This window comes from Pseudorhizobium halotolerans (genome assembly GCF_902153235.2).
Classification (GTDB): domain Bacteria; phylum Pseudomonadota; class Alphaproteobacteria; order Rhizobiales; family Rhizobiaceae; genus Neorhizobium; species Neorhizobium flavum.
Genome location: NZ_CABFWE030000005.1, coordinates 671,862 through 728,379, shown reverse-complemented (window position 1 = coordinate 728,379; position 56,518 = coordinate 671,862). Strand labels below are relative to the sequence as shown.

Here is a 56,518-nt window from a genome sequence, read left to right as displayed (position 1 = left end):
CAGCAGGCATTTTTCGGTAAAGGGATCACCGACCTGGACGGTTGGCCGCTTTTCCTCGATCGACTCGTCGAATTCGGCAGAGGCCATGGTGGCACCACCCACGCCGTCGCGACCGGTCTTTGCACCGAGATAGACGACGGGCAAGCCGACGCCTTCTGCCTTGGAGTAGAAAATCGCATCGGATTTCGCCAGGCCGGCAGCGAACGCGTTGACCAGGATGTTCCCGTTGTAGCGTTCATCGAACTCCACTTCCCCTCCGACCGTCGGGACGCCGAAGGAGTTGCCGTATCCGCCCACTCCGGCGACGACGCCCGAAACGAGGTGTTTCGTCTTCGGGTGATCCGGGGCACCGAAGCGCAGCGCGTTCATCGCGGCGATTGGTCGTGCTCCCATGGTGAACACGTCGCGGAGAATGCCGCCAACACCGGTCGCGGCTCCCTGGTAGGGCTCGATGTAGGAGGGGTGGTTGTGGCTCTCCATCTTGAAGACGACGCAATCGCCGTCATCGATGTCGACGACGCCCGCATTCTCGCCTGGACCCTGAATGACACGTGGACCCTTTGTAGGCAGGGTGCGTAGCCATTTCTTGGATGATTTGTAGGAACAATGCTCGTTCCACATGGCTGAAAAGATGCCGAGCTCGGTAAAGGTCGGTTCGCGCCCGATCAGATCGAGAATCCGCTGATACTCATCCGGCTTCAACCCATGCGAGGCGACGAGTTCAGGCGTGATCTCAATGCTGTTACGGATGTTCATGGTCTTCTCGGGCTAGGGGCGGCATCTGCCGGTCTCTTTAGCCTAAGCAGTCAAAAGGCGCGACAGGAAATTTCCCGTCGCGCCCTGCTTTTGCTGGCATCGAAATGGGCTGGATCTAGAACGTGTAGCCGACCATGACGCCACCTCGGGAGAGGCCATTGTTGGGGCCATCACAGAGATTCGCATGGGACGAATGCTCGAGATGGGCGATGACGCTCCATCTGTCGGTCACATTGAAACCGGCAGCCACATACTCGTGGAACAAGGCGCGGCATCCAAGCTTGGGACCGTCTCCACCCTCGCCAATGTCGAGATCACCGTCATGCAGTGTTCCGCCGAAGCCGAGCTCCAGGAAAAAACGGTCGGTAACATTCGCCGTCCAGGAAAAACCTGCATAGACCTGGTTAGCTTCTCCCTCTGTGGCGATCGAACCGCCGACGTGAATGCGTGGCCGTAGAAGCCGGTCCCATCCAGCCGCTTCCATGTGGCCCCATGGATCGAAGAAAAGCATGCCGGTCACGAAGGCGCCATCCTCCTCGTTGACGTCGGAATTGTCGACGCCTGTCAGGATCCCGAAGCGCGCCTCGTCGAAAATTCCGCCGGTCTCATTTACCGGAGCCGCCATGGCAATGGGAGCTTCCGGCGCCGAAAGGTCTGCTGCAAACGCACCGGTCGGCAAAAGTACGGCAATCACCGCTAAGGCATAAAGTTTGTGCATCACTGTCTAAAGGCTCCCGATCCGATCCGCGGTCACGATGACGCCACACTTCGACCACAGATTCGGCGAGACCATAAGCTGGCAACATGACCTCGTGCAACAGCTATCAGTTTTTATCGCACAATCTCGGGTCGGCGACGGCGGCACGTGACATTTTGGCTACGGCGAAGCTCAGCAGCCGGACGTCCCGCTTGCCCATTTGAGAACGTCTCGTCTGATCCGATCTCCCGACGCGCCGTCCATCAGCGGCCCAAACGCATCGAGGCGGGCGGGGCTGCCTTCGGCCTGGACTACGAGCACGGGCCTTGATTCGGGACTCTTGCTAGGAACGGCAAGAATTCGAGGTCGGCCGGAGAAGGAGTTCAGCTCTGGTGCGAGCCGATAGGGCTGAAACGTGGAATCACCAGACTTGAACCAGCAGCGATTTGCATTGACGGCGACACGTTCCATGGTCGGTAGCGCTGCACGGTCCGGAGAAGATGGCGGCGAACGATCCGACTGGCAGGAGGTGAGGGCGAGTGCGACGGTTGCCGACAGCGATGCGACGCGGATCGCAGGATGAAGATGCATCGGATTTCCTTGTTGACGGGGAGAGTGTCCATCGCTGGCCTGTGTTGTATCAGGCTGCAATCACATCCAGGGCGGATGCGAAGATGCCCCGCCCATCAAGCCCGCCATGAGCCGCTTCGATCAGGTTCTCCGGATGCGGCATCATGCCGAGAACATTGCCTGCCGTGTTGATGACACCGGCGATATCGCTGAGCGAGCCGTTTGGGTTGGTGCCGGCGGCGTATCTGAACACGATCTGCCGGTTGTCCTGCATGGACGCCAGCGTCTGTTCATCGACGAAGTAGTTGCCGTCGTGGTGGGCTACCGGGCAGCGAATGACCTGGCCCTCTTCATAGGCACGTGTGAAGGCAGTGTCGGCATTCACGACCTCGAGAAGGACTTCCTTGCAGACGAAGCGCAGCGATGTGTTGCGCATCAGCGCGCCTGGAAGGAGGCCCGCCTCGACGAGAATCTGGAAACCGTTGCAGACTCCCAGGACCTTGACGCCCTTGTCTGCTTTCTCCCGAATGGCCTGCATGACGGGCATGCGGGCAGCGATCGCTCCGCAACGGAGGTAATCGCCGTAGGAGAAACCACCTGGGATCACGATAAGGTCGACATCCGGAATGCTGGTCTCCGTTTGCCATACGGTGACAGGTGCCTGACCGGAGATCTTGGTCAGAGCATCGATCATATCGCGATCACGGTTGAGACCGGGGAGTTGGACGACAGCTGATTTCATGGGTGCGGCTCGAACCTCGATTGGGTTTCCTGGAGTTCACGCCACTCCAGACTGTTTGACCCCGTCTTGTAGCGGTCGGGAATGCCCAGCTCAATCGCGATCATTGTACCGCGTCTGCCAAGCACTGCCAAATGTATCACGAACCGACGCCTCAGCCGTCAGTCGAGAGCGATAGTATAATTCTCGATCACCGTGTTCGCCAGCAGCCTGTCGCACATATCCTTGAGGTTCGCCTCAGCCGCGGCGCGATCGGTGCCTTCGAGCTCGATGTCAAACACCTTGCCTTGACGGACATGACCGACATCCTGAAAGCCGAGGCTGGAAAGCGCGCCCTCGATGGCCTTGCCCTGCGGATCGAGTACACCGTTCTTCAACGTAACCGTAACCCGTGCCTTGATCACTGTCGTCCCCCGTCCGTTACTTCACGAGAACCGGGCCGGTGCCGCGGATCGGTTCGTTTTCGTTGATGATGCCAAGGCGGCGCGCGACTTCGGAATAGGCTTCAACCAGCCCGCCCATGTCGCGGCGGAAGCGATCCTTGTCCATCTTCTCCTTGGTCTCGATGTCCCACAGACGGCAGCTGTCGGGAGAGATTTCGTCGGCCAGGATGATGCGCATCATGTCGCCTTCGTAGAGGCGGCCGCATTCGATCTTGAAGTCGACCAGCTGGATTCCAACGCCGAGGAAAAGGCCGCTGAGGAAGTCGTTCACGCGAATGGCCAGAGCCATGATATCGTCGAGTTCAGCCGGATTTGCCCAGCCGAACGCGGTGATGTGCTCTTCCGAGACCATGGGATCGTTGAGCGCGTCGGACTTGTAGTAGAATTCGATGATCGAACGCGGAAGGACGGTGCCCTCTTCGATTCCTAGGCGCGTGGAAAGGGAGCCGGCGGCGACATTGCGCACCACCACCTCGAGCGGGATCATCTCCACTTCCTTGATGAGTTGCTCGCGCATGTTGAGGCGGCGGATGAAGTGCGTCGGAATGCCGATCTTGTTGAGATGGGTGAAGACGTATTCCGAGATGCGGTTGTTCAGCACGCCCTTGCCGTCGATGACGTCGTGCTTCTTCTTGTTGAAGGCAGTGGCGTCGTCCTTGAAGAACTGGATCAGCGTGCCGGGCTCGGGACCCTCGTACAGAATCTTGGCCTTGCCTTCGTATATACGGCGGCGACGGTTCATTTCTTATTGTCTCATTGTTGGCGCCTCGTGGCGCAGTGAAAGGTGGTTGAGCGGTCCCATAACGGAAAAGATCGAGAATCACAATGATGCGATTTCTTCGTGGTCCTTGAGCCCGGACATGTTGCCAAGCTAGCTTCCTCAGCAGTATTGCGCGGTGTATCGGGGCCGAGAAGACCATCCCTGTGGCGCTCTGCCGAACGAACTAGGCATGAGCAATTGCTAGAGGCGGAGTCCGACATTATTTCGGCACTCGACAGGGCAGGATGTGCTTTGACAAACCGCATTGCACTTTGGGAACGCTTTTGATTTATGGACCTACGAGAACCGATTACGGGGAGTTAAGTCATGACCAGCATGAAAGACCGCGAACGCGCATTCGAGAACAAGTTTGCGCTCGACGAAGAGCAGAAGTTCAAGGCCGTCGTGCGGCGAAACAAGCTCGTCGGCCGCTGGGCGGCCGAACTTCTGGGGCGCGATGCCGGCGTCTATGCACAGGAGGTCGTCGAGGCGGATTTCCAGGAGGCTGGAGAAGAGGACGTCTTCCGTAAGCTGCGCGCCGATTTCGATGCCGCCGGCGTGTCGATCTCCGACGAAGACATCCGCCAGAAGATGTTCGCTTATCTTCAGGACGCCGTTGCCGAGGTGAAGCAGTAAACTTAGCCCGAGTCTATCTGCACGAGCCGCGTCGGTCGCCGACGCGGCTTTTTCGTGCGGGTCAGGCCTTCAGGCGAGACAGGAACTGGGCGAAGACCATGGTGCCTTCGGGCCATGGGCCATGTCCGCTCTCCGCGTTGATATGTCCCGATTCTCCGGCGTCGATCAGCAACGATCCCCAAGCGGCAGCGATGTCGTCAGCGTGTTCGTAAGAGCCGAACGGGTCGTTGCGGCTGGCGATGGTCACCGTCGGGAAGGGTAAGGGATCGCGCGGATATGGGCCAAAGCTCATCAGGTGCCGGGGACGCACGGCAGGATTGTCTACCTCGGGCGGCGCTACGAAGAAGGCGCCGACAACCTGCTTCCTGAACAGTGGGATCGCGTGGACCGCCGAGGGGATGCCGAGAGAATGGGCGACGAGGACCACTGGCAGCGTGGCCGCGTTGACCTCTTCGGCAACCTTCGCCACCCAGTCCTCGCGTACCGGCTTTGACCATTCCGCCTGGTCAACCCGGCGCGCGGTGGAAAGCTTGGTCTCCCAACGGCTCTGCCAGTGATCAGGCCCGGAATTGGTGTAACCAGGGATGATGAGAATTTCGGCTTCTGATGCTTTCATGATGGCGCCGATTTGAGAAACCGAAGCGCTGAAGTCAAGGGCCAGAGCCTGACGGGGCGCAATACGGCCGCTCCAGGCGCCAATGCCGGACGCTGACACGGATACGCAGGCAGTCTCTCATAGCCCGTAGTGGCCGGCGATTACGCCTCTCCGAACACACGGCGGAAAATGGTGTCGACATGCTTGGTGTGATAGCCGAGATCGAACTTCTCGCGGATATCTTCCTCTGAGAGTGCCGCCCGGACTTCTTCGTCGGCCAGCAGTTCCTCCAGGAAGTCCTTGCCCTGTTCCCAGACCTTCATGGCGTTGCGCTGTACCAGGCGATAGGCGTCTTCACGCGACACACCGGCCTGCGTCAGCGCCAGAAGCACACGCTGTGAATGAACTAGTCCGCGGAACTTGTTCATATTGTTGATCATGTTGTCCGGGTAGACCAACAGCTTGTCGATGACGCTGGTCAGGCGTGCCAGCGCGAAGTCCAAGGTTACCGTGGCATCGGGGCCGATCATTCGCTCGACCGACGAGTGCGAAATATCGCGCTCGTGCCAGAGTGCGACGTTCTCCATGGCTGGCATGGCATAGGAACGGACCATTCGCGCCAATCCCGTCAGATTCTCCGTCAGCACCGGGTTCCGCTTGTGCGGCATGGCGGAGGAACCCTTCTGGCCAGGCGAGAAATACTCCTCGACCTCCAGGACCTCAGTTCGCTGCAGGTGGCGGATCTCGATGGAGAGACGCTCGATCGACGAGGCGATCACTGCAAGCGTCGAAAAATACATGGCATGGCGGTCGCGCGGGATAACTTGGGTGGAAACCGGCTCCGCCTTCAGTCCCATCGCCGCTGCTACGTGTTCCTCAACTCGCGGGTCGATATTGGCGAAAGTGCCGACGGCGCCGGAGATCGCACAGGTTGCGATTTCCTCCCGCGCGGCCATCAGCCGGGTCTTGTTGCGGTCGAACTCGGCATATGCCTGGGCCAGCTTCACGCCGAAGGTGGTGGGCTCGGCGTGAATTCCGTGGCTTCGTCCTATGGTCACCGTGTCCTTGTGTTCAAAGGCGCGCCGCTTCAGCGCTTCGAGCAACTTGTCCATACCCGCCAGCAGCAGGTCGGTGGCGCGGACGAGCTGGATGTTGAAGCAGGTGTCGAGCACGTCGGAAGATGTCATTCCCTGGTGGATGAAGCGGCTGTCCGGCCCCACGAATTCCGCCAGATGGGTCAGGAACGCGATAACATCATGCTTCGTCACCGCCTCGATTTCGTCGATCCGATCAACGTCGAAGGTTGCGGCGCCACCCTTCTCCCAGATGGTTTCCGCAGCAGACTTGGGGATGACCCCGATCGCCGCCAGGGCATCGCAGGCATGCGCCTCGATCTCGAACCAGATGCGGAACTTCGTCTCGGGCGACCAGATCGCGACCATGTCGGGGCGGGAATAGCGGGGGATCATGGGCAGAGGCCTTCCATCGACAGTAGGGGGTGGGGCCGCTTTAGCAAGAACCGGCCTGAAGCTCAATCTCGGGTGCGTCAGACCGTGCGGGCGGCGGTCCGCAGAGCCTCGATGCGTTCCCGGTAGCTCTCGACGCTGTTGCCCTGGAAGACTGCAGAACCCGCGACGAAGACATTGGCACCGGCTACCGCCACTGCGCCGATCGTGTCCGGCGTGATGCCACCATCCAGCTGCAACTCGATCGGCCGGTGGCCGATCATGGCCTTGGCAGCCCGGGTCTTCTGGACCATGGCGGGAATGAACTTCTGTCCGCCAAAGCCTGGATTGACGCTCATAATCAGGATGAGGTCGATATCGTCGAGGACGTTTTCCAGCACGGATAGCGGCGTGGCCGGGTTGAGTGTAACTCCGACCTTCTTCCCGAGGGACCGTATCGTCTGCAGCGACCGGTGCAAATGCGGACCGGATTCGGCGTGGACGGTAATGCCGTCGCAGCCGGCCTTGGCGAAGGATTCGAGGAAGGGATCGGCCGGCGTGATCATCAGGTGACAGTCGAAGAACGCCTTGGTATGCGGACGAAGAGCCTTGATCACATCGGGACCATAGGAAATGTTCGGCACGAAGTGACCGTCCATGACGTCCAGGTGGATCCAGTCCGCGCCTGCCTCCACGACGTCACGCACCTCCTGTCCAAGCTTTGCGAAATCTGCGGCGAGGATGGACGGGGCGATACGGATGGGCAGGGTGGTCATGGGTGTCTCCAGCTGTTCCGAGGCCCTGTATCACCGCCGCCGCTTAGGAACAATCATTCCGTCAGCGGGGAGACCGTGACGAAACGGCCGCTTTGCCACTGCTGCAGCCGAAATGGATTCTGGACAAGTTGCTGACCGGCATCGAATTCGACGGGTCCGAGCACCGTGCCGAATTCTCTGTCGACAAGCCGTGCGGCGAGACTCTGGGACTGCTCCCCAGACAGCGCTGCTGCCACGATTTGCACAGCCGCATAGGCAGGAAGCGTATAGCCGTCCGGCTCCAGGTTCGCCGACTGCAGCGAGGCCGTGACGTCTGAGGCGGAGGGAAGTTGGGAGTAGTCGGGCAGGGCGGCGGTCAGGACGCCTTCCCGCATCGGAACCGGACGGTTCGCCGCGCGCATGGTATCGCCGGCAAGGATCGTCAGCGGAATGCCTTCGACCTCTGCGTCGCGGGCTATCACCGATACGTCGTTCCTGTCTCCGCCAACAATAAGATGGGTTGCTCCGGCCTTTGAAAGCCTGCGAACAAGGGCAACCTGCTGCTCCTGGCCCGGCCGGTAGGTGTCGACGAAAACCGGTGAGATGCCACCCTGCTCAATTGTTTCGCGGATGGCACTGGCCAATTCCCGGCCGTAGATCGTGCCATCGTCTATGATGGCAACCGGCTCCGCCTTCCATCGCTCCAGTACCGCTTGCGAAATCGCCTGGGCCTCGTCATCCTCGCCTGGCGCCATTCGAAAGAGCGGCCATTGTTCCCTAAGTGCATCTTCCATAAGGATGTCGGATCGCACAGCGACAGTCAGCGCGGGGATCCCGGCCTCGGCAAGTGCGGGCATGAGCGTGGATAAGGTTTCGGTGCAGAGGAAGCCGACCGCTGCCACCGCGTTCGCTTCGCGCATCTGGGCCACGAGATCGGTATGCGTGTCTGCCTCGCAGGGCTCGTCCAGCGCGAGCGCCGTATGCCCGGTTGCTTCAGCGGCTGCGCGCGCACCTTGAAGGATCTGGCCGCCGAGCATCGCATATGCCCCCGTTTGGGGCGCGACGATCGCGATCGTCTCCGCTTCGGCCAGAAACGGCACAAGAAATGCCGCGGCGGCAATCATGCTGGTGGGGCGGATGCGCATGCTATTCCCATTCCTTCTTTCCAAGACATTTAGCTGCCCGAGGCTGAGGATCAAAGCAATTTGCGGGATGCAGGCGCAACGCGGGGTGCGGATAGCCGTAGACAAGGCGGGAAGAGAACGCCATATCGGGCGGACGCTGAACGCTCGCAGTCTTCGGAGAAGCATTTGACACGACAGCAGCAGCTTGATCCCGCGACCTATCGGAACGGGATGGCACTCTACGCTGGACACGTCCAGGTGGTCACGACCGAACATCAGGGTGTCAGGCGAGGGGTGACGGTCACGGCAGCCTGCTCTGTCTCGGACAATCCGCCGACTCTCCTCGTCTGCCTCAACGCAAGCAACCCTGGCAACGAGATCTTTGCGGAAAGCGGCGTATTCACTCTCAATTCGCTGGCTGCGCACCACGAGCAACTGGCAACCGGATTCGCCGGGCTTGCCGGAGGCTCCGTCGCGGATCGTTTCGCCTTGGGGGAATGGGAAACCCTTGAGACGGGGGCGCCGGTGCTCTCGGACGCGATTGTTGCCTTCGACTGCCGTGTCACCGAAATCCGTCCCGCCTCGACGCATTTCGTCATGTTCGGCGAGGTCCTAGCCATGCATTTCGGCCCGCGCAGTCCGGCGCTGATCTATCTGGACCGGGGCTTCCGCACGCTCTAGACTGTGTCTTCAGGAGGAGACATGACGCAAGACGGCAGAGCGCCCCTACCAGCCTCGATCGACGAAACCATCGCCCTGCTCGAGGCTCATGACTACCTTGCTGAGCGGAGGCTTGCGACGGTCGTTTTCCTCGCCTTGCGGATGAAGCGACCCCTTTTCCTGGAAGGCGAAGCCGGCGTCGGAAAGACGGAGGTTGCCAAGACCCTTGCCGCGGCACTGGACCGGCCGTTGATCCGCCTGCAATGCTACGAGGGTCTCGACGTTGCATCAGCCGTCTACGAGTGGAACTATCCCGCCCAGATGCTGGAGATACGCCTGTCGGAGGCGGCAGGTGCCCGCGATCGCGAGCGGCTCGAAATGGATATCTTTGCCGAAAAGCACCTGATTCGGCGCCCTGTACTGCAGGCGCTCGGACAGCCGGGCATGGCCGCACCGGTCTTCCTTATCGACGAACTCGACCGGACCGACGAGGCGTTCGAGGCGTTCCTGCTGGAGGTTCTGTCGGACTTCCAGGTGACGATTCCCGAGCTCGGCACGATCAAGGCCGCCGAACCGCCGATCGTGATCATCACCACCAATCGGACACGCGAGATTCACGATGCTCTCAAGCGCCGCTGCCTCTATCACTGGGTGGACTATCCCGACGCAGCACAGGAGCTGGAAATCGTTCGGCGCAAGGTTGCGGGGTGCGCGGATGCACTGTCGCGGCAGCTAGTCGGCTACGTCCAGCGGCTGCGCAGCCTGGATCTCTTCAAGAACCCGGGTGTCGCGGAGACCATCGACTGGGCAACGGCACTGACGGAACTGGACAAGCTTGCGCTGGATCCCGAGACGATCTCCGATACCCTCGGCACATTGTTGAAGTACCAGGACGATATCGCCCGCATCCAGGGAGACGAGGGCAAGCGGTTGCTTTCGGATGTGAAGGCAGAGCTTCTCGCGGCGGGATGAAGCATGCAGGCGTCGGTAGAACAACATCAGGGTAAAACTGCAAGCCGGCACTCCGGCAGCGGAAAGTTGGCGGACAACGTCGTCCATTTCTCGCGGGTGCTGAGGCGGGCGGGGCTCAAGACCGGGCCGGGTGATGCCGCAGATGCGATCAATGCCATCGAGGCTATCGGCTTGGGTTCTCGGGATGAATTCCACGCTGCATTATCTGCAGTATTCGTCCGACGGCGCGAAGACCAGCCGGTCTTCGACGAGGCTTTCGAACTCTTCTGGCGCTCGCGCGATCTGGTCGGGAAGATGATCGCGCTCATGTCGCCGAAGGCTGACGACAATCGTGAGAAGGGCAGGCCGAAGGCCGGTCACAGCCGGGTTGCCGATGCACTGACCCCGTCTCCAACCAACTCAAAGGCAAGTAAGGAAATCCCCGAGGTCGATGTCGATGCGCGGCTCACCTCGTCAAGTCGCGAGATGCTGAAGCGGATGGACTTCGCGCAGATGTCGGCTGCCGAGCTTGCCATGGCGCGACGCGAAATCGCCCGGCTCGTGACGCCGTTCAGCGAATACCCGACACGGCGGTTCGAGCCCGCGGCCTCGGCCAGCCGCATCGATCCGCGCGCCACCATGCGGTACGCGATGCGCAGCGGCGGAGGACTCATCCTGCCACGCTACCGCCGACGCAGGAAGTTGCCTCCACCCCTGGTCGTGTTAGCCGACATATCGGGCTCCATGAGCCAGTACACGCGGGTCTTCCTGCACTTTCTCCATGCTCTCTCGGAGCGGCGACAGCGGGTACACATCTTCCTCTTCGGCACCAGGCTGACGAACGTGACGCGGTATCTGCGCAGGCGCGATCCGGACGAGGCCGTCAACGCGTGCGCCGATGCGGTTCCCGACTGGTCGGGAGGCACACGCATCGGGGCGACGCTGGGGGAATTCAATCGGCTCTGGTCGCGGCGCGTGCTCGGCCAGGGAGCCGTGGTCCTGCTCATTACCGACGGTCTGGAGCGGGAAGGCATAGAGGAACTGGAACGGGAGGCGGATCGCCTGCATCGGTCATGTCGTCGGCTGGTGTGGCTCAACCCGCTGCTCCGCTTCGACGGGTTCGAGGCACGGGCGCGAGGGGTGAGGGCGATCCTGCCTCATGTCGACGAGTTGCGCCCTGTCCATAACCTCCAATCGGTCGCCGATCTTGCGCAGGCGCTGAGTGGGGATATTTCCAGAAGCGGCGATCCGCGCCGTTTCCTGTCTTCAGGAGCTACAGCATGAGCGACCTTCAACCGCTTGATCCACTCGTCACGGCCGAACGATGGCATGCGGAAGGTCGTTCGGTTGCCGTCGCCACGGTCATCCAGACCTGGGGCTCCGCACCACGTCCCGCCGGAAGCCATCTGACCGTCGACGGTGAAGGCAACTTCGAAGGCTCCGTTTCCGGCGGATGCGTGGAGGGCGCAGTCATCGGCGAGGCGCAGGAGGTCATCGCGACCGGCCATCCGAAGATGCTGGAATTCGGTGTCGCCGACGAGACGGCCTGGCGCGTTGGTCTGTCCTGCGGAGGAACGATCCGGATCCATGTCGAAAGGCTCGGTTGATGCGAATCGAATCGCTTCATGCTCTGAATGTCGCACGACGGGGCCGGGAGGCAGCCATCCTCGTGACCGACCTCGATGGCCAGGGTGAGCAGGTCATCCTAGAGGGGCAGCCGGTAGCCGGGTCATTGGGAGAGGCGGTCTCGGCTGCCTTTCGCAGTGGCCGAAGCAGCATTGTGGATGTTGCGGGGCGAGAACTTTTCCTAAATGTCTACCTGCCACCGCCGCGGATAGTCGTCATCGGGGCGGTGCATATCAGCCAAGCCCTGTGCCTTATCGCGCCCGTGGCCGGTTACGATGTGACGATCATCGATCCACGTACGGCATTCGCGACGGATGAGCGTTTCGCCGGCGTGGACCTCGTGGCGGAGTGGCCGGAGGACGTTCTGGCGACGCGACCGCTCGATGCCTATACCGCCCTTGCGGCGGTGACGCATGATCCCAAGATCGACGATTTTCCGCTCGCGGAGGCGTTGAAGCACAAGTGTTTCTACGTGGGCGCGCTCGGGAGCCGCAAGACCCACGCCCAGCGGGTAGATCGCCTGCGGCGACAGGGGCTGACCGAGGAACAGATTGGAAGGATTGCTGCGCCGATCGGAATCGATATCGGCGCGGCAAACCCCTCCGAGATAGCCGTGGCCATCCTGGCGCAGATCGTCCAGGCCTTCCGCCAGCGCAACCTCGTCCCCGGAGCCTAGCGTGCAGTTCGGACCGGTTCCCACAGAAAGTGCCGAAGGATGCATCCTCGCCCACAGCCTCCGGCTGGCGGGTGGGCGGATACCCAAGGGAACGATCCTGACGCCCGATCATATCGAGGCCATAGAAAAGGGCGGCATCGAGAACGTCACGGTGTGTCGCCTCGAGCCGGGCGACATGCTCGAAGACGATGCCGCTAGGGCAGTCGCGCAAGCGCTCGACACCCCCCATACACGTCGGTCCGAAGCAACGACCGGCCGCGTGAACATCTATGCGACGGAGAACGGCCTCTTCATTGCCGATCGCACCACCGTCGACTCGCTCAACCGGATTGATCCTGGCATCACGCTTGCCACGATCGCTGACCACTCTCCGGTCACGGCGGGCGCCATGGTGGCGACGGTTAAGATCATCCCGCTCGCCGTCGCGTCTTCCAAGGTCGAGGCCGCCGCTCAGTTGGTCCGGGGATCGACCGCCTTCTCGTTCAGGCCTTACCGTCCGCATCGGGTGGCGTTGATTGCCACGGCTCTCCCGACGTTGAAACCGTCCGTCATGGATCGTACGGCCCGTCTTCTGGCGCAACGACTGGAACCCTCGCGAAGCAGTGTTTACCGGGAGGAACGCGTCGCCCATGATACCGGGGAAGTCGCTGCCGCGCTTGTGGATGTGGCGGCGTCGGGCGGAGAACAGCCCGACCTTATCGTGATCTTCGGCGCCTCCGCCGTGGCGGATCCGGACGATGTCATTCCCGCCGCGATTCGTGCATCAGGTGGGAGGGTAGAGCAGGTGGGAATGCCGGTGGATCCCGGCAACCTCCTGGTCCTCGGAGCGATCGGGGACATCCCGGTCATAGGAGCTCCCGGTTGCGCCCGGTCGCCGAAGGAAAACGGGTTCGATTGGATACTGAACCGGATCCTGGCCGGAGAAAGACCAACTTCCTTCGACATTACCGGTATGGGGGTAGGTGGGCTGCTGATGGAGATACCCGAACGGCCGAGGCCGCGCGATGCGGTGCAGTCGACGGAAGGCGAGGCGGTGACCGTTGGGGCATTGCTACTGGCGGCTGGACAGGCGCGGCGCATGGGCGAGGGTGGGCCGCACAAGCTGCTGGCGTCCTTCGGGGGTGTGCCGCTGGTGCGACGAAGTGCCGAAACGCTGCTCGCAGCCGGGCTGAGGCCGGTCGTCGCGGTGACCGGTCACCGGCACGAGAAAATCGAGGCGACGCTTGCAGGCGTGGACGTGAAGACCGTCTTCAATCCGTACTATGCATCTGGCATGGCGAGTTCGCTGGTGACGGGCTTGTCGTCCCACGGTGTCAGCAGTTGCGATGGCGTCCTTGTGATGCTGGCCGACATGCCGGCGGTGACGGTGACGCATATTTCACGGATGGTGGAAGCCTTTCGAAACGCCGGAGGACAGGCTGTCGTCCGCGCTGTCCATGACGGTAAGCGAGGCAATCCGATCATACTTCCGCACGCGACCTTCGAGGCCGTGCGGAAGCTCCAGGGGGATGTCGGCGCCCGTTCGATCGTGGAAAACTGCGGCCTTCCCATCATCGACATCGACATCGGCCGCGCTGCGCATATCGACGTCGATACTCCGGAAGCCGTCGTCGCAGCAGGAGGCATCCTCGGGGACTGAACGATGAATAATGATGCCATCGAGGAAATGTTCGAGCCATTGGGACCCGTCACGATCAAGCGCATGTTCGGCGGCAAGGGCATCTATCACCAGGGGCTGATCATCGCCCTCGAATTGTCCGATAGCGAACTCCTCCTGAAGGCGGATGCCACGAGTGCCGCGGAATTCCGTGCCGCCGGCGCTCGGCAGTGGACATACGAAGGCAAGAAGGGGAAACCGGCAGCCATGCCCTACTGGACCATTCCCGACGAAGCTCTCGATGATCCGGATATTCTACAAAAGTGGCTGCGTCTGGCTTACGAGGCGGCGTTGCGGGCCCAAAGCCCGACCTAGTTCAGGCGCGCGACCTGAGCGCCGCAAAGGCTTCCGAGGCGAAGACAGAGAGGGGGGATGGTGGCTCGGCGGGATCGAACCATCCAATCTCGGAGAGCTTGTCCGGCTCCGTCAGGCGCTCTTCGCCCGAGAAGTCCCGCGTCACGTAGATCAGCGAGACCCAGTGCTGGCGATCCGCCTCGATGATCTGCTCGGTGATGCAAAGCGGTTCGACGCTGCCGATCTGCAGGCCCGTTTCTTCTTCGGCCTCCCGGCGTGCGGCCACCGCAGCAGGCTCCATCGGATCCACCTTGCCGCCAACGATGTTCCAGTGGCCCGCTTCAGGCGCACGCAGCCTGCGGCAAAGCAAAACCTTGCCTTCACCATTGAGGATCACGAGGCCAGTACCAACCCCCGGGAAATCAATGCCGGGTCTTGCGGATGCCACGATGGTTCAGGCCTTGCCGGCGTTGGCGACGATCAGCATGAAGGCGGGGATATCGTCACCGAAGCCGATAGGTGTCGGACCGTCGTCATGGTCGCGGCGATGGCGAGAGCGGCGATCACGGCTGTCGTCATTGGCAGGGTTGGGACGGCTTGCCCGAGCTGTCGGCTGCGACCTTCTCTCGTTCCGGCGCTCTGGTCCGTTCTGCTCCTGGCTCGCTTCCACTGCAACCTCTTCAACTGTTTCTATCTCTGCGGTCGGCTCCGACTTCGCCGCCGATTCGCTGCGCTTGCCACGTCCGCGATCCTTGTCGCGACTGCGATCCTTTGCCTGGCCGCGGCCCTTGCGACCACGGTCGCTGTCATGGCTTTCCATCGGCGCGGGCAGTTCCGAAAGGTCGCCACTCAACCATTCGATCTTCTTGTCTATCAGTTTCTCGATCGCATCGAGATACTTGGCATCCGATCGTGTCACCAGCGTGAAGGCTTTGCCGGATCGGCCCGCCCGGCCGGTGCGACCGATGCGATGCACATAATCTTCGGCATGGATCGGCACATCGAAGTTGAACACGTGGCCAACATCCGGAAGGTCAAGTCCTCGCGCTGCGACGTCAGAGGCAACCAGCAACTGTATTTCGCCGTCGCGGAAGCTCTGCAGCATGGTTGTGCGCGAACGCTGATCCATATCGCCGTGCAGGGCGCCGACAGAGAAGCCGTGACGCTCTAGCGAGCGGAACAGGTCAGCCACGTCCTTCTTGCGATTGCAGAAGATGATGGCGTTCTTCAGGTCTTCCTGTTCCTTGATGAGATCGCGCAAGGTAGCGCGCTTCTCGTAGTCCTTGTTGTGGGCGGCGACGAGGCGCTGAGTTACGGTAGTTGCTGTCGAAGAGGGCAGCGAGACTTCGACACGTTCCGGATTCTGCAGGAAACGGTCGGCAAGCTTCTGGATCTCCGGCGGCATGGTAGCTGAGAAGAACAGGGTCTGGCGCGTGAACGGGATCATCTTAGCGATCCGCTCAATATCCGGAATAAAGCCCATGTCGAGCATACGGTCAGCTTCGTCGATGACGAGAATTTCCACTCCGGTCATGAGCAGCTTGCCGCGCTCGCAGTGGTCGAGCAGCCGGCCAGGTGTGCAAATCAGCACGTCCGCACCCCGTTCGAGCTTGCGGTTCTGCTCCTCAAAGGAGACGCCGCCGATCAGCAGGGCTACGTTGAGCTTGTGGTTCTTGCCGTACTTCTCGAAGTTCTCCGCGACCTGGGCCGCGAGTTCGCGGGTCGGCTCCAGGATGAGCGTGCGCGGCATCCGGGCGCGGGCGCGGCCCTTCTCCAGAAGGGTCAGCATGGGCAGGACGAACGACGCCGTCTTTCCCGTTCCTGTTTGAGCGATGCCGCAGATATCACGGCGCTGCAGCGCGTGCGGAATCGCACCCAGCTGAATTGGCGTCGGTGTGGTATAGCCGGCGTCGGTGACGGCAGAGAGGACTTTCTGGCTCAGGCCAAGATCAGCAAATGTAGTCAAAGGGAAATCTGTTTCCGTTCCGGTTCTTCATAGAACACACTGGTCGGCGCACAGCGCGTGCCCAACATCTGGCGGCGAAATAAGGGTAAAAGACCGGAAAGTCAAGGAAACACGGGAGGTTTGCTGCAAGCGTGGTGAATGCGCGTGCTTAAGATGCAGCCAAGGGCGAAACTGAAATCCTGTCAGTTAAGATAGCTGGTCAACTTCATGCCCGCATTGAGAAAGTGCACGGGGTCTACGGCCTGACCGTTTCGCCGAACCTCGTAATGAACGTGGGGTCCGGTGGATCGGCCGGTGGTTCCGGCACGGCCGATCACGTCTCCCGCGGAAACCCGGTCGCCCTTCTTGACGAGCAGCTTGGAAAGATGGCCGAAGCGCGTGGTGATACCGTGGCCGTGGTCGATCTCGACCAGATTTCCGTAACCGCCCGAATATTCGGCTGCGATCACTGTGCCGGCACCGGTGCTGACGACCTTTGCGCCGGTCGACGCCTGGAAATCGATTCCTGCATGAAAGGCGAGTTGCCCGAGGAACGGGTCTATGCGATTGCCGTAGCGACTGGTGATCGACTTTCCGGGGGCCGGATTGCCGTAGGGCAGGGCGAGGGCTGTGCCGCGAAGGGTCTCCAGCCGGTTCAGGGCGGCGTCGAGTTCCTCGATCGAAGTCTCGAATGGATCGCTAAGGGGCTCCGGTTCGACGAAGGGCCCGCCCAATCCCGTGTCGCCATCGTTCATAAGGGCATCCACGTCGATGCCGGTCCGCTTCATGATTCTGGCGATTTGGGATGCAGTTTCGGATGCGTCGACGGTCAGCGCCTCTATGCTGTCCAACTGGTTCTGTTCGAGGAGCTGCAGCGACTGCGACATGTCGGCGAACATCCGATCCGCCTGTTCCGAACGCCCTTCGCGCAAGGGTGCATAGGCAAGCGTGGGAACATTGTCGAGGAGAGTAGTCTCGTCTTTGCCGAGAAGCGCGAGGATCGCGTCACTTGCTTCCGTGAGAGATGCTTCGCGCTCATCTTCGGCACGTTTGACGGAGACCGGCGGCGTCGTAAGTCCGACCTCCGCTGCCCGATCGAAAAGATCGCCGAGCTTTCCGTGCCGGGAGAATAGCGCGTTCTGCTGCTCCAGGAGCTTCTCCACCTTCTGATCGATCAGCTGCTGGTCCATCATTTGCCGGGAGGTGACCCGGTCGAGCTGTGCCCTGAGGACGGATATGCGATCCTCGTAATCGCGCTGCATGCGATTCTGCCGTGCCAGCGTCGCGTCGATGAGGTCGTCCCGGAGGACGAGGTATCCGGTCGCCGCCAGGTAGCCGAGCGTAAAGACGGCAAGGAAGACTGCGCCGAATGCAGTCATCCAAGGCCGAATGGTCACGTGGCGGACCTTTTCGCCACTGGCAAGGATCAAGACGTGCTCGACCTTCTTGCGACCAAATGCTTTTCTGTTTCCGGAAACTACCAAGACGCTGCCCCACCATCCGACCCAAGGTCATCCGATGGCGCGATTACACCCGGTTAAGGTTAATGGACCGTTGATTGTGCGCCGGAGGAGAGCCTCCGGCTCAGTTTCCCTCGAGCGCATTGAGCACCTCCTCCGCATGACCCGCGACCTTTACCTTGGGCCAGACGGCGCGGATGCGGCCATCCTCGCCTATGAGGAACGTGGCGCGCTCGACGCCCATATAGTTGCGCCCATACATGCTTTTCTGCACCCAGACGCCATAGGCCTCTGACGTCCTGTTGTCCTCGTCGGAAGCGAGGATGACCCGCAGGCCATGCTTGGCCACGAACTTGTCATGCCTCGTGGCCGAATCGGGCGAAACGCCAATTATCGCCGCATTGGCCGCCTCGAATTCAGGGAGAAGGGCGGTGAAGGCAACCGCCTCCGCCGTGCAGCCGGCAGTGTCATCCTTCGGGTAGAAGTAGAGGACGACGTTCCGACCCCGAAAGTCGCGAAGGGAGATCGTGCCGCCGCCGTCACGCGGCAAGGTGAAATCTGGGGCATGGTCGCCGATACTCGGCTTCGTCATGATCGTCCTTTCTTTTGCCAGCATTATGAATCATCAGGCGCTCGTTCGTGTATACTAGTTTGACCGGAAAACAGATCAGTCACCGGCAAGAAGGTAGGCATACTCTCTGATGTCGGAAATCCGGGGCGAAAAGGTCAGCTTCAACAAGAAGGACATAACGCCGCTCGATCGCCTTCCATCCGCCCAGGCGGAGGATGCCATCATCGTCCACTGTCCGCCGCCCCGATCGCGAGTGCGCCGGATCGGCCGGACGCTGGTTCTCTTGGCAATGCTCGTTCTCACGGCAATCGGCAGTTCCATTTTCGCCATCGAGGGTGGGATCGTCGACGGCACGCTCTCTGCCCGAGCTACGAACGCTCTGAACGATGCGATAGGCCCTCGCTATGCGGCCTCGGTCGGGTCAGCCGCGATCCGATTCGATTCCGACTTCCGCCTGGCGATCGAGGCGCGGGACGTGGATATCATCGAGCAGGCGACCGGCGCGCGCCTCACCAGAACTGCGGCGATGCGCATGGCCATCGATCCGCTGGCACTGCTGGCCGGTCGTGTTTCGATCAGGCACATGGAGGCCGATGGAATCCATGTGGATACGGGGGTATTGCCCTCCGGTGATCCCATGGCGCTGTCGCAGGTGCGGGTTGACAAGCTGCCTGACCTTCTGGAGCAGGCATTCCAGAGACTGGACGAGGCCAGAGGTCTGATGGCGCGGACCGGAACCCGATCCATCAGGATATCTGGTGTCGAGGTTCTGCTGCCTGCGGGCCCGGGGCGCAGTCCGCTGACCTTGCAGGTCGATGAGCTGGATCTCGCATATTCCGAGCCCGGTGAGATCGCGGTGACGGGAGAGGTGCGTCTTGATGGGCAGCCCGCCGAACTGGTTGCGCGCGCTTCGGTGGTGGAGGGAGTTACCTCCGCGCTCTCCGCGACATTGAGTCGGCTCGAGGTCACGCCCTTCCTGCTGAGACGAGCGGATGACGGCGCCGCACGTGACGGCGTGCAAGGCACGGTCGACGTCGATCTCTCGGCAGTCCGGGCACGTGAATCCACACCTCCGGCGATCACTGCCACGGTGCGAAACTCGCCCGGGCTCTTCTACTTCGACGGAATAGAGCAGGAATTGTCCGGCGGCGCGATCAATGCTGCCTACGACTTCTCGAAGCATTCACTCGAACTGCTCCAATCGGAAATCCGGTTCGGGCCGACAGTCGTCCCGTTCGTCGGTGCCGTCATCGACCTCAATCGACTTGTGCCGGGGGAAACCCGCCCCGGCTTCGGTATCAATCTGCTGGTCAGCGGTGGGCGGGCAGTTGCCGAAGGGTCCGCCGAAGAACCGACGACCTTCGATCTGCGCGCCGGGGGGCACTACCTTGCCGTGGAGCGGGAACTGCAGTTCGACGACATGATGGTATCGAGTCCCCAGGGAACCATGGCGGGGTCACTCAAGGTCCGCTTTGGCGATGAGTCGCCGGAGATCAGCTTCGGCGCGAGGTTGCCGAGCATGCAGGTCACGGGGGTGAAGCAGCTATGGCCCTTCTGGATGGCCCGCAAGGCGCGCGAATGGGCGACCCAGAACATGTTCGGCGGTACGGTCACGAACGGGTCGCTGGCGGTGTTTATCCCTGCTGGAAGGATGAAAGGACCGGGTCATCCGCTGGAACTGGACGATGATGAATTGCAGATCAGCTTCGCCATTGACGACGCCCGAATGAACCTGCCAGGCCAGATCCCGCCGCTCCGGGATGTTGAAGGTCGTTTCGACCTGCGTGGCGAGGTCATGAACGTCGACATCGCTTCCGCCGCCTCCTACTTTCCCTCAGGCAGGTCAGTCGCCGTCCGCGACTCGCGCTTTGTGCTGCCTTCGACCTATGCAAAGCCTTTGATGGGCGACTTGTCGCTTCAGGTTTCGGGGGCCGCCGATGCGATCGCCGAGCTTGCAAATTTCCAGCCGTTGAATGCGCTGAAGGACACCGACTTCGCTCCGGAGGACTTCTCAGGATCTGCAAGTGCAAAAGTGACGGCTCGGTTCGGGCTGATCTCTGAGCACCAGCCACCCGAGCCGACATGGAATACAGCAATTCAATTGAAAGACGTGAACGTTGCGCAGGAGTTCTCCGGGCGATCAATCAGCGACGTATCCGGCGTCCTTAAGGTCGATCCCCAGGCGGCCCGCCTCGAGGCGAAGGCTGCCATCGACGATGTGCCGGCGGAGATCGCACTGGTTGAGCCTGTCGGGACGCGATCGACGGTGGCCAGGGAGCGGGTGGTCACGGCAACGCTCAACAGCGCTCAGCGCGACGTGTTGACGCCGGGCCTCGACGACATCGTCGATGGGTCGATGAAGGCCGAAGTGCGCCTGCTCGACAATGATCGACAGAGCCTCAAGCTTGACCTGACGAACGCCACGCTGTCTGTCCCTGGAATAGGCTGGAGCAAGGGAAGTGGCATTCCGGCGCGGGCGACATTCGATGTCGTGAAGGACGGAGAAACGGACCGGATCGAGAACTTCGAACTGAGCGGGGAAGGGTTTGGCGCGCAAGGAAGCCTGACCCTGGAGGATGGCGCGCTACAGACGGCTCAGTTTTCCAGGATGCGACTGTCGCCGAGTGACGACTTCGCGGCCAGCGTGAAGCGACAACGTGGGGGTCTGCATGTGACGGTGACCGGTTCATCAGCCGACATGCGGCCCGTGCTTCGCCAGCTGCGCTCATCGGGCGAATCAGATGATGGCGCGGACATGGACGTCACGGTGGAGCTGAAGCTCGACCAGGCGATAGGCTTCAACGACGAGAGGCTCCGAAACGTATCGATGCTGTTTTCCGCCGCTGGCGGGACCGTCTCGGCGGCTGATCTCTCGGCGGTCACGAGCACTGGCGAAGCGGTCGTCAGCCGCATGCAGCAAGGGAACACGATCTCTCTGACCAGTGGTGATGCGGGCGCCGTCGCGCGTTTCGCGGACCTCTATAACAGGATGCGCGGTGGCCTGTTGAACCTCACGCTGAGGGCGCAGGAAGGACGGATCTGGAGCGGCTCGATCGACATTCGCAACTTTGGCCTGGTGAACGAAGCGAAGCTTCAGTCCCTCGTCTCGACACCGGTCGGCAAGGACGGGCGCAGCCTCAATGCCGCAGTGAAGCGTGATATCGACATCAGTTCCGCCCGCTTCCAGCGTGGTTTCGCGAGGATCGTCTACCGCGACAGCGTGCTGGCGGTGGAAAACGGGATCGTCCGTGGCGAGCAGATCGGTGCCAGCTTCCAGGGCGTGGTACGTGACGCCGCAGGCAACACTGATCTGACCGGCACGTTCATGCCCGCCTACGGCCTGAACCGGCTTTTCGGTGAGCTGCCGATCATCGGCGCCATCCTCGGGAACGGGCGCGACCGCGGCCTGATCGGGATCACGTTCAAGCTGGAGGGGCCATTCGCGGAGCCGCGACTGACGATCAATCCGCTGTCGATCATCGCACCGGGCATTTTCCGGCAGATCTTCGAATTCCAGTAGAGCTGAAGAAGACCCGGCGCGAGGGCCGGGTCCCTATCCAATGCTCCGCCTCCTGCGGATCAGGCCGGGCGGACGAGGATGTGCTTCTTCTTGCCAAGCGAGAGCTTGATGACGCCCGCTTCCGTGACATCGGAGCTGCCGATCATCGTGCGTTCGTCAGCAACCGGCCGGTCGTTGATCTTCACCGCGCCGCCCTGCACATGCCGGCGCGCTTCGCCGTTCGAAGCCGCCAGGCCAGCCCGTACCATCAGCGCAAGGAGGCCTGTGCTCGCTTCGATTTCGGCGGTGGGTATCTCCACAGTTGGCAGATTTTCGGCCAATGCGCCTTCCTCGAAGGTCTTGCGGGCGGTCTCGGCTGCCTCCTCGGCTGCCTGCCGACCATGCAGCATGGCGGTGATTTCAGTTGCGAGGATCTTCTTGACCTCGTTGATTTCCGTCCCGCCAAGCGCCGAAAGTCTGGCGATTTCGTCCATCGGCAGCGTCGTGTACAGCTTGAGGAACCGAGCGACATCGGCGTCCTCCGTATTGCGCCAGTACTGCCAGAAGTCGTAGGCGGACAGCATGTCGGGGTTCAGCCAGACCGCGCCGTTAATGGACTTGCCCATCTTCGCGCCCGAGGAGGTGGTCAGCAACGGCGAGGTCAGCGCGTAGAGCTGCGGCGTCCCCATCCGGTGACCGAGGTCGATGCCGTTGATGATGTTGCCCCACTGGTCCGATCCGCCCATCTGCAGCCGGCATTCGTAGCGTTGGTTAAGTTCGACGAAATCGTAAGCCTGGAGGATCATGTAGTTGAACTCTAGGAATGACAGCGACTGCTCTCGGTCGAGGCGCGTTTTCACGCTGTCGAAGGACAACATGCGGTTGACGGAGAAATGGCGTCCGACATCGCGCAGGAACTCGAGGTAGTTCAGCTCGCGAAGCCATTCGGCATTGTTCACCATGAGGGCACCGCCCTTGGGGCCCTGGTCATAGTCAAGGTAGTTGGAAAACACGCGCTTGATCGACGCGATATTGCTCTCGATCGTGTCGATGGTCATCAGCTGGCGTGCTTCCTCCTTGAAGGAAGGATCGCCGACCATGCCGGTGCCGCCACCCATAAGCGAGATGGGCTGGTGACCTGTTGCCTGTAGCCAGTGCAGCATCATGATCTGGATGAGCCCGCCGGCATGCAGACTTGGAGCGGTCGGGTCGAAGCCGATGTAGGCCGTCACGCTCTCCTTCGCGAGCAGGTCGTCTAGGCCGCTTTCATCGGAAACCTGATGGATGAAGCCGCGCTCATGCATGGTGCGGAGGAAATCGGACTTGAAGCTGGACATGACGTTCTCTGAAAGGAATTCCGGATACGCGCGGGCCTCTACCACTGTTTTCGCGCATAATCACTCCAAAATTGATTCTGGATGCCATCAATGGACGGGATGAAAACAGCAATCGGCCTCATGAGCGGGACATCGATGGATGGCATCGATATTGCCCTCTTGCATACAGATGGCGGACGTCGCGTGGAGCGTGGAGCCTTCCTTGGCATTCCCTACGAGAACGCATTCCGCCAGAGGCTCAAGCAGGCGCTGGAGGACGCGAGGGTGGCCCGTTTCCGCGACGACCGCCCCGGGTGTCTCTTGAGCGTTGAAGATGAGTTGACTCGTCGGCATGCTGAAGCAGTTGAAAAGTTCCTGCAGCTCAATGGACTCTCGGCTTCCGAGATCGATGTCATCGGCTTCCATGGGCAGACCGTGCTGCATCGGCCCGAGCAGAGGCTGACGATCCAGTTGGGTGACGGTCAATGCCTGGCCGACCTGACCCGCATACCCGTTGTCTTCGACATGCGCGCAAACGACATGGCCCATGGCGGGCAGGGGGCCCCCCTGGTGCCCGCCTATCACGCCGCCCTTGCGGAAGGGCTTCAGCTTCCGGAGTGGCCCGTCTGCTTTGTGAACATTGGCGGCATCTCCAATCTCACCTTCATCGGCACCGACGGCGAAATCGTCGCCTACGACAGCGGACCTGGAAACAGTCTGATCGACCAGTGGGTGGACGCGAATGCGGGCGTCCCCTACGATCAGGGTGGGCTGATTGCCTCCGAGGGCCAGATCGACCATGACCTGGCGGGGACTTATCTCTCGCAGCCATTCTTCACGGACAAGCGGCGCCGTTCCCTGGACCGAAACGACTTCCTCCCGCCGGCCGGCCATCAGGTGGAACTGGCTGATGGGGCCAGGACGCTCGCCTATGTGGCTGCGGCATCAATCATCCAGTCGTCCAAGCACCTGCCTGAGCCGCCCGGCTTGTATGTCGTCTGTGGGGGCGGACGCCTTAACGAGGTGCTCATGGCGGATCTTCGCGAACTCGCTGGCGAACGCGACGCCCGCGTTGCCACCGCGGAGGAAGCAGGGCTGGACGGTGACGCGATGGAAGCGGAAGCCTGGGCCTATCTGGCTGTCCGGAGCATGAAGGGCTTGCCCTTGACCTTTCCTGGGACAACCGGGGTGCCAAGTCCCATGAAGGGCGGGTTGGTGGCATCGCCCTCAACGTGATGATGTTAATCTTTTGTCGTTACTAACAGTTGTGTTTGCGATGCAAAAGCGCGCCCACTGCGCGACTGTTCAACAAGCTGGTCCACTATGTCTGCTGCCGCGTTATTTCTTTGGGTCAATTTCCTCATCGGTGTGTGTTTCAGTGCGGTTTTCGCAGTGGTCTCCATTTACAGCCGCTGGCGCTCGTCCGCTCTTCTATTCTCCGGCGGCCTGTTCATCGCGTCGTTGACGATGATCTCCGAACTCGGCGTGGCCTATGCCAGTAATCCCGCACCCTGGTCCTTTGCTGTCTATGGAACCGTGCTGGCCGGGCTCGTGCTGCTACATTGGGGCGTCTCCCTCCTCTACGATCGGCCTTTCTCGGTACGGGCCGCTCTGGCAATCTTTCTCTTGGGCATGGCCGGGTATCTTATGGTGCGAGAAGTCCCGCGGACGTGGTGGGGGTACGGTTTCGTCTATCAGGGTCCCTATGCGGTGGTCACGTTCTCGGCCGCAATCACTGTCTTCCTCTCAGATCGTAAGACGGCGATGGACAAGGCGCTCGGTTTCGTCCTGGCATTCAGCGGGGCGCATTTCCTGGTCAAGGCGACCCTTGCGGCCCTGATGGGCCCGGGCGCGACCCCAAGTGCTTATATATCCACGTCCTATGCCGTGATGTCGCAGAGCATAACGGCAGTCCTGATCGTTGCCGTGGGGCTGATGCTGCTCGCTGTTCTGACGCTGGACATCATGGCAGTGGAGCGGGGCCATGCAGAACATGACAGCCTGTCCGGGCTCGCCAACCGCAGAGGCCTTGATAAAGCGGCGAAGAGGATGGTCGACAGTTCCGGCGATCGTCAGCATGCCGTCATCCTGTGCGACATCGATCATTTCAAGTCGATCAACGACAGCTATGGCCACCACGCCGGCGATATGGTCATCAGTGCCTTCGCGAGGATGATCACGACGCTTGCCGGAACCGGTGCGATCGTCGCGCGCATTGGCGGAGAAGAATTCGCGGTCCTGCTACCCGGGACGTCTCCGGCCATCGCCGTTGCCGTTGCAGATACATTGAGGATCGGTACCCGCAAGATGACGGTACCCGGTCTGCCCGGCGGTTCTGTCGTAACCGCCAGCTTCGGTGTCGCGGCTCTGCCTGCGAACGGTGACCTGGAGACTGCATTGCGCCAGGCGGATGCCGCGCTGTACGATGCCAAGCGAGGCGGCCGGGATCGTGTCCATCAGGCGCGCAGTCTGGCCGCTTGAACGCCTGGCAGCAGGTACCACCCCGCAATGGCTCTGAACGCGAACGGCCGCCCGTTACGGCGGCCGCTAAAGCTCGCAGTGCTGTTCGGCTTACCTTATCCGTTTGGCAGCAGGTTCAGGCACCAGATCGCCTTCGAGGCGGCGGTCGAGATAATCCTCGCACTCCGCCAGCAAATGGTCGACCTGACCATTGAAGAAGTGGTTCGCACCTTCCACCGTCTTGTGCGTGATCAGGATGCCCTTCTGGGTCTTCAGTTTGTCGACCAGACCCAGGACGTCCTTTTCGGGCGCCACCTTGTCGGCATTGCCATGAATGATCAGGCCGGACGAGGGGCAGGGCGCCAGGAAGGAAAAATCGTAGATATTCGGCTGTGGCGCGATCGACATGAAACCTTCGATTTCGGGGCGGCGCATGAGAAGCTGCATTCCGATCCACGCGCCGAAGGAATAACCGGCGACCCAGCAGCTCTTGGAGTCCGGATGAAGGCTCTGGACCCAATCGAGAGCGGATGCCGCGTCCGAAAGCTCGCCTGCGCCGTGATCGAACTCGCCCTGGCTGCGTCCGATGCCACGGAAGTTGAACCGCAGCGTCGTGAAGCCGCGCTTCTGAAACATGTAGAAGAGCTGGTAGACGATCTGGTTGTTCATCGTGCCGCCGAACTGCGGATGCGGATGCAGGATGATGGCAATCGGCGCGCTTTTTTCCTTTGAAGGCTGGTAGCGGCCTTCCAGTCGACCTGCTGGGCCGTTGAAGATGACTTCGGGCATTGGTACTCCGGTCACGTGTTCTGGTCGGGCACTGAGCGTCAACTAAGACTTGACGAAGCCGGTCAGCTTTTCTAGAACTCAGTTTAGAACCATTCGAAACTTGGGCCGCCTCATGGCCGGCTGACGTCTCTTACGGCAAGGCTGTTTTGAATTTCAAGAAAAATGCGGCTGCTCCGGCGCTGCACTGGGTTGATCGGGTATCTAGGAAGGAAAACGGGTCGGGCAATGGCTTTGGCACGCGTCTACATGGACTGGAACGCGACGGCTCCGCTTATGGCTGAAGCGCGGCATGCTATGGTCGACGCGTTTGCACTTCCCGGCAACGCTTCCTCCGTTCATGCCGAGGGCCGTGCGGCTCGTGCGGCTGTCGAGAAGGCCCGGCGTCATGTTGCCGCTCTTGTCGGGGCGGAGCCCGCTCATGTGATCTTCACGAGCGGCGCGACTGAAGCCATCAACCATGTGCTGACACCGGATTTCCGGATGGGGCGCTCACCGCTCAAGGTAAGTCGTCTCTATGCTTCGGCGATTGAGCACTCAGCCGTCCGCGAAGGCGGACGGTTTGCCCCCGAACAGATAAGCCGGTTCGCCGCCACGCGCTCCGGTGTCGTGGATCTCGAGGCCCTGGAACAGGCACTGGCGGGACACGACCGTTCAGCCGGTCTGCCCATGGTGGCGTTAATGCTGGTCAACAACGAGACGGGCGTCATCCAGCCGGTTTCCGACGCGGCGCAGATCGTCCGCCGGTATGGCGGGCTTCTCATTGTGGACGCGGTCCAGGCCGTCGGACGCATACCAGTGGATATCGCAGCTCTCGATGCGGATTTCCTCATCCTCACATCCCATAAGATTGGCGGCCCGAAGGGCGTGGGCGCCCTGGCGGCGCGGGGTGAGGCCCTGATGCCGGCTCCTCTCATCCGTGGCGGCGGCCAGGAAAAGGGTCACCGGTCGGGGACAGAGAATTTCCATGCCATCATCGGCTTCGCGGCTGCGGCTGAAGCAGCACTTGAAGGATTGATTGAGCGGAATGCTGCGATCGCCCGCTTGCGGGATGCGCTTGAGGCTGGGATGCTTGCCGCAGCACCGGACGTCATCATCCATGGGCGCGATGTCGACCGGGTCGCCAATACCTGCTTTTTCAGCCTCCCGGGCCTGAAGTCGGAAACCGGGCAGATTGCATTCGATCTGGAAGGTATTGCGATCTCTGCAGGTTCGGCCTGCTCCTCCGGCAAAGTGGGGCAGAGCCAGGTGCTGACGGCCATGGGTTTTGATCAGGAGATCGGCGGGCTGCGGATTTCCCTCGGTCCCGCGACCACCCGAGACGACATCGCAGCGACGCTCGCTGCATTCAAGAAGATTTCCGACCGGCGGCGTCCGGCAGGAGAGGCTGCCTAGCAGCAAGAAACTTGCGGAAAGGCAACTTTCCGCTTGCCGCGAGGTGTGAAACGCGCCTTTTGGCAACTACATAAAGGCGGAACTTCCCGTCCGAACAAAGAGGTGCCGGCTCGACTGCCGGCTGACAGTTGGAGAACGCGCATGCCTGCCGTCCAGGAGACAATCGATCAGGTCCGTGGGATCGACATCGATCAGTACAAATACGGCTTCGAGACCGTCATCGAAGTGGACAAGGCCCCGAAGGGTCTTTCGGAAGACATCATCCGCTTCATCTCGGCCAAGAAGCAGGAGCCGGAATGGATGCTGGAATGGCGCCTCGACGCCTATCGCCGCTGGCTGACCATGGAAGAGCCGACCTGGGCACGCGTCGACTATCCGAAGATCGACTTCAACGATATCTACTATTATGCGGCGCCGAAGAACCTGACGGGGCCGACGTCGCTGGATGAAGTCGATCCGGAACTCCTGCGCACCTATGAAAAGCTCGGTATCCCGCTCCGCGAGCAGGAAATCCTGGCCGGCGTGAAGACCTCCAAGGTCGCCGTCGATGCTGTCTTCGACTCCGTCTCGGTCGTGACCACCTTCCGGAAGGAACTTGAGAAAGCCGGCGTGATCTTCATGTCGATCTCCGAGGCCATCCGCGAGCATCCAGAGCTCATCAAGAAGTATCTGGGCTCGGTGGTTCCGACCACTGACAACTACTATGCGACGTTGAACGCCGCCGTATTCACCGATGGATCCTTCGTCTTCGTCCCGAAGGGTGTCCGTTGCCCGATGGAGCTGTCGACCTATTTCCGCATCAACGAGAAGAACACCGGCCAGTTTGAGCGCACGCTGATCATCGTCGAAGAAGGCGGCTACGTTTCTTATCTCGAGGGCTGCACGGCGCCGCAGCGTGACGAGAACCAGTTGCACGCGGCTGTCGTAGAACTCGTTGCGCTGGATGATGCAGAGATCAAGTATTCCACCGTCCAGAACTGGTTCCCTGGAGACGCCCAGGGCAAGGGCGGCATCTACAACTTCGTCACCAAGCGCGGCGATTGCCGTGGCGCACGCTCCAAGATCTCCTGGACACAGGTCGAGACCGGTTCGGCGATCACGTGGAAGTATCCGAGCTGCATCCTGCGTGGCGACGACAGCCGCGGCGAGTTCTATTCGATTGCCGTGTCCAACGGCCACCAGCAGATCGACTCCGGTACGAAGATGATCCACCTCGGCAAGAACACGTCGAGCCGCATCATCTCGAAGGGCATTTCTGCCGGCAAGTCGCAGAACACCTATCGTGGCCAGGTGTCGATCCATCGTCGCGCCGAAAATGCCCGCAACTTCACCAATTGCGATTCGTTGCTGATCGGCGACAAGTGCGGCGCGCACACGGTGCCCTACATCGAGGTGAAGAACGCGTCCGGGCAGGTGGAGCACGAGGCGACGACCTCGAAGATTTCCGAGGACCAGAAGTTCTACGTCATGCAGCGCGGCATCCCGGAAGAGGAGGCGATCGCGCTCATCGTCAACGGCTTCGTCAAGGACGTTATCCAGGAGTTGCCGATGGAGTTTGCCGTCGAGGCGCAGAAGCTGATCGGCATTTCGCTCGAAGGTTCTGTGGGCTGACGCCACCAATTCGCAATCTACGTGCGCTGCACGCAACGATGTTTGTCCGAGAGGATTTGTAAATGCTTGAGATCAAGAACCTGCACGCCCGCATCGCCGAAGACGGCACCGAGATCATCCGCGGCCTGAACCTGACCGTAAAGCCAGGCGAAATCGCAGCCATCATGGGGCCGAACGGCTCGGGTAAGTCGACCTTGTCCTATATCCTGTCCGGCCGCGATGACTACGAAGTCACCGAGGGTGACATCCTCTACAACGGCGAGAGCATTCTCGAACTCGACCCGGCGGAGCGCGCCTCCAAGGGCATCTTCCTCGCTTTCCAGTACCCGGTCGAGATCCCGGGCGTTGCCACCATGCAGTTCCTCAAGATCGCGATGAACGAGCAGCGCAAGGCGCGTGGCGAAGAAGAACTCACGACCCCGGAATTCATGCGTCGTGTCAAGGAAGCGGCTGGCGAGCTGAAGATCGATCCTGCCATGTTGCGCCGGCCGCTGAACGTCGGCTTCTCGGGCGGCGAGAAGAAGCGCGCAGAAATCCTGCAGATGGCGCTACTCGAGCCGAAGCTCTGCATCCTGGACGAGACCGATTCCGGCCTCGACATCGATGCGCTGAAGATTGTCGCCGATGGCGTCAATGCACTGAAATCTCCGGATCGCGCCGTGATCGTCATCACGCACTACCAGCGCCTGCTCGAATACATCGTCCCGGACACGGTCCACGTGCTCTACAAGGGCCAGGTCATCCGCTCCGGGGACAAGAACCTGGCGCTCGAACTCGAAGCCAATGGCTATGCAGACATCATCGGGGAAGCTGCCTGAACCCCCGGGAGGGATGTAGACATGAACATTCAGATGACCAATCGCCTGACGGCAGCCGAAACGGCGCTGATCGAGGCCTATAACGAACAGATGGGGAGCCTGCCGGGCAACGGTGCTGTTGCCGGTACCCGCGACCGTCTGCTGGACGACTTGAAGACGTCCGGGCTCCCGACGCGCCGGGTCGAATCCTGGCACTATACGGACCTGCGCACGCTGCTGCGCGCTGTGCCGGCCGCGAACGTGGTGGCGCCGACGATTGAACCCGTTGCTTCGCTCATTGAAGGCGCACAAGTATTGCCGGTCCTTCAGGGTGCTGCCGCGCCGTTCGTTTCCGTCGATGGCGCCGAGGTGTCCAGTTTCGCCGACACCCTCGTCAGCGGTGCGGCCGCGCAATCGCTCACGGCCCGCGACAAGGACGATGCGATCGGCAAGATCAACGGCAGCTTTGTCCGCGACGGTTACCAGATCAACGTGCCGGCCGGTGCAACGGTAGACGCGCCGATCGAGCTGCAGGCGCTGCACGGGGCAGGGCAGGTTCATACCCGCTTCCCGGTAACGTTCGGCGCGGGTTCCCGGTCAACGATCATCGAACGTCACCGTTCGGTGACTGGTGACGCCGCCTTCGTATCCTCCATCAGCGACCTGACACTGGAAGAGGGTGCCGACGTGGTTTGGGTGATCCTGCAGGAGCAGGGCGCCGATGACACGCATCTCGGCCAGATCCGCGTGCGCTTTGCAGCCGAAGCGAAGCTGAAGCTCTTCGTCGTCAATGTCGGCGGCAAGCTGGTGCGACAGGAACTGCGGATCGACGTCGAGGGCGAGGGCAGCGAACTGACCCTCCGCGGCGTCAATCTCCTCGGCCAGGAAACCCATACGGACGTCACGCTGGTGCTCGGCCACAACGTGCCGCACACCAGTTCGACCGAGATCATCCGCAACGTGGTCTTTGATCGCGCCAAGGGCGTCTTCCAGGGCATGATTCGCGTCGCGCCTGACGCCCAGAAGACCGACGCCAAGATGGCGTGCAATACGCTCCTGCTGACGGACGACGGCGAGTTCTCCGTGAAGCCGGAACTGGAGATTTTCGCCGACGATGTGGTCTGCGGTCACGGTGCGACCGTCACGGACATCGACAAGAACCACCTCTACTATCTGCGCTCGCGCGGGATCCCGGAGAACGTGGCACGGGCCATGCTGGTCAATGCCTTCGTCGCCGAGATCGTTGAGGAACTCGAGGACGAAAAGCTGGTCGAAGCGCTGGAAAGCGTCATTTCGACCTGGCTGGAAAAGCACGCTTGACCATGGACCAGATTACGCCAGCGACAGAATACGATGTCGAAGCCATTCGCCGGGATTTTCCAATCCTGTCGCGGGAAGTCTACGGCAAGCCGCTGGTGTATCTGGACAATGGCGCTTCGGCCCAGAAGCCGCAGGTCGTGATCGACGCGATATCGCATGCCTATGCGAACGAGTACGCGAACGTTCATCGTGGCCTGCACTTCCTCTCGAATGCCGCGACGGACGCCTACGAGGGCGCTCGGGAAAAGGTTCGGCGCTTCCTGAACGCGCCGTCGGTGGATGAAATCGTCTTCACGAAGTCTTCCACTGAGGCCATCAATACGGTGGCGTATGGCTGGGGGATGCCGAAGATCGGCGAGGACGACGAGATCGTCATCACCATCATGGAGCACCACTCCAACATCGTGCCGTGGCATTTCATCCGGGAGCGACAGGGCGCGAAGTTGGTCTGGGTGCCGGTCGATGAGGACGGCGCCTTCCACATCGAGGACTTCGAGAAGTCGCTGACGGACAAGACCAAGCTGGTCGCTGTCACCCATATGTCGAACGCCCTGGGCACGGTGGTGCCCGTCAAGGAAGTCTGCCGTATCGCGCATGAGCGCGGCATTCCGGTCTTGATCGACGGTAGCCAGGGCGCGGTTCACATGCCGGTGGACGTCCAGGACATCGACTGCGACTGGTACGTGATGACGGGCCACAAGCTCTACGGGCCCTCCGGCATCGGCGTCCTCTACGGCAAGAAGGAACGGCTGCAGGAGATGCGGCCTTTCCAGGGCGGCGGTGAGATGATCGTCGACGTAAGCGAAGACGAGATCACCTACAACGATCCGCCGCATCGGTTTGAGGCGGGAACGCCCCCGATCGTCCAGGCGATCGGCCTTGGCTACGCGCTCGACTATATCGACATAATCGGCCGCGAAGCGATCGCGAAGCATGAAGCCGATCTGGCGGCTTACGCTGCCGAACGGCTGCGGGCGATCAATTCGCTGCGGATCATCGGTAATGCACCGGGGAAGGGCGCGATCTTCTCGTTCGAACTGGCCGGGATTCATGCCCATGACGTCTCGATGGTCATCGATCGCCGAGGTGTCGCCGTTCGTGCCGGTACCCATTGCGCCATGCCGCTCTTGAAGCGGTTCGGCGTTACCTCCACATGCCGCGCATCGTTCGGCATGTACAATACACGTGCCGAGGTCGACGCTCTCGCAGATGCGCTCGACTACGCCCGTACATTTTTTGCCTGAGGACCTTGCCATGGCCGTGGAAGACAGCGAACTGAAGTGGGATGCCCGCGAAGGCATCGTCCAGTCGGCGATCCCGCAGGAAGAACTGGCGCGGCTGAGCGATGACATCATCGCTGCGCTGAAGACTGTTTATGATCCGGAAATTCCGGCGGACATCTTCGAGCTTGGACTGATCTACAAGATCGACATTGAGGATGATCGCATGGTCAAGATCGTCATGACCTTGACGGCCCCCGGCTGCCCCGTCGCCGGGGAGATGCCTGGCTGGGTGGAGAATGCGGTCGGAGCCGTGGAGGGTGTCTCCGGCGTCGAGGTCGAGATGACCTTCGATCCGCCGTGGACGCCGGAGCGGATGTCCGAAGAGGCCCAGGTCGCCGTCGGCTGGTATTGATCGCCTCACGGGCGGAACCTACATTGATCCAACAGCACCGGCCCTTGACGCCGGGGGTGGAAGGAGCATTGGCCCATGGGCTTTGCAGTAATGAGCATGACTGACGCCGCGGCCGACCGCGTTAAGGCGATCGTCGGGAACTCCGGTCCTGATGCCAAAGGCGTGCGCGTCGGCATCAAGAAGGGCGGTTGTGCCGGAATGGAGTACACGATCGATCTGGTCACGGAGCCTAATCCCAAGGACGACCTGATCGAGCACGCGGGTGCGCGAGTCTGGGTCGAGCCCTCTGCCGTCCTTTACCTCCTCGGTACCCAGATGGATTTCGAATCGACGAAGATGAGATCGGGCTTCACCTTCGTGAATCCGAACCAGACGTCGGCATGCGGTTGCGGTGAGTCAGTCGAATTGAAACCGGCTGATCTGGCCGCATTGGCACGCGAGCGCGCCGAGCAGTCACCCGCAGGCTGAGCCGTCCGACCGCTTCCTGCTGCGACTTTCTTTCAGCTTATTCATGGCGCAACGCGTCTATCGGGTTCATCTGCGCGGCGCGGCGGGCAGGGAAATAGCCGAATACAACACCGATCACGGCTGAAAAGGCAAAAGCGACGAGGATGATCGTCGGGCTGGTCACGAATGGGACGTTCAGGAGGCCGACCACGCCATAGGCAAGGCCAAGTCCGGTCAGAATTCCCGCAACGCCCCCGAAGACCGAGAGCATGACCGCCTCGACCAGGAACTGCGTCAGCACCTGGCTTTCCAGCGCACCGATCGCCAGACGAATGCCGATCTCCCGGGTTCGCTCGGTCACCGAGACGAGCATGATGTTCATGATGCCAATACCCCCGACAAGCAGGCTGACGGCAGCCACCGCGCCGAGAAGCCCCGTCAGCAATGTCGTTGTACCGGTCATTGCCGCTGCCATCTGCGACATGTCGGCGACGGAAAAGTCATCATCGCGGCCGATTCCGATCCTGCGGCGCTCGCGCAGGAGGCTTTCGACGTCGGCCTGCACCATGGCGGTGGAGACGCCATCCTGGGCCGAGAGGGTGATGCTGGAAATGGTGGTGGTGCCGCCGATGCGCCGCTGGTGCAGCTTCAGCGGCATGATGACCGTGTCATCCTGATCGTCCCCCAGGCCCGACTGGCCCTTGGACGCAAGCAGCCCGACCACCGGGCATGCAATATTGCTGACACGGATTGTCTGCCCTACCGGATCAGCCGTGCCAAAAAGCTCGCGCCTGACCGTTTCTCCAATGAGGCAGGCCGCCTGGCCTCGCTCCTCGCCGGGGAGGAAAACCCGCCCGGAGGCGAGATCCCAATCCTGTGCAATCAGGTAGTCGTTGGTGGTGCCGATGACGCTGGAGGAGCGGTTCTCTCCCCCTGCGATGATGGTGGCACTACCACGGTTGACGGGGGCGACAGCGCGCAACCCGCTTATCTGATTGCGGATCGCTTCGACGTCACCGTTGTCAAACCGCTTTGCTTCCGTGCTCGCCCGGCCAGGACCCCACTGTCCTGGGCGGACGAAGAGGGTATTGGTTCCGAGCCGCGTCAGTTCTGCCTGCACCTGAGCCGTCGTGCCGTTGCCGATGGTGACCATCGCAATCACGGCCGCCACGCCGATGACCACGCCAAGGACGGTCAGGAAGGACCGCAGGAAGTTGCGCTTGATTGCTCTCAGGGCGAGCTTCGCCGTTTCAAGGAACATGCCGGGCCTCCCGGACATGACTCTCATCGCTGGCAAGGCGACCGTCGACGAAGCGGAGGAGGCGCCGGCCGTAGGCAGCGATGTCCTCTTCATGCGTGACCATGATGACCGTGATGTTCCGCTCGTGGTTTAGCCGAGAGATCAGATCCATGATCTCCCGGCTGGTCTTGGTGTCGAGATTGCCCGTAGGCTCGTCGGCAAGCAGCACGGCGGGATCGGTGACGATCGCCCTGGCGATTGCCACCCGCTGCTGCTGGCCGCCGGAAAGTTCCTGCGTGGTGTGGCCTTCGCGGCCCTGAAGGCCCACCTGCTCGAGCGCTTGCTGTGCGAGCTTGCGCCGCTCCCGCGCGGGCAGGCCGCGATAGACCAGCGGCAGTTCGACATTCTCAATCGCCGAAGTGCGCGCCAGGAGATTGAAACCCTGGAACACGAAGCCAAGCATGTGGCGACGCAGGAGAGTCAGTTGAGTCCGGGTAAAGTTGGCAGTCGGGATGCCCTGAAACAGGTATTCGCCGGAGGAGGGCACGTCCAGGCCTCCGACAATGTTCATGGCCGTGGACTTGCCGGAACCCGAGGGACCCATGATCGACACAAACTCGCCTTTGCTGATGGCCAGGTCGACATGATCAAGTGCGCGGATCGTTGCCTCGCCGCGCCCGTAGAATTTGGAGACCTGCCGGAACTCGATGAAGGGTTGGTTGTCCATCACTCGTCAACCGTTGCGGGCAGTCGCGTTGGTGATCACCAGATCGCCTTCCTCAAGTTCGCCGGATCGCACGACCGTCGATTGCCCGTCGGAGGGTCCGGTTTCCAAAGTCACGCGCTGCGGCGTGCCGCCACGGAGAACCCATACGCTTCGTCCGGCCTCGTCACCCCCTGACTGGCGTCCGCCTCCCATGCGTGGCGGGCGGAAAAGACGGGTCAAGATACTTCCGCTGCTACCGGTGCGGACGGCCGGCGGACTATAGCGAAGGGCCGCATTCGGCACGAGCAGCGCGTCTTCCACCGACTCGACCACGATATCAGCTGTCGCCGTCATCCCCGGCCGCAGCAGAAGGTCGTCATTCTCGACGGACAGGATCGCCTTGTAGGTGACGACATTGGAAACCGTTTCCGGCGCGAAGCGAACGGTCTGGATCCGGGCAGGGAAGTGCTGGTCCGGATAGGCATCCACGGCAAAGGTCGCCTCCTGTCCCTCGTCCACTTGCCCGACATCCGCCTCGTCGACCGCCACCTGCAACTCCATCTGCCGAAGGTCTCCGGCAATGGTGAAGAGGATTGGCGCATTGAGGGAGGAGGCGACGGTCTGGCCCGGTTCCACATCCCGCGTCAGGATCACGCCATCGATCGGTGAGATGATCTTGGACTTGCCGAGGTTCACCTCAGCCAGGCGCAGGCTTGCTTCGGCGGACTGGACCGATGCCTCGCTGACTGCCTTGGCGGCAATCGCGGCGTCATGGGCGAAGCGGGCCGAGTCAAGGTCCTGCCGGCTGCTGATGTTGCGATCGGCAAGCGCTGTCAGTCTATCAAGGGTTGTCTTCGCGGACGCGACCTCGGTCTCTGCCTTCAGGAGGTTGGCGCGGGCGGAGGCGACCTGCGCACGGGCATTTTCCAGATCGGCCTGCAATTTGTTGGTATCGAGTTCGGCCAGAACCGCGCCTGCCTTGACCGACGAGTTGTAGGTCACATTCACTGCCCGAATTGTACCGGAGAGTTCGCTGGAGATGTCCACCTGGTCGGTCGGCTGCACAGAACCGGTCGCGGTGACAATGACCTGCAGATCGCCTCGCTCAAGGGGGGCTGTCGTATAATTGTACGCCTCTACGTCGCCTTGAAAATATAGATATCCGCCGATGGCGCCGGAGACGAGTGCAAGGAGGATCACGCTCCACCACAGCCGAGAGCGTCGCGGCTTGCGGCCTTGAGCGGCCAGGATCGCGGCAAGATCCGGGACAGCGTTGGCCTTCTGTCTCTCGATGTCGGTCTCGACTTTCAATGTTCGTGTTCCTCGTTCTCCGTCCCGACAAGCCTAGACGCAATCAGTCCGGACGGGCCCTGCGCCAGATCAATTGGTTGCGGCTGTAATCTGCAGATGCCACGCGGGCCAGGGAAGACCAACTTAAACTTCGGTAACCTTGATTCTGGCCGTACCGGAAGTCCCACCACCGCGATTGCCGCCTGGAACATACCTGCTAAGAGATGCATGCCCAATCATGGGCAGGAGATTTCAAATCGTGATCAAGACAAGCATGGCCGCCGTCGCTACCCTGACGGCTGTTTTCGTATCTGCAGGCGTGGCGCAGGCGGAAGATCTCGTCTTCACCCTGAAGAACTCGACCAATTCCACGCTCGAGCGCTTCTACACCTCGCCGGTCGGCGTCGACGCATGGGAAGAAGACGTCTTCGGAAATGATGTGCTTGAGCCGGGTGAGAGCATCCGCATCACGATCGCGGATGGGCGCAGCGTCTGCGAATACGACATGCGCTTCGAGTTTTCCGCGGATTCGGATCTGGATACGACCGAGGACAGCCAGAACCTCTGCGAAATGGGTTCCTACGAAATCCACGAGTAGCACAACCGCGCCGCGCGAATGACCAAGCGGCGACGATGGTTCCCACCGATCGTCGGGAAGGAGGTGCCGTGTTCGCGGTGCCTCCTACTGTATCCGGGTCTCCGTCTGCTCCGGCGACGGAACGCCGAAGCGTTCCTGGCGGAAGTCGTCTTCGCTGGACAAGCCTGCCAGTCGAGCTCCTTTTTCGGAGCCAGGCTGAGATGAGGGGGTAATGTTCGACGGCCACAGGAAAACCGCCAGAACGTAAATGGTCATTGCTGTAAGGAAGGTGAGGATGATCTGCTTCCGGGACATGGCTTCGTCTTCCGTCAGTAGGATGGTTGCTAGACCTCGTCTCCGGCCAAGCACTAGTTCTCGGCTGACATCTCCATCGGCGAGGCCATGATATCCGACTCGCCGATCGACCGATCGACGTACTTGAATGCGAGGATGCTCAGGACCGACGCGAGCATCACGACAAAAATAATACGCATGGAGAACTCCTTGAGCCTCACAACCCCCAGATGGCAAAGAGGTTCCGCGCCGGCCGAGTGGCGAGATGAATCAAGTCGTAGGTCTTACCGGCGCACGGACAGACGGATCAGCTTCAAGCAGAAGAGTAGATCTGGTCGATAACTGCCGCCGCTGCGGCGTATTCGCTGCAGGTGGGATCGAATCTGTCTCCCGACTGAAGCCTGCGGGCCCAGTCTACTGCGGCCCTTCCGCCCCAGGCTTCCGGAGGCTCGGACAACGGGCTTCGAGATGTCGCCTGGAATCGCTCCGCCACGAAGTCGTAGAACGAGCCGCTGACGTTCCGCATTTCTGCGCCTCCACCAGTGCCGTAGAAGCTGGCTCCGATGATCGCATTGGTACCTGCCTGGAGGCGCCACGAGCAGGTCAGCCTTAGAACAGTGCCCGTTGAAAGCTCGATCGTGGCCGTGGCAAAATCCTCTACCTCGTCGGCTTGCCCAGATATTCGCCGGCCCTGGTGGAAGAGTTGCGACGATACCTTCTCCACCTGCGGGAAATCGAGAGCCCACAGCGCGAGGTCTGCCAGATGGATGCCGAGATCCATCACACAGCCTCCACCCGAAAGCTGCTTGTCATAAAACCAGGCCTTGTCTGGTCCGTAGGCATTGTGGAAGACAAGATCGACCGCGTAAACTGACCCGAGCTCGCCATTCTGCAGGAGGGTACGGATGTGCTCCATGCCCTGCGTGTGACGGTAGGACAGATCGACGCCGAGCAGGCGATCGGCTTTGCGGGCGGCATCGACGACCGCTTCCACTTCGCGTGCATTGCGACCCAGCGGCTTCTGGCAGAAGACAGCAAAGCCAGCCTCGAGCGCCTGGATCGACTGGGCGGCATGCTGCGCGCTGGGGGTGGCGATGACGATGCCGTCCAGTTCGTGCCGAAGGAGTTCATCGAACCCGTCAACGACCTTGGCGACCGGCGCGATCCGGCGAGCTTCCTCGACCATCTCCGGAGACGCATCCGCGATTACAACTGCTTCTCCTGCCCCGGAAGAAAGGATTGCCTCCATGCGATGACGCCCGATCCAGCCGACGCCGAGAAAGCCGAGCCGCGCCGGGCGGGAGCCAGCCGGCATTGTGCTGCTGCGCAATACCTCGTTCATCGGAAGGTCACCAGCGCCTTGAGAAAACCATCCGGGCGATCTCTGGTCATGTCCAGCGCCTGGTCGAGTTGATCAAGTCGGAAGCGGTGGGTGTAGAGCGAGGAGGGGTCGAGGCGTCCTTCGGCAACGGCATCGATGGCTTCACGGATGCCCCGGATATACTCAGCGGGGTCCCGCTCATGCGCATTGATGACGTCGAGCCCGCGCCAGTTCCACAACTGCATATTGACCTGCCGCGGACCATCCTGATGATAACCGGCAATCACCAGCCTGCCGCGCTCCCTGGTCAGTTCGGCGGCCAAGTCGAGCGGCCACTGCTGGCCGACCGCTTCGACAACCCGGTCGCACATCCTATTGTCGGTCAGGCGTTTTACCTCTTCTATGATCTGCCAGTGGTCCTTCATGGGGATACACTCGGCCGCCCCCATCCGGCGCGCTACCTCAAGGGAATAGGCGCGGCGCGAGATGGCGATCACCCGCGCGCCGTCTGCCGTCGCAAGTTGCGTCAGCAGCGCGCCGAGAAACCCGATGCCGATGATCGCCACTGTCTGGTCTGCGCGGATTTCGCTGCGGCGGAAGATGTTCATTGCGCAACCCAGGGGTTCGCCGGGGAAGGGCATGTCTTTGAGTGCGTCTGGAAGAGGCACGACGTTTTGGGCTTCAGCGAGGTCGTGGCTGGCGTAGGCATGGTATGACAGTGCTGCGACGCGGTCTCCGATCTTCAGACCGTCGACGCCTTCGCCGACGTCGTCGATATAGCCCCAGCCCTCATGCCCAAGGTCACCGGGTTCTGTCGGGAACTTCATCCAATCGGGTCCTGCCCAGGGGGTAAGGTTGGATGCGCACACGCCGCAGCCTTCCAGCCTGATCCTGACCTGGCCCGGACCCGGCTGCGGCAATGGTCGCTGTTCCACGACGATTGTCCCGGGGGCAGTGATGATGGCGGCGCTCGTCAACCCCGTCCTGGAACTGGTCATGATATTCATTCGCGTCGTCTCCCTCGCATTTCGTCAGGCGCCCTTCTTCAGCAGGAGCGGCTGTCGGATCAACTCGTGAGGGAGGCGGGAGTTCCTGAAGATGAAGATGATGAAGAAGATGCGCCCTTTTCGTTCTGCCGCTCGATTTCCTCAAGGACGACATCGGGCGGTAGATTGCGCTGCATCTCCTCAAGTTCTTCGGGGGCTACCTGTGGATCGACCCCCAGTTTGCCGGCGATTGCAGAGACCATTGTTACCAGCCGCGTGGTCTCGTGCTCGTTGAGCAGGGCGATCTGCAGGCTGAGGTCCGCGCGCTTGTCGTCTTCGGCCGCCATGCGATTTTGGCTGATGAGGACGAAGGTAGAGATGAAGATCGCCTCCACCGACGCGGCCATGGCAAGCACCACAAGTGACGGGTCCCATGCGGGCACCACCGGAAGCCAGCCGATGTTGATAAGGATCCAGAGTCCGAAGAGAGCAGCGTGGATATAGACGAAGACCATACTGCCGACGAAGGCAGTGATACCGTTGGCTACCCTCTGCTGCCGGGAGAGCGTCCTCTCGTCCTGCGCCCGCCGGTATATCAAGGCGTTGATATTACGATCAAGAACCCGGGAAATCGGCGGCACTGCACTATCCTCTTTGGGGGAAGTGTTATCTCGGATCGGTGCAGCCTGCATCGGCGAAGCCTCTCGTGGCGTTTTCGACGCTCCCGAACGCCGATTTCCTGGAAGTGTTCCGCGATAGGCATCTACACCGGTTGAAGATGTCATTGATGACAAAGATGTCTCTGAAGAAGGAACTTTTGCATCTGCCTCTGGTTCGGCTCGCGAAATCGCCAATTTGTTCCAGCGAAGAGAGTGCAGATGTCGACAATTCTCGTGACAGGTGGATGTGGTTTTATCGGGCGCCACGTCGTCGAAGAACTTCTTGCGGCAGGCTATCAGGTCCGCGTCCTTGATGCGCTGATCGACCAGGTCCACGCCGATGCGGAGGCGGAAGTTCCGGACCTGGTCGAGGTGATCCGTGCCGATGTGCGCGACAAGGCTGCGGTGACGGAGGCACTTCAGGGGGTCGACGGGGTGATCCACCTGGCGGCCGAGGTCGGGGTCGGACAGTCGATGTACGAGATCGCTCGTTATGTGGGCGGCAATGATCTTGGAACCGCCGTCCTCCTCGAAGCCATGATCGGACTGCCGATCCGTCGTATCGTCGTCGCATCGTCGATGAGCGTCTATGGCGAGGGGCTCTACGCCACCGATGACGGACGTACGATGGGCTTTATCCGCCGCAAGGCGCAGCAGATCCGTCAGGGGCACTGGGAGCCCGCCGGGCCGGACGGCGAAAGGCTGACACCCGTCGCCACCGACGAAAGCAAGCCAGTGGACCTCGCCTCCATCTATGCGCTGACGAAGTATGCGCAGGAGAAACAGGTCCTGATCTTCGGGGAAGCCTATAGTGTCGAGGCTGTAGCTCTTCGTCTCTTCAATGTCTTCGGTGCAGGGCAGGCACTGTCTAATCCCTATACGGGGGTCCTTGCCAATTTTGCGTCGCGGCTTGCTAACGGCCAACCGCCGACGATCTTCGAAGACGGCCAGCAACGCCGCGACTTCGTCCATGTCCGCGATGTCGCCCGGGCGTTCCGCCTGGCGTACGAGCAGCCGAGCGCCAGTGGCCATGTGATCAATGTGGGTAGCGGTCAGGCCTACACCGTGGAGGAGGTTGCGACCCTTCTCGCGGATGCCATGGGCGTACCGGAGATCAAACCCGAGATCATGCATAAGGCGCGCTCCGGCGATATCCGCAACTGCTTCGCCGACATCTCGAAGGCCCGTGAGCTCCTCGGCTTCAAGCCGCAATACAAGCTGGAGGACTCGCTTGCGCCGTTCGTTGAGTGGGTTCGCAGCACCGAAGCAGTTGACCGCGGTAGCGAGATGCGGCGTCAGCTCGAGGAGCGGGGTCTGGTATCATGAAGCACACCGGATCCAGCCGTGGAAAGGCAGCAGTAAAAGAGTTCGGCTTCGTCGAGTGGTTTCGGCCGGGAGAATATGACCGGACAGAGGAGGTGCTGCCGCGCCTCATCGCATCAGGGGCATCCTATCTGAGGACGCATCTTTCATGGGCTGAATATCTCGCTCCTGGAGGAGAGGCCTGGTTCGACTGGCTCATTCCGCAGATCGGATCGCAAATCGACCTTCTGCCCTGCGTTCACTATACGCCGCCGTCGATGTCGCGAACGGGACGCTCTTCAGGAGCCCCGCACAATCTGAAATCCTATGCCGACTTCATCGATCACGTCCTGACCCGGTACGGCAAGCATTTCCGCCACATCGAACTCTGGAACGAGCCGAACAACCTGCTGGATTGGGACTGGCGCGAAGATACCGACTTTCAGCTTTTCTGCGAAATGGTCGGCGGTGCCGCCTACTGGGCGCAGCAGAGGGGGTTCAAACCGGTGCTGGGCGGCCCATGCCCCTTCGATCCCTACTGGCTAAACCTCATGGGTGAACGGGGCGTTCTCGGCGTCGTCGACGCAGTGGGCTTTCACGGGTTCCCGGGGACCTGGGACAGCGAGGAGGGCAGTTGGGGCGGCTGGGACATGCATCTCGGCGAGATGCGGCTTATCCTTGATAAGTACAATCCGAATTCGGAGATCTGGGTCACTGAGACAGGATACTCGACCTGGCGAAATGACGAGATGGAGCAGGTTCGTCGCTTCTCCAATGCTCTGGATATACCGGCCGACAGGCTCTACTGGTACTCTTGGGCCGACGTGCCGCCGAATGTCGCGGTGCAGGAAGGTCTTTGGTTCGATCCCCGCCACTACCATCTCGGCGCCGTCACGCATGACGGGCAGCCGAAGCTTCTCGCTCGGCTCCTGACGGAAGGCGGGGTCGAGCGCCTGCGCGAGGTCACCGAGTTCCCGGCGCCACGTCTCGGCGAGGGAGCCGCGCCCATCGTCATTACCGGCGGGAGTGGCTTCATCGGCTCCAACCTCGCGGACAGCTTTCTGAGCGAGGGAGCGGACGTCGTCATTCTGGACAACCTCGGGCGGCCGGGTGTCGACCAGAACCTCTCCTGGCTGAGGGAACGCCATGGGGACCGGGTCCACCCCTACTTGGCGGACATCCGGGACATGCATGGGATCGAAGCAGCGTTCACCGATGCCAAGGCGGTTTTCCATCTTGCAGCCCAGACGGCGGTTACCACGAGCCTGGTACATCCCCTCGAGGACTTCGAAACCAACGCGCGGGGCACCATCAACGTGCTCGAGGCGGTACGCAAGGCCGGCAACCGGGCGCCGGTGATCTTCGCAAGTACCAACAAGGTCTACGGCGCGCTCGAAGACATCACCATGCTCGAACTGGACGACCGCTACATCCCGTCGGACGAGGCGATCAGGGCTCATGGCATCGACGAGCAGCGTCCGCTTTCTTTCTGCACACCCTATGGCTGCTCTAAGGGCGTCGCCGACCAGTATGTCCTCGACTATGCCAAGTCGTTCGGGATCCCGAGCGCGGTACTCCGCATGAGCTGCATATATGGCCCGCGGCAGTTCGGGACGGAGGACCAGGGCTGGGTGGCTCACTTCCTGATCCGTGCCCTGGCTGGCGAACCGATCTCCATCTACGGAAACGGCAAGCAGGTCCGTGACATTCTTCATGTCGACGATGCCGTTGCTGCTTATCGCGCCGCACTGGCCTCCGTCGACAAGATTAGCGGGAGCGTCTTCAACCTCGGCGGCGGGCCCCATAACTCCGTCAGCATTCTCGGAGTGCTCCGCGAGATCGAACGTCTCACCGGGCGACCGCTGAAAACCTCCTTCGGGCCATGGCGTGCAGGCGACCAGTACTTCTTCATCGCCGACACGAGGAAGCTTGAGCAGGAGCTCGGCTGGCAGGCCAGGACCCGCTGGCGTGGTGGTATCCGCCATCTCGCGGAGTGGCTGGTCGAGCATCGTTTTGGCGGCCGGCCAATCCTCAGCGAAGCAAAAAGGATTCCGGCGTGACGCAGCAGTGGTCGTCGGTGCGTGACATGAGATTGCTGATGACTGTCGATGCGATCGGCGGCGTCTGGCGCTACGCGATGGATCTTGCCGCCGAGTTGCGCGATCATGGAGTGGAAACCGTCTTCGCCTGTCTGGGCCCCGCGCCGTCAGCCCAGAAGGTGGAAGAGGCAGAGCAGGTAGGGCAGCTTGTCCATCTGGACGCGCCACTCGACTGGCTCGTCTCCGCCGAGAGCGACCTTTCAGACGTTCCGCGGTTGATTGCCGAGCTCGGTCGAGAGGTGGGTGCGGATGTCCTGCACCTGAACCTTCCTTCGCAGGCCGCGGAAATCCCGACCGATCTGCCAGTCGTCGCAGTATCCCACTCCTGCGTTGTCACCTGGTTTGCCGGGGTGCGCCGACAGCCCGTTCCTCCGGACTGGCTTTGGCAGCAGGACCTCAATCGCCGAGGATTTGAGCGTGCGGACGTCGTGGTTTCACCCAGTCATAGCCACGCAAGGATGGTGGCCCAAGCCTACGGATCCATCCCGGCCATGCGCGTCATTCACAACGGCAGCCGGCTTGAGAACCTGCTTGCCGAAAAGACCGATATGGTCTTTGCCGCCGGACGCTGGTGGGATGACGGGAAGAACGGCAGGGTGCTCGATGCAGCGGCTGCCGCAACCCGATGGCCGGTCATCATGGCCGGCGCCAATGAGGGGCCCGGTGGGCAATACGCGCCGATCGCGCACGCGCAGCACAGGGGAGAACTGCCCTATGCCGATACGATCTCGTTGATGCGACGGGCGAGGATCGTCGTCTCCCCCTCCGTCTACGAACCGTTCGGGCTGGCAGCGCTTGAAGCTGCGCGTGCGGGCGCCGCGCTCGTTCTGTCCGATATCGAGACCTATCGGGAGCTGTGGGACGGCTGTGCCTGCTTTGCCGATCCTGACGACCCGGAGGCGTTCATCGAGGCGATCAACCGGTTGGCAGATGATGCAGATCTGCGGGCCATGCTTGCAGTGAAGGCCTATGATCGATCGCTGGACTTCACGATCGGAGCGCAGGCCCGGGCCATGGCTGAAATCTATGCCGAACTGCGAACAAGTAATAACACACTGACCGCTGCGGAGTAGTGATGCGTTTCATCTTTTACACCCATTCCCTGATGTCGGACTGGAATCATGGCAATGCGCATTTCCTGCGTGGCGTCATGCGTGACTTGATACGTCGGGGACATGATGCCGTTGCACTGGAACCGGAAGGTGCCTGGAGTCGCGAAAATCTGGTCCGGGACCAGGGGGCGGGGCCCCTGGAGCGCTTCAGGTCGACATTCCCGGACCTCGAAACGCGGATCTACGGGCCCGATTTCGATCACGAGGCAGCTCTGGCCGATGCCGACGTCGTGGTGGTCCACGAGTGGTCGGAACCTTCCCTGGTGGAGAAGATCGGCCGGGTGCGTAGGCATGGAGGGCGGTTTGCTCTCCTTTTTCACGACACGCACCACCGGGCGGTTTCGGCCGAGAAGGATATCGGCGGTCTCGACCTCCAGGACTACGACGGCGTGCTCGCCTTTGGTGAAACGCTGCGCCAGCGCTACCTGCAATCGGGCTGGGGCCGCAACGTTCTCACGTGGCATGAAGCGGCGGACACGAGCATCTTCAAGCCGATGCCGGACGTGGAAAAGACTGGCGACCTGGTATGGATTGGCAACTGGGGCGATGACGAGCGCACAGCCGAGATTGCAGAATTCCTGGTGGCTCCCGCACGGGATCTTCATCTGACGGCGACCGTCCATGGCGTCCGCTACCCGCAATCGGCACTGGCGTCTCTCGCCGAAGCGGGCATCGCTTACAAGGGCTGGATCGCCAATGCCGATGTGCCCGAGGCTTTCGCCCGACATCGCGTGACGATGCATATCCCGCGGCGCCCCTACGTCGAAAATCTGCCGGGGATTCCAACAATCCGGGTGTTTGAGGCGCTGGCCTGCGGCATTCCCCTCATCTCGGCGCCGTGGGAGGACTGTGAAGGCCTATTTCGCCCCGGCACCGACTTCCTTGTTGCGCGCAATGGCGAGGAGATGAGGCAGCATCTTCGCCGCGTGCTCACCGATCAGGACCTCGCACGCGAACTCGCTGTCACCGGCCGAGAGAGAATCCTCGCACGGCACACCTGCCGCCACCGCGTCGACGAACTCCTTTCCTTCCTGGATGATCTCGGAACCCGCCCCGAAGCTGCCCATGCAACAACCACGGAGGCCGCAGAATGAAGATCGCCTTTTACGGATCAAGCCTTGTCTCCGCCTATTGGAACGGGGCCGCCACCTATTACCGCGGCCTTCTGCGCGCGCTGGCCGAGAAGGGGTACGACATCACCTTCTACGAGCCGGATGTCTATGATCGGCAAAAGAACCGCGACATCGACCCGCCGGAGTGGTGCAAGGTCGTCGTCTACGAAGGCACTGTGGGCGCTCTGAAAAAGGCCACCGAGGAAGCCGCCGGAGCGGATGTTGTCGTCAAGGCAAGCGGTGTCGGCTTCGAGGATGATTTCCTGCTGGAGAAACTGCTGCGCAAGGCGCGGCCGGAATCACTCAAGATCTTCTGGGACGTGGACGCACCCGCGACTTTGGCGGAGGTCCGGGGCGCGCCGGACCATCCATTGCGCCGCGCGCTCGGCGATATCGACATGGTCCTCACCTATGGCGGCGGCGATCCCGTCGTCGACGCCTATCGCTCCATCGGCGCGCAGGAGTGCATCCCGATCTACAACGCACTCGATCCCAAGACGCATCATCCCGTTTCCGCTGAACCGCGCTTCACTGCTGATCTCGGTTTTCTCGGCAATCGGCTTCCGGATCGCGAGGCGCGGGTGGAGGAGTTCTTCCTCAATCCGGCTTCGCGACTCTCCGATCAGACCTTCCTGCTTGGCGGGTCGGGCTGGCAGGACAAGCCGATGTCCCAGAACGTCACCTACATCGGTCACGTGTCGACGCGCGACCACAATGCCTTCAATGTCACACCCAAGGCGGTTCTGAACATTTCCCGGGCCAGCATGGCGGAGAACGGATTTTCGCCCGCGACCCGCGTCTTCGAGGCTGCCGGGGCAGGGGCCTGCCTGATCACGGACTATTGGGAAGGTATCGAGCTGTTCCTGAAGCCGGACGAGGAAGTCCTTGTGGCGCGCGATGGCCCGGACGTAGCGGATATTCTAGCCGGTCTTTCGCAGGAGCGGGCGAAGGAGATCGGACAGCGGGCACTGCAGCGTGTCCTTGCCGAACACACCTATGCCCACCGCGCCGAAACGGTGGATCTCCTCTTCCGCCGCCATGCCGAGAAACTGGAGGCTGCCGAATGAGACAATCACTCGACATCGTTATCCTTGGGCTTTCCCTATCATCCTCCTGGGGCAATGGGCACGCCACCACCTATCGGGCGCTCCTGAGGGGCCTGAAGGAGGAGGGCCATCATGTGCTGTTCCTGGAACGCGACGTTCCCTGGTACGCGAGCCAGCGCGATCTGCCAGCGCCGGACTTCTGCGAGCTGCAGTATTATACGCAGCTAGACGATCTGATGGCGAAATACGCGGACCGGATCAGATCCGCAGATGCCGTGATCATCGGCTCCTACGTACCAGAGGGCGTCAGGGTGATCGACGAAGTGGCGGCCATGTCTCCACAACGCCTCTGCTTCTATGACATCGATACGCCAGTGACACTGGCGAAGCTCGATCGGAATGACGAGGAATACCTGGCGCGGCGGCAGCTATCCCTTTTCGACGCCTATTTCTCGTTCTCGGGTGGTGACGTGTTGAACAGGCTCGAAGACGTCTATGGCTCGCGAAATGCTGTCGCGCTCTACTGCTCCGTCGATCCCGATCACTACGTCAATACCGGGGAGGCGTTCGAATGGGATCTCGGCTACCTCGGCACCTACAGCCCCGATCGCCAGCCGACCGTCGAGAGGCTGCTGCTGGACGTCGCGCGCCGCTTGCCGGACAGACGCTTCGTCGTCGCTGGTCCGCAATATCCTGCGGAGATCGATTGGCCGGAGAATGTCGACCGAATCGAGCACCTGCCGCCCGCCGAGCATGCCTCCTTCTACAGCCGCCAGCGCTTTACACTAAATGTGACGCGGGCCGACATGATCGAGGCCGGCTGGTCGCCCAGCGTGCGCCTTTTCGAGGCGGCTGCCTGCGGGACGCCGATCATCAGCGACTACTGGCGCGGGCTGGACGAGCTTCTGCCGCACCAGGACGCGATCATCATCGCACGCGACACTGCCGACGTCGTCGCGGCGTTATCCACCACGGACGACGCGAAACGGGACGAAATTGCTGCATCCGCGCAGGCAAGGGTGCTTGCAGACCATACGGGCCTCGCCCGATCGCGGGAACTGGTGGAGGCGCTTCTAGCGAGCCCGCCGGCAAGGGAGACGGAACGACACCCGCGACAACGCATTTCCGCTTGAAGGGAACGCCAAGCCCAAAGCTACTCATGCTCTGGGCCGTTTCCCGCCGCCAACGTTCAACCAGACATGGGATAGCAGGAATGGATGCACGTAGCGATCCGGGACGCCACCTGAAGGAACAGATCGATAGCCTTGGTCCGTGGTTCCAGAACATGCGGATCGGCGGTGTCGAGACGGCGCCCGAGCACTTTCTCGGCGACTACCCCAACTTCAAATGGCAGGGCTTCAGGCATGTCATTCCAGATGATCTGGAAGGCCGCAGCGTCCTCGATATCGGCTGCAATGCCGGCTTCTACGCGATGGAAATGAAGAGGCGGAACGCTGGGAGGGTCGTTGGCCTCGAGCCGGATCCCCGCTACCTGGAGCAGGCGCGGTTCGCAGCCAAGCACGAGGGCCTCGATATCGAGTACCTCCAGATGTCCGTCTACGACGTCCCGAAGCTCAAGGAGCGGTTCGACCTGGTGATCTTCATGGGCGTTCTGTACCACCTGCGGCACCCACTGCTTGCCCTCGACCTGATCTACGAGCACGTCGCCGCCGACCTGATGCTCTTCCAGTGCCTGCAGCGTGGCGATGAGCGTCTACCTGAACTCAAGGAAAACTACGACTTTTCCGAATGGGCGGTATTTGACCGGCCGGACTATCCGAAACTGTTCTTCGTCGAGGAACGCTATGCGAGCGACCCGACGAACTGGTTTCTGCCCAATTTGGCTGCGATGGAGGCGATGCTGCGCAGTGCCGGCTTCGTCATTCGCGATCATCCGGAGCGCGAGGTCTACCTTCTTGGGCGCGGCCAGCGCCACTATGCGGTCGAGCCTCCGACTTTCGTCTGCGGCTGACGCCAGGAAAGGGCGGGCGCCGAGAATCCGCCCGCCATTCTGATCAACCTGCAGCCTGGTCGGATGCCCCTCAGCCCGGCACTGCGGCCGGTTCAGCAATCGGCTTGGCCCGGGTGAAGATAACCCCGGCAAACAACAGGACGCCGGCAAACGTTACGACCGACGAGATCGCGACGAGCGGCTCCATGGCGGCATTGCCGCCGAGCAGCAGGTAGAGGCTGGGGATCATCACGGTGACGCCTGCCGTGTAGACCCAGTATTGCAGCTGGGCGAGCCGCGTTTCGGCCTTGGCAGGGTTCAGTGCGTAGTACCCACCGAAGATCGCCATGGTCACCCAGCCGAGCAGGTTGCTGTGGGCATGGGCGCCGCTTGTAGCATAGTGGTGCGATATCGACATCTGCAGACCCATGATGATGCCGAGGATGAGAAAACAGATCGCAGTCTTGAAATACAGATTTGCTAGGCGTGGCATGACAATCCCCTCCTGTCAGAGCCAACATTGACAACGGTCAAGATTATCAGAGGACAACGGAAATGTAATCAGGCAGTGCGACCGAGTGAAGCACGTGGACCAATCGAGCGGGAACTCGAGCGGCTCTTGCTGGATCTCGCTCCAAGGGGAATTCGCGATCCTCTTTCAGCGGTCCTCGTGCAGCGTGTTCGCGGTGCCACCACATCGCGCTCCAGCGGTCGGGCCCATTCGTGTAACTGCTCATCAAACTTGTCATGATGAATCGTACACAGGTGCGGCCGCGCAATCGTCACATGGGGACAAGATCGCCCCCAGGTTACCGTTTGATGCTCGGCGGGAGCGCGAGGTCTAATCGTGCACCATCTGTTAGGTGCGACGGCCGTTGATTACGGGGAACTTGACGACTCGCTTTCGGAGGCCAATCCTAAGAGCCTACGTCATCAACGGTGCGAAGTCGCTTGGGACCAGTAATTTGGGCCGATAACTGATCACCCTCTACGCTAGGTTTGCCGAAGATCCTTCTAAGTTCGGCGGCTTCGCCGCGAAAAGGACCGCATCCAACGGAAAAGCTGTTCTGATTGAAGGTATGGAGGACAAACGGGGATGGCCAATGGAAGTACTCAATCGAATCAAATGGGATGAAGTCGCTTCCCACTATCAAGAGCGGGTCTCCATCTCCCGGCGATTAAGTTCACTCTTGATGGGAGGAAATGTGCGAGACTATGCCAGACTGGCTGTCTCAGAGTCTAACGATGACTTCCTGGCTAACTACAGTGCCCAAGAGCATCATCTTGGTCCAAAAATTCTGAATCAGAATCCAGATGCACATCGGCGAGTTTTTGAATTGGCTCGCAACTTCAACCTCGTGGCGGGAGCGCATGAAGTACCGCTGCTGATTAAAAGGGCCGGCCTGAAGTACCTCGCGATTTCAGTCGGATCTGAGATTTCGTGCATGATAAAGCCGCGACTCTGTTGGATTGCGAACACTAGGACAATCTGGGCGCATCTGCTTATTAAACACAGCTTTAATATCGCCCGTGCTAATGAAGAATTGCGTCTCTACCGAGACGGCGAGGATACTTCGGAGATGGCCTATCAGAAGTGGCGAGCGATCCACGCTGCCATGAATGACGACCTGCAGAAGTTGAATGACCTGACGGCGCCAGTGGCAGAAAAGGCTGGGTTCCGGCCGGGCCTCGAGAAATACCTTTGGATAGACTCAATCGCGAACCATATCTATGCGGCGGAACACGGGTGATGCTACCATCAGGAAGCGATCCGAACGTTAGGGGCCCCTAAGGGCCGCGTATCGGTGATAGGTCAACCGCGGCGGAGATGGAAGACTAATAGCGAATCTAGGATCATTAGCGGCTGTCGTCTCTCCGCTGATGTCAAAAAAGACCCCATGACAGCATGCGCTTGCTCCGTTTGGGTGCATCATGCTCCGCTCAACTTGGGTTTCAACTCCCTGAGAGCTCTTCTCGGCCCCAAAAGTCCCGCAACACCCGCTAATTAATGGAAAGATGGTGAGAGCGCAGGGGTTCGAACCCTGGACCTACTGATTAAAAGTCAGTTGCTCTACCGGCTGAGCTACGCTCTCCCACACAAGGGGAAGCCCCTTTCGGAAGTGCGCGGAACATATGCAGACGGACTTTCCGGGTCAACCGCAAAAACAGCAAAAATGCGGCTTCTTGTCCCAAGACCAGCAGCATTCAAAAACGTGATTGGCATTGCAGTCTTGGCGTGCTTTAGGCAGGCAGACCCTCGACAGGGCTGATTGCAGGAGTTGCTGTTGTCGATTGCGGACATATCGCTGTGGAGTGCATTGCTGGCGGGAGCCCTGTCGTTCCTGTCGCCGTGCGTGCTGCCGCTGGTACCGCCCTATCTCTGCTACATGGCTGGCATTTCCGTGGACCAGTTTCGCGGGGAGGGGCCGAGCGAGGCCGCAGTGGAAACGCGGCGGGCGGTGCTGACAGCCGCCGTTTTCTTTACGCTCGGCTTTGCCACGGTCTTCGTGGCACTCGGCGCTGGTGCATCGACCATCGGCGTATTGCTGCGCCAGCATCTCGACCTCCTGTCCAAGATCGGCGGGCTGATCATCATCGCCATGGGCCTTAATTTCCTCGGCGTTTTCCGGATTGGCCTGCTTTCCCGCGAGGCGCGCTTCCAGGGGAGCGGGAAGCCTGCGACCCTTTCCGGTGCCTATATCATGGGCCTCGCCTTCGCATTCGGTTGGACCCCCTGCATCGGTCCGGTCCTCGGGGCCATACTCGGTGTTGCAGCCTCACGGGAGACGGTGGGTGACGGGGCGACGCTGCTTGCCGTATATTCGCTCGGGCTTGCCGTCCCCTTCTGGATCGCGGCCGGCTTCTCGGGCTCGTTCATGCGTTTCCTGTCGCGCTTCCGCCGGCACCTCGGTGCGGTCGAGAAGGTCATGGGCGTGCTGCTCGTCCTCACCGGACTGGCGTTCATGTTCGGGTTCATCAGTACGGTCGCGATCTGGTTCCAGCAGACCTTTCCAATCCTGATGCAAATCGGCTAAGCCGGGCCCGGCGCCGGATCGGCGCGGGTGAAGGATAGACGATGGCCGACATCACAGCATTGCTGTTGCCCTTTTTCGGACTGATCCTGATCGGCTATGTCGCCGCCCGCGTGACCCGCCAGCCGGCCGAAGCGCTCGGCTGGATGAACACATTCATCATCTATGCCGCCCTGCCGGCGCTTTTCTTCAAGCTCGTTTCGCGAACGCCGATCGAGGATCTGGCGCGGATCGACTTCATCGCTGCCGACATTGCCGCGACCTATGCAATCTTCATCCTGCTCTTCCTGATCGCGCGATTCCTCCGGCGTGCATCGGTGGCCGATTCAACGATCCAGGCGTTTGGCGGCTCCTACGGCAATATCGGCTATATGGGTCCGGGTCTCGCGCTCCTCGCCTTCGGCGATGCGGCTGCGGTGCCCGTCGCGCTCATCGTCTGCCTCGAGAACGCCACGCACTTCATCGTGGCGCCGGCCATGATGGCGGTGGCGGGCGGCGACAAACGACCGCCGCTTCAACTGGCTGCCGAAGTCGTGCGAAAGGTGGCGCTGCATCCGTTTATCATATCCACCGCGCTGGGTTTCCTAGTGGCGGCAAACGGGCTTGCGGTGCCGACGGCGGCGCAGCGTCTGGTAGACTACCTGGCCCAGGCGGCCGCTCCCTGCGCGCTCTTTGCAATGGGAGTCACCCTGGCGCTACGGCCGCTCAAACGGGTCCCGGTAGAGATCGGCTATCTGTCGGCCGCAAAGCTGATCATTCACCCGGCAGCAGTCTACATGGTCCTGTCTCTTGCGGGTGACTTCGATCCTGTCTGGGTCTATTCGGCCGTCCTGCTCGCGGCACTTCCCACCGCGACCAATGTCTTCGTCATCAGCCAGCAGTACGGGGTCTGGCAGGAAAGGGCATCCGCAACCGTGCTGATCACCACGGCATTTTCCGTCCTGACGCTACCGGTGCTTCTCTACCTGATCACCGCCGGGCTGCTTCCGCCGGACCTCTTCCCGTAGCTGGTCGACAAACGCCCGCAGCCCGCGGCCAGGCTCCACGCCCTCGCGCATCACGAGATTGCGCAGCGGTGGGACCGCGTTCAGAAGGTGCATGCCTGTAGCGCGCAGCATCTGGATGGGCAGGAAGTCTGACAACAGCGACCGGTTCAGGAGATCGACGCCGAAGGTCCGGGTCATGATGTCGGGACGACGGCGGCGGTTGAAGCGGTCACCCGCATCGGCGGCAATGGGCCTGCCTACCGTGTCTGCCAGGAGTTCCGTGAGCGTGATGATGTCCCTCAGCGAGAGGTTCAGCCCCTGCGCACCGATGGGCGGGAACGCGTGGGCGGCCTCTCCGACAAGAGCCATGCGGCCCTTGCCGAAACGATCGGCCATCAGGCTCGACAGCGGCCAGCATTGAGGGCCGGGCTCGACCGTCACCTTTCCGAGCATCGACTGCATCCGGTTCTCGACCTGCAGGGAGAGCTGTTCAAGCGGGAGCGCCAGCAACCGCTCTGCCTCGTCCGGTCTGACGACCCAGACCAGGCTGGAGCGATTGCCGGGCAGGGGGACCTGGGTAAAGGGGCCGGTGGGGGTATGGAATTCGGTGGAGATGTTTCCGTGTGGCAGAGCGTGCCCGAAATTCAGCACGATGGCCGACTGCGGATAAGACCAGCGCCGGGTGCCGATGCCGGCACTTTCGCGAACGCGCGAAGAGCGGCCGTCCGCACCGATCACGAAATCCGCGGTTACCGTCGTCCCGTCACCCAGTGTGAGGTGTGCCTTGTCCTGCGCTAACGCGCAGGCCTCCATGGTGACCGGATGACGGGTGACATTTGGCTCTACCGAAATTGCGCTCTCCAGGCATTCGAGGAGACGGCGGTTGGGAATGTTATACCCGAATGCAGTCAATCCGACGTCGGCGGATCGGAACTGCGCCGTCGGCGCCCGCAGGAGCCGGTCGGTTCCGTCGATGATCTGCATCACGCTGAGAGGGGCGGCAGTCGGGGCGATCCGGTCCCAGAGCCCGAGGCGCTCCATGAAGCGGATGGAGTGGTCCATCAGCGCCGTCGTCCGCTCGTCGTGCGCCGGTGCCTCCGGTGCGATCAGGGCAACCCGACGCCCGCCACGCGCCATCGCAAGCGCTGCAACCGTGCCGGCCAATCCGCCACCTACCACCGCAACTTCATAGTCCAGCATGATGCATCCTCGTCGGCAAACCAATCCGCGCTATGTAGAGCCTTCCCGCCTCCTTATCCATGGGACGTGGCAGCGCAGATCGCAAATCCTGCGCGCAAGGGATGCCGGTCGGGAGTGGCCGGTTGCAAAGCCGCAGTTTTCGCAGCATAGGTCGTCAAACAGAACGGGAATGGCGCGTGATCAGACGAATTTTCAACTACCGAAAAGTCCCCTATGCCGAAATCCGCGCGTTCTCCGTCCACCTCCTGACCGCATCGGGATCATTTCTCGCCTTTCTCGGGGTGGTGGCAGCGGCCGAGAGCCGCTTTGTCGACATGTTCTGGTGGCTAGGGCTTGCGCTGTTCGTGGACGGGATCGACGGTCCCATTGCACGCAAGGTGCGGGTGCGCGAGGTCCTGCCGAACTGGTCGGGCGACACGCTCGACAACATCATCGACTACGTCACCTATGTCCTGCTTCCGGCTTTCGCGCTCTACAAGAGCGGCATGATCGGAGAGCCATGGTCCTTTGTCGCCGCAGGACTGATCGTGGTCTCGAGCGCGATCTATTATGCCGATACGGGCATGAAGACGGATGAATATTTCTTCTCCGGCTTTCCCGTCGTATGGAACATGGTGATCTTCACTCTCTTCGTCATCCAGGCGAGCGAGACCACTGCCTTCATTGTCGTGATCGTCTCGGTGATACTCACGTTCCTGCCCATCAACTTCCTCCACCCGGTGCGCGTCAAACGTCTAAGGCCGGTCAATCTGGCCATTCTCATGATCTGGTGCGTGCTCAGCGGCTATTCCCTGCTGTTGCACTTCGCATCTCCCGACTGGCTCGTCTATGGGGTCGTGGCGTCTGGCGTTTACCTCTATTTCATCGGAGCAATCCTGCAATTGTTTCCGTCTCTTGGCAGGGACGCCTAACCTGTTGGCGATGCATGTTTTCGGTTGTGCGCAGCAACAAATCCGATAACAGTAGACGCCTGCGGTCCCATCGTGGCCGTGTGTAAACAGGACGCGCGGTGTTTCTCGCAAGCCTCGAAGAAGGTGAAGCCGCGTGAACAAGGGGGTGCAGTGACTGTGATGGAGGGATCGGCCGTCAATCCGCTATTGTCGGTCCGCAAGCTTACCAAGTATTTCGGCAGCTTCCCCGCCTGCTCCGGAATTGACCTCGATATCGGCGCCGGCGAGATCCATGCGCTACTGGGAGAGAACGGCGCCGGAAAATCGACCTTCGTCAAGATGCTCTTCGGCATTCTCGATCCGACAGAAGGTGAGATTCGCTGGGAGGGGCAGCCTGTCAGCATACGCTCGCCTGGGGAGGCCCGCTCAGTCGGAATCGGAATGGTCTTCCAGCACTTTTCGCTGTTCGAGGCCCTGACAGTAGCCGAGAATATTGCCCTCTCTCTCGATCCCAAGATTTCGCTTGCAAGGATTTCCGACGAGGCTGCGAGCCTGTCCAAGGCCTACGGATTGCCGCTCGATCCCAAGGCCCATGTCGCGGATCTCTCGGTCGGCGAACGTCAGCGCATCGAGATCGTCCGCGCGCTCCTGCAGAACCCGAAACTGATTATCCTCGACGAACCGACCTCGGTTCTCACGCCCCAGGAGGCGGATCGCCTGTTCGAGACGCTGTTCAAGCTGAGGGCAGAGGGGCGGTCGGTGCTTTATATCAGCCATCGGCTGGAAGAGGTGCAGCGCATATGCGATCGCGCCACCGTCCTGCGCCATGGAAAGGTAACGGGCGACTGCGATCCGAAGCAGGAGACGGCAGCCTCCTTGGCGCGAATGATGGTCGGCTCCGACGTTGCCGGAGTTCAGCGGGAGGATCGTAAGGTCCCAGGCGATGTCCGGGTCGAGGTCAAAGACCTTTCTGTTGCGGCCCGTACTCCGTTCGCGGTCGCCCTGAAGGACATCAACCTGACGGTGCGCGCGGGCGAGGTGCTGGCCGTAGCCGGCGTTGCCGGGAACGGACAGGGCGAGTTGTTCGAC

Annotated in this window: 58 protein-coding genes and 1 tRNA gene (2 of these 59 only partly in view); 32 read left to right on the top strand and 27 right to left on the bottom strand. The window is 61.3% G+C overall.

Annotated elements, in window-relative coordinates; genetic code table 11:
* From purL to purC, 6 genes are all read right to left on the bottom strand, one after another.
* Positions 1-756 carry the 5' portion of a phosphoribosylformylglycinamidine synthase subunit PurL gene (gene purL / locus FN060_RS08480; RefSeq protein WP_142587673.1) on the bottom strand. It extends 1,452 nt beyond the left edge of the window, so only the first 756 of its 2,208 coding nucleotides appear in the window; its start codon is at positions 754-756; the stop codon falls past the left edge of the window.
* Positions 757-871: 115 nt separating this feature from the next.
* Entirely contained in the window at positions 872-1,474 is a 603-nt protein-coding gene (locus tag FN060_RS08475; RefSeq protein ID WP_244665784.1) for an acyloxyacyl hydrolase, read from the bottom strand.
* A gap of 171 nt (positions 1,475-1,645) precedes the next feature.
* Positions 1,646-2,044, bottom strand: coding sequence for a hypothetical protein (locus FN060_RS08470; RefSeq protein ID WP_142587671.1), 399 nt, complete (start codon positions 2,042-2,044; stop codon positions 1,646-1,648).
* 49 nt (positions 2,045-2,093) lie between these two features.
* On the bottom strand, positions 2,094-2,765 hold the full coding sequence (gene purQ / locus FN060_RS08465) for a phosphoribosylformylglycinamidine synthase subunit PurQ (protein WP_142587670.1): 672 nt from the start codon (positions 2,763-2,765) through the stop codon (positions 2,094-2,096).
* 158 nt (positions 2,766-2,923) lie between these two features.
* The gene (purS, locus tag FN060_RS08460) at positions 2,924-3,166 is read right to left on the bottom strand and encodes a phosphoribosylformylglycinamidine synthase subunit PurS (protein ID WP_142587669.1); all 243 of its coding nucleotides are present in this window, start codon (positions 3,164-3,166) and stop codon (positions 2,924-2,926) included.
* Between the two features lie 16 nt (positions 3,167-3,182).
* On the bottom strand, positions 3,183-3,947 hold the full coding sequence (gene purC, locus FN060_RS08455) for a phosphoribosylaminoimidazolesuccinocarboxamide synthase (protein ID WP_052638461.1): 765 nt from the start codon (positions 3,945-3,947) through the stop codon (positions 3,183-3,185).
* Positions 3,948-4,292: 345 nt separating this feature from the next.
* Between purC and FN060_RS08450 the strand changes: the two genes are divergently transcribed.
* Entirely contained in the window at positions 4,293-4,601 is a 309-nt protein-coding gene (locus tag FN060_RS08450) for a DUF1476 domain-containing protein (protein ID WP_142587668.1), read from the top strand.
* 61 nt (positions 4,602-4,662) lie between these two features.
* Here the strand turns inward: FN060_RS08450 and FN060_RS08445 are convergent, their stop codons facing one another.
* The 4 genes from FN060_RS08445 to FN060_RS08430 all read right to left on the bottom strand — a co-directional run bounded on the left by FN060_RS08445 (position 4,663) and on the right by FN060_RS08430 (position 8,541).
* The gene (locus tag FN060_RS08445; protein WP_142587667.1) at positions 4,663-5,217 is read right to left on the bottom strand and encodes an RBBP9/YdeN family alpha/beta hydrolase; all 555 of its coding nucleotides are present in this window, start codon (positions 5,215-5,217) and stop codon (positions 4,663-4,665) included.
* A 140-nt stretch (positions 5,218-5,357) separates the two neighbouring features.
* Positions 5,358-6,665: an adenylosuccinate lyase gene (gene purB / locus FN060_RS08440; protein ID WP_142587666.1), complete on the bottom strand. Its 1,308-nt coding sequence runs from the start codon at positions 6,663-6,665 to the stop codon at positions 5,358-5,360.
* 77 nt (positions 6,666-6,742) lie between these two features.
* Positions 6,743-7,417 (bottom strand): ribulose-phosphate 3-epimerase, encoded by a 675-nt coding sequence (gene rpe / locus FN060_RS08435; RefSeq protein WP_142587665.1) that lies wholly within the window; start codon positions 7,415-7,417, stop codon positions 6,743-6,745.
* Between the two features lie 53 nt (positions 7,418-7,470).
* Positions 7,471-8,541, bottom strand: a complete 1,071-nt coding sequence (locus tag FN060_RS08430; RefSeq protein WP_183949681.1) for a branched-chain amino acid ABC transporter substrate-binding protein — start codon at positions 8,539-8,541, stop codon at positions 7,471-7,473.
* 165 nt (positions 8,542-8,706) lie between these two features.
* Here FN060_RS08430 and FN060_RS08425 point away from each other — a divergent pair, with 165 nt between their 5' ends.
* From FN060_RS08425 to FN060_RS08395, 7 genes are read left to right on the top strand one after another with little or no spacing between them, the layout of a single operon-like run.
* Entirely contained in the window at positions 8,707-9,201 is a 495-nt protein-coding gene (locus FN060_RS08425; protein ID WP_342345181.1) for a flavin reductase, read from the top strand.
* 21 nt (positions 9,202-9,222) lie between these two features.
* On the top strand, positions 9,223-10,152 hold the full coding sequence (locus FN060_RS08420; RefSeq protein ID WP_142587662.1) for an AAA family ATPase: 930 nt from the start codon (positions 9,223-9,225) through the stop codon (positions 10,150-10,152).
* Positions 10,153-10,155: 3 nt separating this feature from the next.
* On the top strand, positions 10,156-11,415 hold the full coding sequence (locus FN060_RS08415; protein ID WP_142587661.1) for a vWA domain-containing protein: 1,260 nt from the start codon (positions 10,156-10,158) through the stop codon (positions 11,413-11,415).
* Positions 11,412-11,738: an XdhC family protein gene (locus FN060_RS08410; protein ID WP_142587660.1), complete on the top strand. Its 327-nt coding sequence runs from the start codon at positions 11,412-11,414 to the stop codon at positions 11,736-11,738. The genes FN060_RS08415 and FN060_RS08410 overlap by 4 nt, the downstream gene beginning before the upstream one ends.
* Positions 11,738-12,433, top strand: coding sequence for an XdhC family protein (locus FN060_RS08405; protein WP_142587659.1), 696 nt, complete (start codon positions 11,738-11,740; stop codon positions 12,431-12,433). Before FN060_RS08410 ends, FN060_RS08405 begins: the two co-directional genes overlap by 1 nt.
* A gap of 1 nt (position 12,434) precedes the next feature.
* Positions 12,435-14,072, top strand: coding sequence for an NTP transferase domain-containing protein (locus FN060_RS08400; protein ID WP_142587658.1), 1,638 nt, complete (start codon positions 12,435-12,437; stop codon positions 14,070-14,072).
* Between the two features lie 3 nt (positions 14,073-14,075).
* Complete coding sequence (locus tag FN060_RS08395) at positions 14,076-14,405, top strand: TfoX/Sxy family protein (RefSeq protein ID WP_142587657.1); 330 nt, start codon at positions 14,076-14,078, stop codon at positions 14,403-14,405.
* 1 nt (position 14,406) lies between these two features.
* Here the strand turns inward: FN060_RS08395 and FN060_RS08390 are convergent, their stop codons facing one another.
* From FN060_RS08390 to FN060_RS08375, 4 genes are all read right to left on the bottom strand, one after another.
* On the bottom strand, positions 14,407-14,832 hold the full coding sequence (locus tag FN060_RS08390) for an NUDIX domain-containing protein (RefSeq protein ID WP_211181470.1): 426 nt from the start codon (positions 14,830-14,832) through the stop codon (positions 14,407-14,409).
* Between the two features lie 6 nt (positions 14,833-14,838).
* Entirely contained in the window at positions 14,839-16,350 is a 1,512-nt protein-coding gene (locus tag FN060_RS08385; RefSeq protein WP_142587656.1) for a DEAD/DEAH box helicase, read from the bottom strand.
* 182 nt (positions 16,351-16,532) lie between these two features.
* Entirely contained in the window at positions 16,533-17,813 is a 1,281-nt protein-coding gene (locus tag FN060_RS08380) for a M23 family metallopeptidase (RefSeq protein ID WP_244665723.1), read from the bottom strand.
* Between the two features lie 100 nt (positions 17,814-17,913).
* A complete protein-coding gene (locus FN060_RS08375) occupies positions 17,914-18,381 on the bottom strand; it encodes a peroxiredoxin (RefSeq protein WP_142587655.1) in 468 nt (155 codons plus the stop codon).
* A gap of 109 nt (positions 18,382-18,490) precedes the next feature.
* Between FN060_RS08375 and FN060_RS08370 the strand changes: the two genes are divergently transcribed.
* Positions 18,491-21,880 (top strand): YhdP family protein, encoded by a 3,390-nt coding sequence (locus FN060_RS08370; RefSeq protein WP_142587654.1) that lies wholly within the window; start codon positions 18,491-18,493, stop codon positions 21,878-21,880.
* Positions 21,881-21,939: 59 nt separating this feature from the next.
* On the opposite strand, the gene tyrS is transcribed toward FN060_RS08370, so the two are convergent.
* On the bottom strand, positions 21,940-23,196 hold the full coding sequence (gene tyrS / locus FN060_RS08365) for a tyrosine--tRNA ligase (protein ID WP_142587653.1): 1,257 nt from the start codon (positions 23,194-23,196) through the stop codon (positions 21,940-21,942).
* 90 nt (positions 23,197-23,286) lie between these two features.
* On the opposite strand from tyrS, the gene FN060_RS08360 reads away from it, so the two are divergent.
* Both FN060_RS08360 and FN060_RS08355 read left to right on the top strand, forming a co-directional pair.
* Complete coding sequence (locus FN060_RS08360; protein ID WP_077546381.1) at positions 23,287-24,411, top strand: anhydro-N-acetylmuramic acid kinase; 1,125 nt, start codon at positions 23,287-23,289, stop codon at positions 24,409-24,411.
* A gap of 156 nt (positions 24,412-24,567) precedes the next feature.
* Positions 24,568-25,656 (top strand): GGDEF domain-containing protein, encoded by a 1,089-nt coding sequence (locus FN060_RS08355; protein ID WP_172977833.1) that lies wholly within the window; start codon positions 24,568-24,570, stop codon positions 25,654-25,656.
* A 90-nt stretch (positions 25,657-25,746) separates the two neighbouring features.
* On the opposite strand, the gene FN060_RS08350 is transcribed toward FN060_RS08355, so the two are convergent.
* On the bottom strand, positions 25,747-26,424 hold the full coding sequence (locus FN060_RS08350; protein ID WP_077546379.1) for an alpha/beta hydrolase: 678 nt from the start codon (positions 26,422-26,424) through the stop codon (positions 25,747-25,749).
* A 225-nt stretch (positions 26,425-26,649) separates the two neighbouring features.
* Here FN060_RS08350 and FN060_RS08345 point away from each other — a divergent pair, with 225 nt between their 5' ends.
* The 7 genes from FN060_RS08345 to sufA all read left to right on the top strand — a co-directional run bounded on the left by FN060_RS08345 (position 26,650) and on the right by sufA (position 33,647).
* The gene (locus FN060_RS08345) at positions 26,650-27,816 is read left to right on the top strand and encodes a cysteine desulfurase family protein (protein ID WP_142587652.1); all 1,167 of its coding nucleotides are present in this window, start codon (positions 26,650-26,652) and stop codon (positions 27,814-27,816) included.
* A 141-nt stretch (positions 27,817-27,957) separates the two neighbouring features.
* A complete protein-coding gene (gene sufB, locus FN060_RS08340; protein WP_077546377.1) occupies positions 27,958-29,427 on the top strand; it encodes a Fe-S cluster assembly protein SufB in 1,470 nt (489 codons plus the stop codon).
* A 62-nt stretch (positions 29,428-29,489) separates the two neighbouring features.
* A complete protein-coding gene (gene sufC / locus FN060_RS08335) occupies positions 29,490-30,245 on the top strand; it encodes a Fe-S cluster assembly ATPase SufC (RefSeq protein ID WP_142587651.1) in 756 nt (251 codons plus the stop codon).
* 21 nt (positions 30,246-30,266) lie between these two features.
* A complete protein-coding gene (gene sufD, locus FN060_RS08330) occupies positions 30,267-31,544 on the top strand; it encodes a Fe-S cluster assembly protein SufD (protein ID WP_142587650.1) in 1,278 nt (425 codons plus the stop codon).
* A 2-nt stretch (positions 31,545-31,546) separates the two neighbouring features.
* Complete coding sequence (locus FN060_RS08325) at positions 31,547-32,788, top strand: cysteine desulfurase (protein ID WP_142588445.1); 1,242 nt, start codon at positions 31,547-31,549, stop codon at positions 32,786-32,788.
* Between the two features lie 10 nt (positions 32,789-32,798).
* On the top strand, positions 32,799-33,179 hold the full coding sequence (locus tag FN060_RS08320; protein ID WP_052638437.1) for an SUF system Fe-S cluster assembly protein: 381 nt from the start codon (positions 32,799-32,801) through the stop codon (positions 33,177-33,179).
* Positions 33,180-33,254: 75 nt separating this feature from the next.
* Entirely contained in the window at positions 33,255-33,647 is a 393-nt protein-coding gene (sufA, locus tag FN060_RS08315; protein WP_142587649.1) for a Fe-S cluster assembly scaffold SufA, read from the top strand.
* 37 nt (positions 33,648-33,684) lie between these two features.
* Here the strand turns inward: sufA and FN060_RS08310 are convergent, their stop codons facing one another.
* From FN060_RS08310 to FN060_RS08300, 3 genes are read right to left on the bottom strand one after another with little or no spacing between them, the layout of a single operon-like run.
* Positions 33,685-34,887, bottom strand: a complete 1,203-nt coding sequence (locus FN060_RS08310) for an ABC transporter permease (protein ID WP_142587648.1) — start codon at positions 34,885-34,887, stop codon at positions 33,685-33,687.
* A complete protein-coding gene (locus FN060_RS08305; protein WP_142587647.1) occupies positions 34,877-35,593 on the bottom strand; it encodes an ABC transporter ATP-binding protein in 717 nt (238 codons plus the stop codon). The genes FN060_RS08310 and FN060_RS08305 overlap by 11 nt, the downstream gene beginning before the upstream one ends.
* Positions 35,594-35,599: 6 nt before the next feature.
* Positions 35,600-36,883 carry an efflux RND transporter periplasmic adaptor subunit gene (locus FN060_RS08300; protein ID WP_142587646.1) on the bottom strand — a complete coding sequence of 428 codons (1,284 nt, stop codon included), beginning with the start codon at positions 36,881-36,883 and terminating at the stop codon, positions 35,600-35,602.
* Between the two features lie 253 nt (positions 36,884-37,136).
* Here FN060_RS08300 and FN060_RS08295 point away from each other — a divergent pair, with 253 nt between their 5' ends.
* Positions 37,137-37,460 carry a hypothetical protein gene (locus FN060_RS08295; protein ID WP_142588444.1) on the top strand — a complete coding sequence of 108 codons (324 nt, stop codon included), beginning with the start codon at positions 37,137-37,139 and terminating at the stop codon, positions 37,458-37,460.
* Between the two features lie 84 nt (positions 37,461-37,544).
* On the opposite strand, the gene FN060_RS08290 is transcribed toward FN060_RS08295, so the two are convergent.
* From FN060_RS08290 to FN060_RS08280, 4 genes are all read right to left on the bottom strand, one after another.
* A complete protein-coding gene (locus FN060_RS08290) occupies positions 37,545-37,754 on the bottom strand; it encodes a hypothetical protein (protein WP_139346116.1) in 210 nt (69 codons plus the stop codon).
* A 53-nt stretch (positions 37,755-37,807) separates the two neighbouring features.
* Complete coding sequence (locus FN060_RS23365) at positions 37,808-37,933, bottom strand: hypothetical protein (RefSeq protein WP_268876990.1); 126 nt, start codon at positions 37,931-37,933, stop codon at positions 37,808-37,810.
* 113 nt (positions 37,934-38,046) lie between these two features.
* A complete protein-coding gene (locus tag FN060_RS08285; RefSeq protein ID WP_142587645.1) occupies positions 38,047-39,075 on the bottom strand; it encodes a Gfo/Idh/MocA family protein in 1,029 nt (342 codons plus the stop codon).
* A complete protein-coding gene (locus tag FN060_RS08280; protein WP_244665783.1) occupies positions 39,072-39,989 on the bottom strand; it encodes an MDR/zinc-dependent alcohol dehydrogenase-like family protein in 918 nt (305 codons plus the stop codon). Before FN060_RS08280 ends, FN060_RS08285 begins: the two co-directional genes overlap by 4 nt.
* Between FN060_RS08280 and FN060_RS23080 the strand changes: the two genes are divergently transcribed.
* Positions 39,910-40,131 carry a hypothetical protein gene (locus tag FN060_RS23080; RefSeq protein ID WP_244665804.1) on the top strand — a complete coding sequence of 74 codons (222 nt, stop codon included), beginning with the start codon at positions 39,910-39,912 and terminating at the stop codon, positions 40,129-40,131. The two genes, FN060_RS08280 and FN060_RS23080, sit on opposite strands and share 80 nt — an antisense overlap.
* Here FN060_RS23080 and FN060_RS08275 read toward each other — a convergent pair.
* On the bottom strand, positions 40,121-40,732 hold the full coding sequence (locus FN060_RS08275; RefSeq protein ID WP_077546365.1) for a DUF1003 domain-containing protein: 612 nt from the start codon (positions 40,730-40,732) through the stop codon (positions 40,121-40,123). The genes FN060_RS23080 and FN060_RS08275 overlap by 11 nt on opposite strands.
* Positions 40,733-40,918: 186 nt before the next feature.
* Between FN060_RS08275 and FN060_RS08270 the strand changes: the two genes are divergently transcribed.
* The 7 genes from FN060_RS08270 to FN060_RS08240 all read left to right on the top strand — a co-directional run bounded on the left by FN060_RS08270 (position 40,919) and on the right by FN060_RS08240 (position 49,342).
* Positions 40,919-42,025: an NAD-dependent epimerase/dehydratase family protein gene (locus FN060_RS08270; RefSeq protein ID WP_077546364.1), complete on the top strand. Its 1,107-nt coding sequence runs from the start codon at positions 40,919-40,921 to the stop codon at positions 42,023-42,025.
* A complete protein-coding gene (locus tag FN060_RS08265; RefSeq protein ID WP_142587643.1) occupies positions 42,022-44,061 on the top strand; it encodes an SDR family NAD(P)-dependent oxidoreductase in 2,040 nt (679 codons plus the stop codon). Before FN060_RS08270 ends, FN060_RS08265 begins: the two co-directional genes overlap by 4 nt.
* 38 nt (positions 44,062-44,099) lie before the next feature.
* The gene (locus FN060_RS08260; protein WP_142587642.1) at positions 44,100-45,173 is read left to right on the top strand and encodes a glycosyltransferase family 4 protein; all 1,074 of its coding nucleotides are present in this window, start codon (positions 44,100-44,102) and stop codon (positions 45,171-45,173) included.
* A gap of 2 nt (positions 45,174-45,175) precedes the next feature.
* Positions 45,176-46,306 (top strand): CgeB family protein, encoded by a 1,131-nt coding sequence (locus FN060_RS08255; protein WP_142587641.1) that lies wholly within the window; start codon positions 45,176-45,178, stop codon positions 46,304-46,306.
* Entirely contained in the window at positions 46,303-47,391 is a 1,089-nt protein-coding gene (locus FN060_RS08250; protein WP_142587640.1) for a CgeB family protein, read from the top strand. The genes FN060_RS08255 and FN060_RS08250 overlap by 4 nt, the downstream gene beginning before the upstream one ends.
* Positions 47,388-48,503, top strand: a complete 1,116-nt coding sequence (locus FN060_RS08245; protein ID WP_142587639.1) for a CgeB family protein — start codon at positions 47,388-47,390, stop codon at positions 48,501-48,503. Before FN060_RS08250 ends, FN060_RS08245 begins: the two co-directional genes overlap by 4 nt.
* A gap of 80 nt (positions 48,504-48,583) precedes the next feature.
* On the top strand, positions 48,584-49,342 hold the full coding sequence (locus tag FN060_RS08240) for a TIGR04290 family methyltransferase (RefSeq protein WP_142587638.1): 759 nt from the start codon (positions 48,584-48,586) through the stop codon (positions 49,340-49,342).
* 70 nt (positions 49,343-49,412) lie between these two features.
* On the opposite strand, the gene FN060_RS08235 is transcribed toward FN060_RS08240, so the two are convergent.
* Complete coding sequence (locus tag FN060_RS08235) at positions 49,413-49,814, bottom strand: hypothetical protein (RefSeq protein ID WP_142587637.1); 402 nt, start codon at positions 49,812-49,814, stop codon at positions 49,413-49,415.
* Positions 49,815-50,424: 610 nt separating this feature from the next.
* On the opposite strand from FN060_RS08235, the gene FN060_RS08230 reads away from it, so the two are divergent.
* On the top strand, positions 50,425-51,072 hold the full coding sequence (locus tag FN060_RS08230; protein WP_142587636.1) for a hypothetical protein: 648 nt from the start codon (positions 50,425-50,427) through the stop codon (positions 51,070-51,072).
* A 266-nt stretch (positions 51,073-51,338) separates the two neighbouring features.
* Here FN060_RS08230 and FN060_RS08225 read toward each other — a convergent pair.
* A tRNA-Lys gene (locus FN060_RS08225) sits at positions 51,339-51,414 on the bottom strand.
* A 192-nt stretch (positions 51,415-51,606) separates the two neighbouring features.
* On the opposite strand from FN060_RS08225, the gene FN060_RS08220 reads away from it, so the two are divergent.
* Both FN060_RS08220 and FN060_RS08215 read left to right on the top strand, forming a co-directional pair.
* Positions 51,607-52,356, top strand: a complete 750-nt coding sequence (locus tag FN060_RS08220) for a cytochrome c biogenesis CcdA family protein (RefSeq protein WP_142587635.1) — start codon at positions 51,607-51,609, stop codon at positions 52,354-52,356.
* A gap of 41 nt (positions 52,357-52,397) precedes the next feature.
* Complete coding sequence (locus tag FN060_RS08215) at positions 52,398-53,360, top strand: AEC family transporter (RefSeq protein WP_142587634.1); 963 nt, start codon at positions 52,398-52,400, stop codon at positions 53,358-53,360.
* Here FN060_RS08215 and FN060_RS08210 read toward each other — a convergent pair.
* Positions 53,301-54,539, bottom strand: coding sequence for a UbiH/UbiF family hydroxylase (locus FN060_RS08210; protein WP_142587633.1), 1,239 nt, complete (start codon positions 54,537-54,539; stop codon positions 53,301-53,303). The genes FN060_RS08215 and FN060_RS08210 overlap by 60 nt on opposite strands.
* A 176-nt stretch (positions 54,540-54,715) precedes the next feature.
* Between FN060_RS08210 and pcsA the strand changes: the two genes are divergently transcribed.
* A complete protein-coding gene (gene pcsA, locus FN060_RS08205; protein WP_183949683.1) occupies positions 54,716-55,450 on the top strand; it encodes a phosphatidylcholine synthase in 735 nt (244 codons plus the stop codon).
* A gap of 159 nt (positions 55,451-55,609) precedes the next feature.
* Positions 55,610-56,518 carry the 5' portion of an ABC transporter ATP-binding protein gene (locus FN060_RS08200; protein ID WP_142588442.1) on the top strand. 654 nt of this gene lie beyond the right edge of the window, so 909 of the gene's 1,563 nt are visible here — the first part of the coding sequence; the start codon lies at positions 55,610-55,612; the stop codon falls past the right edge of the window.

Coding starts and splice junctions, on each gene's coding strand:
- FN060_RS08475 (WP_244665784.1), bottom strand. CDS start 1,474: ATGCACAAACTTTATGCCTTAGCGGTGATTGCCGTACTTTTGCCGACC.
- FN060_RS08470 (WP_142587671.1), bottom strand. CDS start 2,044: ATGCATCTTCATCCTGCGATCCGCGTCGCATCGCTGTCGGCAACCGTC.
- purQ (WP_142587670.1), bottom strand. CDS start 2,765: ATGAAATCAGCTGTCGTCCAACTCCCCGGTCTCAACCGTGATCGCGAT.
- purC (WP_052638461.1), bottom strand. CDS start 3,947: ATGAACCGTCGCCGCCGTATATACGAAGGCAAGGCCAAGATTCTGTAC.
- FN060_RS08450 (WP_142587668.1), top strand. CDS start 4,293: ATGACCAGCATGAAAGACCGCGAACGCGCATTCGAGAACAAGTTTGCG.
- FN060_RS08445 (WP_142587667.1), bottom strand. CDS start 5,217: ATGAAAGCATCAGAAGCCGAAATTCTCATCATCCCTGGTTACACCAAT.
- purB (WP_142587666.1), bottom strand. CDS start 6,665: ATGATCCCCCGCTATTCCCGCCCCGACATGGTCGCGATCTGGTCGCCC.
- rpe (WP_142587665.1), bottom strand. CDS start 7,417: ATGACCACCCTGCCCATCCGTATCGCCCCGTCCATCCTCGCCGCAGAT.
- FN060_RS08430 (WP_183949681.1), bottom strand. CDS start 8,541: ATGCGCATCCGCCCCACCAGCATGATTGCCGCCGCGGCATTTCTTGTG.
- FN060_RS08420 (WP_142587662.1), top strand. CDS start 9,223: ATGACGCAAGACGGCAGAGCGCCCCTACCAGCCTCGATCGACGAAACC.
- FN060_RS08415 (WP_142587661.1), top strand. CDS start 10,156: ATGCAGGCGTCGGTAGAACAACATCAGGGTAAAACTGCAAGCCGGCAC.
- FN060_RS08410 (WP_142587660.1), top strand. CDS start 11,412: ATGAGCGACCTTCAACCGCTTGATCCACTCGTCACGGCCGAACGATGG.
- FN060_RS08405 (WP_142587659.1), top strand. CDS start 11,738: ATGCGAATCGAATCGCTTCATGCTCTGAATGTCGCACGACGGGGCCGG.
- FN060_RS08395 (WP_142587657.1), top strand. CDS start 14,076: ATGAATAATGATGCCATCGAGGAAATGTTCGAGCCATTGGGACCCGTC.
- FN060_RS08375 (WP_142587655.1), bottom strand. CDS start 18,381: ATGACGAAGCCGAGTATCGGCGACCATGCCCCAGATTTCACCTTGCCG.
- FN060_RS08370 (WP_142587654.1), top strand. CDS start 18,491: ATGTCGGAAATCCGGGGCGAAAAGGTCAGCTTCAACAAGAAGGACATA.
- tyrS (WP_142587653.1), bottom strand. CDS start 23,196: ATGTCCAGCTTCAAGTCCGATTTCCTCCGCACCATGCATGAGCGCGGC.
- FN060_RS08360 (WP_077546381.1), top strand. CDS start 23,287: ATGGACGGGATGAAAACAGCAATCGGCCTCATGAGCGGGACATCGATG.
- FN060_RS08350 (WP_077546379.1), bottom strand. CDS start 26,424: ATGCCCGAAGTCATCTTCAACGGCCCAGCAGGTCGACTGGAAGGCCGC.
- FN060_RS08345 (WP_142587652.1), top strand. CDS start 26,650: ATGGCTTTGGCACGCGTCTACATGGACTGGAACGCGACGGCTCCGCTT.
- sufB (WP_077546377.1), top strand. CDS start 27,958: ATGCCTGCCGTCCAGGAGACAATCGATCAGGTCCGTGGGATCGACATC.
- sufC (WP_142587651.1), top strand. CDS start 29,490: ATGCTTGAGATCAAGAACCTGCACGCCCGCATCGCCGAAGACGGCACC.
- sufD (WP_142587650.1), top strand. CDS start 30,267: ATGAACATTCAGATGACCAATCGCCTGACGGCAGCCGAAACGGCGCTG.
- FN060_RS08325 (WP_142588445.1), top strand. CDS start 31,547: ATGGACCAGATTACGCCAGCGACAGAATACGATGTCGAAGCCATTCGC.
- FN060_RS08320 (WP_052638437.1), top strand. CDS start 32,799: ATGGCCGTGGAAGACAGCGAACTGAAGTGGGATGCCCGCGAAGGCATC.
- sufA (WP_142587649.1), top strand. CDS start 33,255: ATGGGCTTTGCAGTAATGAGCATGACTGACGCCGCGGCCGACCGCGTT.
- FN060_RS08310 (WP_142587648.1), bottom strand. CDS start 34,887: ATGTTCCTTGAAACGGCGAAGCTCGCCCTGAGAGCAATCAAGCGCAAC.
- FN060_RS08305 (WP_142587647.1), bottom strand. CDS start 35,593: ATGGACAACCAACCCTTCATCGAGTTCCGGCAGGTCTCCAAATTCTAC.
- FN060_RS08295 (WP_142588444.1), top strand. CDS start 37,137: ATGGCCGCCGTCGCTACCCTGACGGCTGTTTTCGTATCTGCAGGCGTG.
- FN060_RS08290 (WP_139346116.1), bottom strand. CDS start 37,754: ATGTCCCGGAAGCAGATCATCCTCACCTTCCTTACAGCAATGACCATT.
- FN060_RS23365 (WP_268876990.1), bottom strand. CDS start 37,933: ATGCGTATTATTTTTGTCGTGATGCTCGCGTCGGTCCTGAGCATCCTC.
- FN060_RS08285 (WP_142587645.1), bottom strand. CDS start 39,075: ATGAACGAGGTATTGCGCAGCAGCACAATGCCGGCTGGCTCCCGCCCG.
- FN060_RS08275 (WP_077546365.1), bottom strand. CDS start 40,732: ATGCAGGCTGCACCGATCCGAGATAACACTTCCCCCAAAGAGGATAGT.
- FN060_RS08270 (WP_077546364.1), top strand. CDS start 40,919: ATGTCGACAATTCTCGTGACAGGTGGATGTGGTTTTATCGGGCGCCAC.
- FN060_RS08265 (WP_142587643.1), top strand. CDS start 42,022: ATGAAGCACACCGGATCCAGCCGTGGAAAGGCAGCAGTAAAAGAGTTC.
- FN060_RS08260 (WP_142587642.1), top strand. CDS start 44,100: ATGACTGTCGATGCGATCGGCGGCGTCTGGCGCTACGCGATGGATCTT.
- FN060_RS08255 (WP_142587641.1), top strand. CDS start 45,176: ATGCGTTTCATCTTTTACACCCATTCCCTGATGTCGGACTGGAATCAT.
- FN060_RS08250 (WP_142587640.1), top strand. CDS start 46,303: ATGAAGATCGCCTTTTACGGATCAAGCCTTGTCTCCGCCTATTGGAAC.
- FN060_RS08245 (WP_142587639.1), top strand. CDS start 47,388: ATGAGACAATCACTCGACATCGTTATCCTTGGGCTTTCCCTATCATCC.
- FN060_RS08240 (WP_142587638.1), top strand. CDS start 48,584: ATGGATGCACGTAGCGATCCGGGACGCCACCTGAAGGAACAGATCGAT.
- FN060_RS08235 (WP_142587637.1), bottom strand. CDS start 49,814: ATGCCACGCCTAGCAAATCTGTATTTCAAGACTGCGATCTGTTTTCTC.
- FN060_RS08230 (WP_142587636.1), top strand. CDS start 50,425: ATGGAAGTACTCAATCGAATCAAATGGGATGAAGTCGCTTCCCACTAT.
- FN060_RS08215 (WP_142587634.1), top strand. CDS start 52,398: ATGGCCGACATCACAGCATTGCTGTTGCCCTTTTTCGGACTGATCCTG.
- FN060_RS08210 (WP_142587633.1), bottom strand. CDS start 54,539: ATGCTGGACTATGAAGTTGCGGTGGTAGGTGGCGGATTGGCCGGCACG.